This is a genomic window from Olsenella uli, from assembly GCF_016900775.1.
Taxonomy (GTDB): domain Bacteria; phylum Actinomycetota; class Coriobacteriia; order Coriobacteriales; family Atopobiaceae; genus Thermophilibacter; species Thermophilibacter uli_A.
The window spans coordinates 1-56,222 of record NZ_JACJKN010000015.1 but is presented as its reverse complement, the minus strand read 5'-3'; the positions used below and the strand labels follow the sequence as shown (position 1 = coordinate 56,222).

The 56,222-nt window shown below is 66.8% G+C and carries 50 protein-coding genes, 3 tRNA genes and 1 pseudogene (1 of these 54 running past the window's edge); 22 read left to right on the top strand and 32 right to left on the bottom strand.

The window, feature by feature from the left end:
- Positions 1-1,936, bottom strand: the 5' portion of a protein-coding gene (treP, locus tag H6A23_RS09145; protein WP_204831880.1) for a PTS system trehalose-specific EIIBC component. 71 nt of this gene lie to the left of the window's left edge; the window shows 1,936 of its 2,007 coding nt (coding positions 1-1,936); its start codon is at positions 1,934-1,936; its stop codon lies beyond the left edge, outside the window.
- A 214-nt stretch (positions 1,937-2,150) separates the two neighbouring features.
- Here treP and treR point away from each other — a divergent pair, with 214 nt between their 5' ends.
- The 3 genes from treR (at position 2,151) to H6A23_RS09130 (ending at position 4,795) form a co-directional block, all read left to right on the top strand.
- On the top strand, positions 2,151-2,873 hold the full coding sequence (gene treR, locus H6A23_RS09140; protein ID WP_204831879.1) for a trehalose operon repressor: 723 nt from the start codon (positions 2,151-2,153) through the stop codon (positions 2,871-2,873).
- Positions 2,874-3,016: 143 nt separating this feature from the next.
- The gene (locus H6A23_RS09135; RefSeq protein ID WP_204831878.1) at positions 3,017-3,871 is read left to right on the top strand and encodes an alpha/beta hydrolase; all 855 of its coding nucleotides are present in this window, start codon (positions 3,017-3,019) and stop codon (positions 3,869-3,871) included.
- 57 nt (positions 3,872-3,928) lie between these two features.
- Positions 3,929-4,795, top strand: a complete 867-nt coding sequence (locus H6A23_RS09130; RefSeq protein ID WP_204831877.1) for an alpha/beta hydrolase — start codon at positions 3,929-3,931, stop codon at positions 4,793-4,795.
- Between the two features lie 228 nt (positions 4,796-5,023).
- Here H6A23_RS09130 and H6A23_RS09125 read toward each other — a convergent pair whose 3' ends face one another.
- From H6A23_RS09125 to H6A23_RS09105, 6 genes and pseudogenes are all read right to left on the bottom strand, one after another.
- On the bottom strand, positions 5,024-6,223 hold the full coding sequence (locus H6A23_RS09125; protein WP_204831876.1) for a DUF362 domain-containing protein: 1,200 nt from the start codon (positions 6,221-6,223) through the stop codon (positions 5,024-5,026).
- Between the two features lie 232 nt (positions 6,224-6,455).
- Entirely contained in the window at positions 6,456-7,487 is a 1,032-nt protein-coding gene (locus H6A23_RS09120; protein ID WP_204831875.1) for a helix-turn-helix transcriptional regulator, read from the bottom strand.
- A 222-nt stretch (positions 7,488-7,709) separates the two neighbouring features.
- Positions 7,710-8,666, bottom strand: coding sequence for a class C sortase (locus H6A23_RS09115; RefSeq protein ID WP_204831874.1), 957 nt, complete (start codon positions 8,664-8,666; stop codon positions 7,710-7,712).
- 234 nt (positions 8,667-8,900) lie between these two features.
- Positions 8,901-9,680: pseudogene (locus H6A23_RS09110) on the bottom strand (class C sortase); the annotation flags it as partial.
- An 18-nt stretch (positions 9,681-9,698) separates the two neighbouring features.
- Positions 9,699-10,028, bottom strand: coding sequence for a hypothetical protein (locus H6A23_RS11570; RefSeq protein WP_286165926.1), 330 nt, complete (start codon positions 10,026-10,028; stop codon positions 9,699-9,701).
- Between the two features lie 152 nt (positions 10,029-10,180).
- A complete protein-coding gene (locus H6A23_RS09105; protein ID WP_353653046.1) occupies positions 10,181-10,708 on the bottom strand; it encodes a SpaA isopeptide-forming pilin-related protein in 528 nt (175 codons plus the stop codon).
- 95 nt (positions 10,709-10,803) lie between these two features.
- On the opposite strand from H6A23_RS09105, the gene H6A23_RS09100 reads away from it, so the two are divergent.
- On the top strand, positions 10,804-11,964 hold the full coding sequence (locus tag H6A23_RS09100; RefSeq protein ID WP_204831872.1) for an IS256 family transposase: 1,161 nt from the start codon (positions 10,804-10,806) through the stop codon (positions 11,962-11,964).
- A gap of 327 nt (positions 11,965-12,291) precedes the next feature.
- Here the strand turns inward: H6A23_RS09100 and H6A23_RS09095 are convergent, their stop codons facing one another.
- The 3 genes from H6A23_RS09095 to H6A23_RS09085 form a co-directional block, all read right to left on the bottom strand.
- A complete protein-coding gene (locus H6A23_RS09095; RefSeq protein WP_204831871.1) occupies positions 12,292-13,125 on the bottom strand; it encodes a hypothetical protein in 834 nt (277 codons plus the stop codon).
- An 81-nt stretch (positions 13,126-13,206) separates the two neighbouring features.
- Complete coding sequence (gene pgi / locus H6A23_RS09090) at positions 13,207-14,901, bottom strand: glucose-6-phosphate isomerase (protein ID WP_204831870.1); 1,695 nt, start codon at positions 14,899-14,901, stop codon at positions 13,207-13,209.
- A gap of 64 nt (positions 14,902-14,965) precedes the next feature.
- Positions 14,966-15,520 (bottom strand): hypothetical protein, encoded by a 555-nt coding sequence (locus tag H6A23_RS09085; protein ID WP_204831869.1) that lies wholly within the window; start codon positions 15,518-15,520, stop codon positions 14,966-14,968.
- Between the two features lie 151 nt (positions 15,521-15,671).
- Between H6A23_RS09085 and trxA the strand changes: the two genes are divergently transcribed.
- Together trxA and H6A23_RS09075 are read left to right on the top strand one after the other, a co-directional pair.
- Positions 15,672-15,989, top strand: a complete 318-nt coding sequence (gene trxA, locus H6A23_RS09080; protein WP_204831868.1) for a thioredoxin — start codon at positions 15,672-15,674, stop codon at positions 15,987-15,989.
- Position 15,990: 1 nt separating this feature from the next.
- Complete coding sequence (locus tag H6A23_RS09075) at positions 15,991-16,677, top strand: phosphatase PAP2 family protein (protein ID WP_204831867.1); 687 nt, start codon at positions 15,991-15,993, stop codon at positions 16,675-16,677.
- Positions 16,678-16,836: 159 nt separating this feature from the next.
- Here the strand turns inward: H6A23_RS09075 and H6A23_RS09070 are convergent, their stop codons facing one another.
- From H6A23_RS09070 to H6A23_RS09050, 5 genes are read right to left on the bottom strand one after another with little or no spacing between them, the layout of a single operon-like run.
- Positions 16,837-17,301: a metallophosphoesterase family protein gene (locus H6A23_RS09070; protein ID WP_204831866.1), complete on the bottom strand. Its 465-nt coding sequence runs from the start codon at positions 17,299-17,301 to the stop codon at positions 16,837-16,839.
- Positions 17,302-17,310: 9 nt separating this feature from the next.
- Positions 17,311-18,027, bottom strand: coding sequence for a LytR/AlgR family response regulator transcription factor (locus H6A23_RS09065; protein ID WP_204831865.1), 717 nt, complete (start codon positions 18,025-18,027; stop codon positions 17,311-17,313).
- 20 nt (positions 18,028-18,047) lie between these two features.
- Positions 18,048-19,445, bottom strand: a complete 1,398-nt coding sequence (locus tag H6A23_RS09060) for a sensor histidine kinase (protein ID WP_353653045.1) — start codon at positions 19,443-19,445, stop codon at positions 18,048-18,050.
- A complete protein-coding gene (locus tag H6A23_RS09055) occupies positions 19,442-20,725 on the bottom strand; it encodes a glycosyltransferase (protein WP_204831864.1) in 1,284 nt (427 codons plus the stop codon). The genes H6A23_RS09060 and H6A23_RS09055 overlap by 4 nt, the downstream gene beginning before the upstream one ends.
- A 3-nt stretch (positions 20,726-20,728) precedes the next feature.
- Positions 20,729-21,349, bottom strand: coding sequence for a QueT transporter family protein (locus tag H6A23_RS09050; protein WP_204831863.1), 621 nt, complete (start codon positions 21,347-21,349; stop codon positions 20,729-20,731).
- A 224-nt stretch (positions 21,350-21,573) separates the two neighbouring features.
- On the opposite strand from H6A23_RS09050, the gene H6A23_RS09045 reads away from it, so the two are divergent.
- Entirely contained in the window at positions 21,574-23,724 is a 2,151-nt protein-coding gene (locus H6A23_RS09045; RefSeq protein ID WP_204831862.1) for a MurT ligase domain-containing protein, read from the top strand.
- Positions 23,725-23,860: 136 nt separating this feature from the next.
- On the opposite strand, the gene nifJ is transcribed toward H6A23_RS09045, so the two are convergent.
- The gene (nifJ, locus tag H6A23_RS09040; RefSeq protein ID WP_204831861.1) at positions 23,861-27,397 is read right to left on the bottom strand and encodes a pyruvate:ferredoxin (flavodoxin) oxidoreductase; all 3,537 of its coding nucleotides are present in this window, start codon (positions 27,395-27,397) and stop codon (positions 23,861-23,863) included.
- A 432-nt stretch (positions 27,398-27,829) separates the two neighbouring features.
- Here nifJ and H6A23_RS09035 point away from each other — a divergent pair, with 432 nt between their 5' ends.
- Entirely contained in the window at positions 27,830-28,579 is a 750-nt protein-coding gene (locus tag H6A23_RS09035) for a C39 family peptidase (RefSeq protein WP_204831860.1), read from the top strand.
- A 19-nt stretch (positions 28,580-28,598) separates the two neighbouring features.
- Here the strand turns inward: H6A23_RS09035 and H6A23_RS09030 are convergent, their stop codons facing one another.
- On the bottom strand, positions 28,599-29,264 hold the full coding sequence (locus H6A23_RS09030; RefSeq protein WP_286165925.1) for a hypothetical protein: 666 nt from the start codon (positions 29,262-29,264) through the stop codon (positions 28,599-28,601).
- A 487-nt stretch (positions 29,265-29,751) separates the two neighbouring features.
- Here H6A23_RS09030 and H6A23_RS09025 point away from each other — a divergent pair, with 487 nt between their 5' ends.
- Positions 29,752-30,774, top strand: coding sequence for a hypothetical protein (locus tag H6A23_RS09025; RefSeq protein ID WP_204831859.1), 1,023 nt, complete (start codon positions 29,752-29,754; stop codon positions 30,772-30,774).
- A 119-nt stretch (positions 30,775-30,893) separates the two neighbouring features.
- Here H6A23_RS09025 and H6A23_RS09020 read toward each other — a convergent pair whose 3' ends face one another.
- From H6A23_RS09020 to H6A23_RS08990, 7 genes are all read right to left on the bottom strand, one after another.
- A complete protein-coding gene (locus H6A23_RS09020) occupies positions 30,894-31,532 on the bottom strand; it encodes an HAD family hydrolase (RefSeq protein WP_204831858.1) in 639 nt (212 codons plus the stop codon).
- An 8-nt stretch (positions 31,533-31,540) separates the two neighbouring features.
- The gene (locus H6A23_RS09015) at positions 31,541-32,824 is read right to left on the bottom strand and encodes a serine dehydratase subunit alpha family protein (RefSeq protein ID WP_204831857.1); all 1,284 of its coding nucleotides are present in this window, start codon (positions 32,822-32,824) and stop codon (positions 31,541-31,543) included.
- 1 nt (position 32,825) lies between these two features.
- Positions 32,826-34,121: a M20/M25/M40 family metallo-hydrolase gene (locus tag H6A23_RS09010; protein WP_204831856.1), complete on the bottom strand. Its 1,296-nt coding sequence runs from the start codon at positions 34,119-34,121 to the stop codon at positions 32,826-32,828.
- A 2-nt stretch (positions 34,122-34,123) separates the two neighbouring features.
- Positions 34,124-34,624, bottom strand: a complete 501-nt coding sequence (locus H6A23_RS09005) for an L-2-amino-thiazoline-4-carboxylic acid hydrolase (RefSeq protein WP_204831855.1) — start codon at positions 34,622-34,624, stop codon at positions 34,124-34,126.
- 70 nt (positions 34,625-34,694) lie between these two features.
- The gene (locus H6A23_RS09000) at positions 34,695-36,293 is read right to left on the bottom strand and encodes a PTS system mannose/fructose/sorbose family transporter subunit IID (protein WP_204831854.1); all 1,599 of its coding nucleotides are present in this window, start codon (positions 36,291-36,293) and stop codon (positions 34,695-34,697) included.
- A 12-nt stretch (positions 36,294-36,305) separates the two neighbouring features.
- Positions 36,306-36,797, bottom strand: coding sequence for a PTS sugar transporter subunit IIB (locus tag H6A23_RS08995; RefSeq protein WP_204831853.1), 492 nt, complete (start codon positions 36,795-36,797; stop codon positions 36,306-36,308).
- A 65-nt stretch (positions 36,798-36,862) separates the two neighbouring features.
- Complete coding sequence (locus H6A23_RS08990; protein WP_204831852.1) at positions 36,863-37,270, bottom strand: PTS sugar transporter subunit IIA; 408 nt, start codon at positions 37,268-37,270, stop codon at positions 36,863-36,865.
- Positions 37,271-37,623: 353 nt separating this feature from the next.
- On the opposite strand from H6A23_RS08990, the gene H6A23_RS08985 reads away from it, so the two are divergent.
- On the top strand, positions 37,624-38,856 hold the full coding sequence (locus tag H6A23_RS08985; RefSeq protein WP_204831851.1) for an ATP-binding protein: 1,233 nt from the start codon (positions 37,624-37,626) through the stop codon (positions 38,854-38,856).
- 192 nt (positions 38,857-39,048) lie between these two features.
- Here the strand turns inward: H6A23_RS08985 and purH are convergent, their stop codons facing one another.
- The gene (purH, locus tag H6A23_RS08980; protein ID WP_204831850.1) at positions 39,049-40,683 is read right to left on the bottom strand and encodes a bifunctional phosphoribosylaminoimidazolecarboxamide formyltransferase/IMP cyclohydrolase; all 1,635 of its coding nucleotides are present in this window, start codon (positions 40,681-40,683) and stop codon (positions 39,049-39,051) included.
- Positions 40,684-40,752: 69 nt separating this feature from the next.
- On the opposite strand from purH, the gene H6A23_RS08975 reads away from it, so the two are divergent.
- The 3 genes from H6A23_RS08975 to H6A23_RS08965 all read left to right on the top strand — a co-directional run bounded on the left by H6A23_RS08975 (position 40,753) and on the right by H6A23_RS08965 (position 42,528).
- A complete protein-coding gene (locus H6A23_RS08975) occupies positions 40,753-41,403 on the top strand; it encodes a GNAT family N-acetyltransferase (RefSeq protein ID WP_204831849.1) in 651 nt (216 codons plus the stop codon).
- Positions 41,375-42,391, top strand: a complete 1,017-nt coding sequence (gluQRS, locus tag H6A23_RS08970; RefSeq protein WP_204831848.1) for a tRNA glutamyl-Q(34) synthetase GluQRS — start codon at positions 41,375-41,377, stop codon at positions 42,389-42,391. The genes H6A23_RS08975 and gluQRS overlap by 29 nt, the downstream gene beginning before the upstream one ends.
- Before the next feature lie 45 nt (positions 42,392-42,436).
- Positions 42,437-42,528, top strand: a tRNA-Ser gene (locus tag H6A23_RS08965).
- A 339-nt stretch (positions 42,529-42,867) separates the two neighbouring features.
- Here H6A23_RS08965 and H6A23_RS08960 read toward each other — a convergent pair.
- Complete coding sequence (locus H6A23_RS08960) at positions 42,868-44,064, bottom strand: IS3 family transposase (RefSeq protein WP_204831847.1); 1,197 nt, start codon at positions 44,062-44,064, stop codon at positions 42,868-42,870.
- 199 nt (positions 44,065-44,263) lie between these two features.
- Between H6A23_RS08960 and H6A23_RS08955 the strand changes: the two genes are divergently transcribed.
- Positions 44,264-44,340, top strand: a tRNA-Arg gene (locus tag H6A23_RS08955).
- A gap of 145 nt (positions 44,341-44,485) precedes the next feature.
- On the opposite strand, the gene H6A23_RS08950 is transcribed toward H6A23_RS08955, so the two are convergent.
- The 3 genes from H6A23_RS08950 to deoC are packed head-to-tail and all read right to left on the bottom strand — an operon-like array spanning position 44,486 to position 47,074.
- A complete protein-coding gene (locus H6A23_RS08950) occupies positions 44,486-45,352 on the bottom strand; it encodes an SDR family oxidoreductase (RefSeq protein WP_204831846.1) in 867 nt (288 codons plus the stop codon).
- A gap of 54 nt (positions 45,353-45,406) precedes the next feature.
- On the bottom strand, positions 45,407-46,354 hold the full coding sequence (locus H6A23_RS08945; RefSeq protein ID WP_204831845.1) for a class I mannose-6-phosphate isomerase: 948 nt from the start codon (positions 46,352-46,354) through the stop codon (positions 45,407-45,409).
- A 9-nt stretch (positions 46,355-46,363) separates the two neighbouring features.
- The gene (gene deoC / locus H6A23_RS08940) at positions 46,364-47,074 is read right to left on the bottom strand and encodes a deoxyribose-phosphate aldolase (RefSeq protein WP_204831844.1); all 711 of its coding nucleotides are present in this window, start codon (positions 47,072-47,074) and stop codon (positions 46,364-46,366) included.
- A 190-nt stretch (positions 47,075-47,264) separates the two neighbouring features.
- Between deoC and H6A23_RS08935 the strand changes: the two genes are divergently transcribed.
- The 5 genes from H6A23_RS08935 (at position 47,265) to H6A23_RS08915 (ending at position 50,801) form a co-directional block, all read left to right on the top strand.
- Positions 47,265-47,693, top strand: coding sequence for a PTS sugar transporter subunit IIA (locus H6A23_RS08935; protein ID WP_204831843.1), 429 nt, complete (start codon positions 47,265-47,267; stop codon positions 47,691-47,693).
- A gap of 47 nt (positions 47,694-47,740) precedes the next feature.
- Positions 47,741-48,235 (top strand): PTS system mannose/fructose/N-acetylgalactosamine-transporter subunit IIB, encoded by a 495-nt coding sequence (locus tag H6A23_RS08930; RefSeq protein WP_204831842.1) that lies wholly within the window; start codon positions 47,741-47,743, stop codon positions 48,233-48,235.
- A 25-nt stretch (positions 48,236-48,260) separates the two neighbouring features.
- Positions 48,261-49,097 (top strand): PTS mannose/fructose/sorbose/N-acetylgalactosamine transporter subunit IIC, encoded by an 837-nt coding sequence (locus H6A23_RS08925; RefSeq protein ID WP_204831841.1) that lies wholly within the window; start codon positions 48,261-48,263, stop codon positions 49,095-49,097.
- Between the two features lie 21 nt (positions 49,098-49,118).
- The gene (locus H6A23_RS08920; protein WP_204831840.1) at positions 49,119-49,976 is read left to right on the top strand and encodes a PTS system mannose/fructose/sorbose family transporter subunit IID; all 858 of its coding nucleotides are present in this window, start codon (positions 49,119-49,121) and stop codon (positions 49,974-49,976) included.
- A 117-nt stretch (positions 49,977-50,093) separates the two neighbouring features.
- Positions 50,094-50,801, top strand: coding sequence for a GntR family transcriptional regulator (locus H6A23_RS08915; protein WP_204831839.1), 708 nt, complete (start codon positions 50,094-50,096; stop codon positions 50,799-50,801).
- Here the strand turns inward: H6A23_RS08915 and H6A23_RS08910 are convergent.
- Positions 50,788-51,177, bottom strand: a complete 390-nt coding sequence (locus H6A23_RS08910; protein ID WP_204831838.1) for a hypothetical protein — start codon at positions 51,175-51,177, stop codon at positions 50,788-50,790. The two genes, H6A23_RS08915 and H6A23_RS08910, sit on opposite strands and share 14 nt — an antisense overlap.
- A gap of 493 nt (positions 51,178-51,670) precedes the next feature.
- Positions 51,671-52,966 (bottom strand): serine--tRNA ligase, encoded by a 1,296-nt coding sequence (gene serS / locus H6A23_RS08905; protein ID WP_204831837.1) that lies wholly within the window; start codon positions 52,964-52,966, stop codon positions 51,671-51,673.
- A gap of 102 nt (positions 52,967-53,068) precedes the next feature.
- Here serS and H6A23_RS08900 point away from each other — a divergent pair, with 102 nt between their 5' ends.
- Positions 53,069-53,260, top strand: coding sequence for a DUF6724 family protein (locus H6A23_RS08900; protein WP_204831836.1), 192 nt, complete (start codon positions 53,069-53,071; stop codon positions 53,258-53,260).
- A 166-nt stretch (positions 53,261-53,426) separates the two neighbouring features.
- On the opposite strand, the gene H6A23_RS08895 is transcribed toward H6A23_RS08900, so the two are convergent.
- Positions 53,427-53,513 (bottom strand) — tRNA-Leu (locus H6A23_RS08895).
- Between the two features lie 129 nt (positions 53,514-53,642).
- Here H6A23_RS08895 and H6A23_RS08890 point away from each other — a divergent pair.
- Positions 53,643-55,397, top strand: coding sequence for a serine/threonine-protein kinase (locus H6A23_RS08890; protein ID WP_353653044.1), 1,755 nt, complete (start codon positions 53,643-53,645; stop codon positions 55,395-55,397).
- On the top strand, positions 55,381-56,222 hold an 842-nt coding region (locus H6A23_RS08885), incomplete at its 3' end, for a DUF3662 domain-containing protein (protein WP_204831834.1). The genes H6A23_RS08890 and H6A23_RS08885, both read left to right, overlap by 17 nt.

Sequence of the window (56,222 nt, the reverse complement as noted above, 5' to 3'; positions counted from 1 at the left end):
GGGCCGAGCCCTCGCCGGTCACCACGAAGGCAACGGCGGTGGGGTGTCCGGCCGCGCGAATCTTGCTCGTGGAGAAGGTCATGAGCGGCTGGCCGGCCTTCACGCGCTGGCCCTGCTCGACGAGGCAGGCAAAGCCGTCGCCGCCCATCTCCACGGTGTCCACGCCCACGTGGACGAGAAGCTCCATGCCGTCGTCGAGGACAAGGCCGATCGCGTGGTTGGAGCCGGGCATCGTGGCGGCCACCATGCCGTCCGCGGGGGCCACGACGGTATCGGCGCCGGCGGCAGGCTCGATGGCCAGGCCGTCGCCCATGGCCTTGCTGGAGAAGACCGGGTCGGGCATCTCGGTGATGGGCTGCACGGAGCCGGAGAGCGGGGCCAGGAGCACGCGGTCGACGGGCTCGGCCGCAGGGGCGGACGAGGCGGGGGCAGCGTCCGCGGGGGCCTCAGAAGCGGCGGCGGGGGCGGCGGCGAGCACAAGGCCGCGGTCCTTCTCGCCGAGCTTCTTGGTACCCACGAGGTAGGTGAGCACAAACGGGATCACGATGGCGATGAGCATGCAGACCGCGAAGATGCCCCAGAAGTTGAAGACGATCGAGAGGATGCCCGGCAGGCCGCCGACGCCGATGGAGAGCGCCTGAACGCCGAATCCGGTGCAGACCATGGCCGCGCAGGCGGAGCCGATCATGCCACAGACCAGCGGGAACTTGTACTTGAGGTTGACGCCAAAGAGCGCGGGCTCGGTGACGCCGAGGTAGCACGAGATGCACGCGGGGATGTTGACCTGCTCGGCGCGCTCGTTCTTCTTCTGGAGCACCGTCATGGCCAGGACCGCGGAGCCCTGCGCGATGTTGGAGAGCGCGATCATGGGCCAGAGGGTGGTGTAGCCGAGGTTGTTGACGAGCTGGGAGTCGATGGCGTTGGTCATGTGGTGCAGGCCCGTCATCACGAGCGGCGCGTAGACGGCGCCGAAGACGGCGGCAAACAGCACGCGCACGTCAGAGCTGAGGCCCCAGTTCACCGCCTCGGCGATGGCGTTGCCGATGGCCCAGCCGATGGGGCCCACCACCAGGTGCGCGATGAAGACGGCCGGCACGAGGGACATGAAGGGCACCACGATCATGCGCACGACCTCGGGCGTGACCTTGGTGAAGAACTTCTCGAGCCACACGAGCACGAAGGCGGCCATGAGCGACGCGATGACCTGGCCCTGGTAGCCGGTGCCGAGGAAGGAGTAGAAGCCAAAGTCGTAGGTGTGCGCGGCGATGTCCTCGGGGGTGGCGGTGGCCACGGAGAAGCCGTTGAGCAGCTGCGGGCTCACGAGGGTGAGGCCCAAGATGATGCCCAGGATGGGCGTGGTGCCCATCTTGCGCGTGACCGACCAGCAGATGCCCACGGGCAGCATGTGGAAGACGGCCTCGCCGATGACCCACAGGAAGCTGTACATGCCGTTCCAGAACGTCCACACGTCCGCGATGGACTTGGTGCCGTGCTGGAGGTCGAAGGCGCCCGAGTCGGTGAAGAAGTTGACCTCGCCGATGATGTTGCGGAAGCCCAGGATGAGGCCGCCGCAGATGAGGGCCGGGATGAGCGGGGCAAAGATCTCGCCGAGGATGCCCATCGCGCGCTGCAGCGGGTTCTGGTGGGCGCCCGCGGCCTCCTTGGCCGCCTCCTTGGAGACGCCCTCGATGCCGCTGATCTGCTTGAACTCCTGGTAGAAGTCCGCCACGTCATTGCCAATGATGACCTGGAACTGCCCCGCCTGCGTGAAGGTTCCCTTTGCGCTGGGAAGCTCCTCGATTGCCGCGACGTCGGCCTTGTCCGGATTCACCAGCACGAAGCGCATGCGCGTCATGCAGTGGGTGACGGCGGAGATGTTCCCCTTGCCGCCCACGAGGTCGAGAAGCCGCCCCGCGTCCTCTGTGTACTTTGCCATCAGCTACCTCCTCTTGGTAACCATAACCGGCTCGCCCTTCTCGCGCCCGCCTGGGTGCGTGAACTTATTTGAATAAGTTCATTGTCAGTGTGTCACTACTTATTTGAATAAGTTGACGATATGAGGCGAACGGTCGCTGATTGTCCGCGAACGGTGGCAACTGGCGGGAAAACCTTATTTGAATAAGATAGACACCAGATGTGAAGGAGGTCACATGAAGGCGCGCTACGATGTCATCTTCCGCGAGATTCGCGACAGCATAGAGCGGGGCGACTACCCCTTCCAGGCATTTCTCCCCTCGGAGGCCGAGCTCACGGCGGCCTTTGACTGCTCGCACAACACGCTGCGGCGCGCCCTGAGCCTGCTCCGCGAGCAGGGCTACGTCCAGCCGGTCCACGGCAAGGGCGTGCGCGTGGTCTACCAGCCGCAGGCGCGGACGTCGTTCACGGTGGGGGCGATCGAGTCGTTCCGGGAGGCCGGCGAGCGGGCGCACCTGCACACGAGGACGGAGGTCGCCCGCGTGGAGCAGGTCATCGCGGACGCGCGGCTGGCGCGGCTGACCGGCTTTGCCGAGGGCGACGAGCTCACCTACGTCATTCGCGTGCGGCGCATCGACGGCGAGGCCCTCATCCTCGACCACAGCTACTTCCGCACCTCCTCGGTCCCCGGCATCACCGTGGAGGTGGCGCGCCGCTCCATCTACGACCACATCGAGCGGACCCTTGGGATCACCATCGCCATGAGCAAGCGCACCATCACCGTGGAGCGCGCGGGCGAGAAGGACCGCGAGCTCCTTGACCTCAACGGCATCGACTACCTGGCCGTGGTTGCCAGCCAGACCTTTGACGCGCAGGGCGTCCTCATCGAGTGGACGCAGTCGCGCCACCGCCCGGACCACTTCTGCTTCCGCGACACCGCCGTCCGCCAGCGCGTGTGACCTGACAAAGGTGACGGGGTCGTTTGTCATGAAAGGCTCATGACAAACGACCCCGTCACCTTTGTCAGGTCACCCCTGCGCGGCCACCATGCCATCCGCGCTATACTTGCGTGGTTCCGCTAGCCCGCAACAAGGAGGCCCCCATGGCTCTCATCAGCGTTGACTACTTCTCCTCGAGCCTCATGCGCACCACCACGCTCGAGGTCATTCTCCCCTTTGACGACCAGGGCGCCGCGTACGCCGCCAGCTCCAACCTGCGCCACGCCGAGAAGACCGTCGAGGCCCAGGACGGCGCCTGGGAGCGCATGCCCTACCCGCCCAAGAAGGAGCCGTTCAAGACGCTCTTCCTGCTGCACGGCATCTCCGGCAACCACGCGGACTGGATCTCCGAGACGCGCATCCGCCACTGGGCGGAGAGCCACGGCATCGCCGTGGTGATGCCCTCGGGCTATAACGCCTTCTACCTCGACCAGCCCGAGACGCACGACTACTACGCCCGCTTCGTGGGCCAGGAGCTCGTGGAGGTGGCGCGCCGGATGTTCCCGCTCTCCGACCGCCGCGAGGACACCTTCATCGGCGGCATCTCGATGGGCGCGTACGGCGCGCTGCGCAACGGCCTCAGGTACTGCGAGACCTTCGGCTCCATCGTGGCGCTCTCCTCGGCCATGATCATCGACGGCTTTGACCAGATCATCTCGGACGACCTCTTCTTCCTCTCCCGCCCCTTCCTCGAGCACACCTTCGGCAAGCTCGACGAGGTGCGCGGAAGCGACAAGGACCCGGCGCGCCTGGCCGCAGACCTCGTCTACTGCGACCGCCCGCGCCCGCGCATCTACATGTCCTGCGGCAATCAGGACCCGCTCGCCGAAGCTAACCGGATGCTGGCAGGGCGCATGCGCGACACCGGGCTCGAGGTCACGTATCATGAGATGGCGGGCGGCCACGACTGGGACTTCTGGAACGCAGCCCTGCCGCAGGCGCTCGACTGGCTCCTCTAGCGCCATGCGCCGGGGCCGGTACACTGCCTCATCCGACCGCGCAGGGAGGACTCGAGAATGGCACTGCTCAGAGTCGACTTCTACTCTCACTATCTTCAGCGCAACGTCGTGCTCACGGCGGTGATTCCCGCCGACAAGATGGACGGCGACAAGCTCGCCAAGAAGCGCCGCGGCCCGTACCGCACGGTGTACCTGTTGCACGGGCTCTTTGGCCAGGACGTCGACTGGATCGACCGCACCCACGTGGTCGAGACGGCCGAGGCACGCGACGTCGCCCTCATCATGCCCTCCGGCGAGGACGGGCTCTACCTCAACAAGCCCGAGATCAACGAGTGGCACGGCAAGTTCATCAGCGAGGAGCTGGTGGACTTTACGCGGCGGCTCTTCCCGCTCTCGGCCAAGCGCGAGGACACGGCGCTCGCCGGCATCTCGATCGGCGCCTACACGGCGCTCATCAACGGTCTTTTGCGCCCCGACCGCTTTGGCAGCATCATCATCCTCTCCGGCGCGTTCATGCGCGACCGCGTGCTCGAGGCCGTGGAGTCCCACTCGCCACGCAAGCGCAAGTACTACGAGCGCTTCTTCGGCGACCTCGACACCGTCATTGGGTCCGACAAGGACTACGTGGCGCTCATTGACAAGTTCCGCAAGGACCCCGACCTGCCCAAGCCGCGCTTCTACTCGGCCTGCGGCCTGCATGACAACCTCTGCCAGAACAACCGCGACCTCGTGCACCTGCTGCGCGACGCCAACTTTGACGTCACCTACTGGGAGCCGGAGATCGGCGCGCACGAGTGGCCGTTCTGGAACGCCTGGATCGACTGCGCGCTCGACTGGTACGCGCCCGGCCCCATGAAACCGAGCTCCGCCGAGGTCGACTACACCGCCCTCACCAAGCTCCGCCCGCCGGAGAACCAGCGCTAGCCCAGCGGTCCCCAGATGCTCTGCCCGCCGGCCGCGACCAGCTTCACCTGGCCGCGGCCGGCGGGCGCGAAGATACTTCTCGGCATCGCAAGGTGAGGCTAACGTTCTCGCAGGCAGAAGCTCTAAACTTCGCCCCTGGCCTCATCTTGTGAGGTCAGGGGCGAAGGACCCGCTGTCGATATAAGCGCCGGCACAAGGGGCGCAGCAGAGCGACCCCGCGCGCACTAACTACTTGACCTCGATCAGCTCGTAGTGGCTCGTGCCCAGCCCGATCTTCTCGCCGTGCTCGATCATGGAGCGCCAGTTGGTGTCCGGGTGCGTGAGGTTGAAGTGGTCGTGCTGGCAGCGCTCGGGGACGCCGCCCTCGGCCTCCAGCTTGGCCCTCATGTCCGTGAGCTCCGAGTTGGGCAGCACGGGCGCGGCCAGCGCCATGTCAATGCAGGCCTGGTCGATGGCCACGGGGTCAAAGCTCGCGAACATGCCCAGGTCCGGCACGATGGGCGTGTCGTTCTCCGCGTGGCAGTCGCAGTTGGGGCTAATGTCCATGGCAATGGAGATGTGGAAGCTCGGGCGGTCCTGCACGATGGCCTGCGTGTACTCGGCGATCTTGTAGTTGAGCACGTCGACGGCGGCATCGTAGTCCGGCTCGATGGCGTCCTGGTTGCACGCGCCGATGCAGCGGCCGCAGCCCACGCAGCGGTCGTGGTCGATGTGCGCCACCGGCACGGTGACCGTCTTGCCGCTCGGCAGCTCGCGCTCGCGCGTCCCCTCAAAGCTGATGGCGCCATGCGCGCAGATGCGCTCGCACGCGCGGCAGCCGACGCACTTCTCGGTGTGCACGCTCGGCTTGCCGGCGGCGTGCTGCTCCATCTTGCCCGCGCGCGAGCCGCCGCCCATGCCGAGGTTCTTCATGCAGCCGCCAAAGCCGGCCTGCTCATGACCCTTGAAGTGCGTGAGGGAAATCACGATGTCCGCGTCCATGAGGGCGTGGCCGATCTTGGCCTCCTTCACGTACTCGCCGTTCTTCACGGGGACGAGGGTCTCGTCGGTGCCCTTGAGGCCGTCGGCGATGATCACCTGGCAGCCGGTGGCGTACGGGGTGAAGCCGTTCTGGTACGCGCAGTCGATATGCTCGAGCGCATTCTTGCGGCTGCCCACGTAGAGCGTGTTGCAGTCCGTGAGGAAGGGCTTGCCGCCCAGCTCCTTGACCACGTCAGCTACGGCGCGGGCGTAGTTGGGACGCAGGAAGCTGAGGTTGCCCAGCTCGCCAAAGTGAATCTTGATGGCGACGAACTTGTTCTCAAAGTCAATCTGCCCGATGCCGGCGCGGCGGATGAGACGCTTGAGCTTGTCGAGCTGGCTCTCGCGCGCGTAGGTGCGCAGGTTGGTGTAGTAGACCTTGGCAGTGTTATTGGCGGCAGCGTCCATGCGGCCCCTCTCCCTCGGGTAACGTTTGCTTTCGATTTTACGCCAGTACGGGATGCAAGAGACGCCGCGTCGCCAATTTGGTTGTTTTTGTCACGGGGTCCGGTTATTGGTGTTTCTTTCGGCTTTTCTCAAGTACTACCGATGCCATGGCATTTATCTACCTGCGGCTTTTCGTCCCGTTTATCCCGGATACTCGATGGGCCTCGCAGAAAACACCTAGAACCGGCATGGGCTACTCATCCTGGCCAAACGCCTTCATGAGGATGGTCACAATGCCGCAGAGCATGCCGCCCACGGGCCAGGCCACCCAAAACCACATGGCCGAGGTGCCTTCCGGCTCAAACGCGGAGAGGTCGGGTGCGGCAAAGACCGGCGTGAACAGCAGCGCCAGGCCCACAATCGTGGCCACGATCATGATGGTGCCGCAGACCGCGCCAATCTTCCTGTCCTCCCGCTTGCTCGCGAGAAGCGCCTCTCGCCGGGCCTCGTCCAGCTCCGCGCTCACGATGTCCTCAACCTCAAGGTCCTCGGCCACGCTCTTGTTGTACTCGGCCACGTTGATGCGCCCGAGCAACATCCCGTAATGCGTAATGTTCCACACGCCCAGCGCGATGAAGAACATCAGGAAGAACAGCGCGACGTTTTCCGCCGTCGGCTCGATCATGAGGAGGCAGCCGATGCCCGCGAAGATGAACGCAAGCCCGGCGATGAGCCCGCCGGAGAACTGCCTGCGCGCTGCGGCACGGTCGTCGTCGGTATAGAAGTCCTCCACGTAGGGATGCGCCCTCTGGAAGGCGGCGTGGTCCATGCCGGCGGGGACAAGAAACGCCAGCCCAGCCAGGATGCCCAGGAACACGATGATCACAAAGAGCCCGTCGCGCGCGCCCATCGGCGCCAGCTCGACCGCGCCCTCAAAGAAGAGGCCGATCGCAATGCCCAGAAGAATCGCCGCGATGCCGGTGGGGACCTTCCATGCCAGCGTGCGCCAGTGCTCGTCGTAGCCGCAGACGTCCGTGGGCGGCCCGACGGGAACGGACGCGGCGGCGGGCTCGGGCGCGCGGCCGGTGAGGTCCCCGGTCACGAGGTCGTCCAGGCTGCACTCGAAGATCTGGCAGAGCTTGAGGAGCTTGTCCATCTCTGGATAGCTCTTCTCGGCCTCCCACTTGGTCACGGACTGGCGGGAGACGCCCAGCAGCATGGCAAGCTGCTCTTGGGTCATATTGCGCGTGGCGCGCAGGTGCTGGAGGTTGTCGCGGAAGCTCATGGCTGGCCCTTCCTCGGGGGTGGTGCGCCCGTGCGGGCGCGCTGTCTGCCGGCACCACGTACGTTACGGTACCAGACGGGCGCCAGCCACCAACCCCGGGCTGCTTTTTTGGCAACACAGAGGCGCCCTACGGTTGCAAACCGCAGGTAGATGGCTATGTACGACATAATGGCAACCCTGAAAGCGGCGCTATACGACATAATGGCAACCCTGAAAGCGGCGCTATGCCCGGCGCCCCCGCCGCACCGCGTCCACCACAAGGAGCACACCCGTGCCGAGCACTATGGCCAGCCCCACGATCTTGAGCGCAAGCTCCGCCCCAAGCTCCGGCGATCCCTCGGCCGGCGCGGGCAGAAACGCCGCCACCGCCTGCTCGGCAAGGCCCGGCTCCGACTGCGCCTCCTCGTTGGGCACCCGCTCGCAGTAGACCACGTAACGCTGCGTGGTCTGCGTGTAGGGGTGGCAGGTGAGCAGCGTTACCATGTCGCGGCCGTCCTGGACGGCAAGGGCGTCGGCGTCATCGGGCTCTATGATCTCCGAGCCCACCACCGCATAGGTGAGCGTCTCCCACGGGGTCGTGATCGTAAGGGTGTCGCCCGGCTCCATGAGCTCGATGTCGCGGAACATCTGCACGCCGTACCAGCGGCTCCGGTGCGCGGCTATGACGCAGTTCGAGGACGCCCCGCCCACGGGCATCGAGGTCCCGGCCACCACGCAGGCGCCCTTCTCGAGATTGTCCTCCGTGGCGCCAAGGTAGAGCGGAAGCGACACGCTCATCTTGGGAATGGAGATGGTGCCCACAATCCCGTCCGGCAGGCCAAGCTCAGAGAGGTCGCTGCCCGTGAGCGCAAAGGGGTCGTTCACCGCATCGCCCGTACCCGCACGGACCTCCTGGTTGTACGCCTGGAGCGCCTCATAGGTGGCGTCGCCCTCCTTGGGGCGGTAGGTTATCTCGCTGTCCAACACGGACTCGCCGCCCAGGGCCTCGCGCCGGAAGTCCTCCACCACGGCGTCCGCGTGACTCCGCTCGATCACGGCGCCAACCGTGGGGGCAATCATCAGCGCGATGCCCAGGACCAGAAGGACGACGCCCATCAGGAGCGCGGGCAGCCCACGCCGACGCCGCGGGCGCCCGTCTCGGCCGTCACGTGACGGCACGTCTGCCAAATGCCTGGCCACGGCGCCCCCCTTCGTTGCTTCGTCCGGCATTCCAGGTCCCACATCCCGCGCACCCCCGGTGTGCTAGAGGCGCGGTCGAACAACCAAAGCGTACACCGCAACCAGCGCCGCCGCCAGAGGCAGGCAGCGCTTCAGGCCCCCTCAGGAACAGCTCGGTAGAGGAGGGGCGCCGCCGCTCGAGGAGCAATCTTCGTGGGAGGGCGAGAAGGACCCGCGTCAGGACGGGCCAATCGCCTAGCCATGGCGCCGCCTCCCCTCTCCCGGCCGATGGCGCCTCGGCAAGACGGGCCTCATCCCCACGGCACCCCCGCCAGACCCCGACTGGCCCTGGCGAGAAGAACCAGGTACCGCAAAGTGCCCCCCCGCCCGAGCGGGCCCAGCTCCGCCCGTGGGCTCGCCCATCTCAATGGGGGCGACACCACGAGCGCCCGCCCCGGAGCGGAGCCTCCTCACGATGGCGTACGCGACGATGATAAGAGCCGCGATGGCCAGGCCTATCAGCACCGATGGCAGCAGCGCCTTGTCCGCGGGCTCGCTGTACCCCGCCGGAAACTCCGCGTCTCCCTTGTCGAGCCACTCGACCGGGACCTCGCAGCGCTCGGCGTGCACGAGCAGACGGTGCGAGTTGACGCCATACGGCGTGCAGGTGACAAGCGTGCAGAGGTCCTTTCCCTCTTGAATACCAAGGGAGCTTGTCTCGTCCGGCAAAACCACCTCGATCGAGGTCACGCGGTAGGCATGGTCCTCACCCAGCACTTGGATGATGAAGTAGTCGCCCACCTCCAGCTGGTCAAGCGCGTCAAAGATCTTCATCGAGGGGAGGCCAGTGTGGCCTGAGAGGACGCTGTGCGTGGAGAGGCCGCCAATCGGAACGCTTGTGCCCTCAAGGTGCCCAACGCCATCCTGCAGCACCTCGTCAGACGTGCCGTGATAGATGGGCAGGTTCACGTGGATGGCCGGGATGACCAGCGTTCCCATGACGCCGTCGCCGTTGAGGTTAAGTGTCTGCCAGTACTCCTCGTCGCTCGGGCGCTAGGCGTCCGGGTCAAAGGGGTCCGTGACCACGGCACGCCCATTGAGCAGCCGCTCGTTGTATGAGATTGCCCGCTCTCGCTCTGCCGAGAGGTCCTCCTCGGGCTCCTTCTCAACGGCCTCCTGCTGCACGCTGATGACCTTGCCCTGCGCAGCCTGTAGCAACGCGTTGCTCACCAGGGGGTATGCAACGCACGCAACCCCCACGAGCAGCGCGACGATGGCGAGAAGAACGCTGCGACGGACCGGCCCTCTAGGCGCGGCGGAACGGGCGCCGTGTGTTGACACGCTGCCGGCCACCGCGGCGTTGTTGCTTTTGCGCGGGCTCACTCATCTACCCCCTTATCTGATGGGCGTTTCACAGCTGTCAGTGGTCGGCGCTCTACGCCAGAACGCCGGCCATCAACAGCTACGCAAAGGCCCGGCCCCCAAGATGGAAGCCGGGCCATGCGCTCGACCAAAGCGGTCAGGCGGACAGTGCCTTAGTTCTCCTTACGAGCACGGACGATGAAGGCGGCCGCACCAGCAATCAGCACCACGCCAGCAGCGGTGAGGGCGATCGTGCCGGCACCACCGGTGGAGGGAAGGTCGGGGATGTCCTTCTTGTTGGTGATGTCAAGGTTGACGTTGTTGTCGGTATCGTCGACAGCAGGGACAACCACGGTATGAACGGTCATGTCAAGCTGATAGCCCTCAGGAGCCTCAATCTCCTTGAGGTAGTAGGTTCCAGCCTTAAGGCCAGCGAGGAAGCCGACACCGTTCTCCCCGGTAGTAATCTGGCCGATCTCATCGGTGCAGTCTTCGTTGGAATAAACTCCGAAAACAGCGTCCTTAAGCGCAGCGCCGCTGTCGGCATCCGTCTTGACGACGGAGATAGCGTAGGTATCGACCTCAACGACATCAGACTCGGTACTGTCGTTCTGACCAAAGTCGAGCTTTGCCTTGTTGGTCTCAGTCGAGCCCTCGATGACCGCCACCTTGTCGTTGGTAACGTACAATTTCTTGCGCACTTTGACAGCGGAATAGCGTCCAGATAGGAAGGAGGGCACGGCCCGCCCCGGTATGATTCGAGTTGCCTAGACAAGAAACATGCTGGAGGTAGACCATGCCCGAGCCAATCGTAACATTCAACGAGGAGAGCCTGAAGACCGACCTTCGCGAGCTCGTCAGGAGTACCGTCGAGGAGATGCTGAACGGCCTCCTGGACGAGGAGGCCGACGACCTCGTGGGCGCCGAGCGCTACGAGCGGACGGCAGGGCGCGAGGCGTACCGCGCCGGCCACTACGAGCGAAAGCTCACGACGACGTCCGGCGAGGTCACGATCCGCATGCCCAAGCTCAAGGGCATGCGGCTCACCACGGCGATCATCGAGCGCTACCGGCGCCGCGAGACGAGCGTCGAGGAGGCCATGATAGAGATGTACCTCGCGGGCGTCTCCACCAGGCGCATCGAGGACGTCTCCGAGATTCTCCGGGGCTCGAGCGTCTCGGCGTCGACCGTCTCCAACCTCAACGAGAAGGCGTTCGCGTCGGTCGAGGGGTGGCGCAACAGGCCGCTCGACCGGGCGTACCCCTACGTCTGCGTCGACGGGACATGCCTCAAGAGGTCCCGGGGCGGGAGCTACGAGAACGTGGCCGTGATGGTGGCCATAGGCGTGAGCGACGACGGCTTCCGCGAGGTCATCGGTGCCGCCGAGGGGTTCACGGAGTCGGCGGAGTGCTGGCGGGAGTTCCTCTCGTGGCCGAGGTCGCGCGGGCTGCGCGGCGTGAGGATGCTCGCCGGCGACAAGGCGGCCGGCATGGTCGGCTCCATCGCGGAGGTCTTCCCCGGCGCGGCCTACCAGCGCTGCACGGTCCACTTCTACAGGAACGTGCTCGCGAAGGTGCCCAAGTCCAAGCGGCCGAAGGTCGCGGCCATGCTCAGGGCCGTCCACGCCATGGAGTCGCGCGAGGCGTCCGAGGCCAAGGCCCTCGAGGTCGCATCCGAGCTCGAGAAGTCCAAGCTCGGGGAGGCCGCCAAGGTCGTGAGGGACGGCTACGCCGAGACCCTGGCCCACACGCGGTTCCCACGCGAGCACTGGCGGCGCATACGCACCAACAACGCCATCGAGAGGCTCAACCGCGAGATCCGGCGCAGGACGAGGGTCGTGGGCACCTTCCCCGACGGGAGGAGCGCCCTCATGCTCGTGACCGCCAGGCTCAAGTACGTGGCCGAGAGCGAGTGGGGCTCTCGTCGCTACCTGGACGTGACTCTGCTGGAGGGGTAGCCGCACCGGACGGCGGGCCTATGGGGCTGTCGGAAAGTGCGCAAGAATCTTGACGGTACCCGTTAGCAATCCGGGGTTGTTGCAGTGCCGGCAGCTTGCGGCGCTAGAAACTGCGGCTCATTGCAGGCGCGGCGCCCAGGAACGCATAGAGAACCGGGGTCGTTGCAGCCCACGCCGGCCACGGGGTGCCCGCGGGCGCCGGAAATCCGGAGCTGCGCGTTCTTCTCGCCCGGCACCAGGTGCAACAACCCCGAAGTTCTAACGCGCGAAGCGGCGTATCCCGCAACGACCGCGATTCTTTAACGGCATCCGCGAAGGCGGGCCGCGTCAGGTCAGAAGGTCGGCCCGCCGCCGCGCCGCGCGGGGCGTCATGGGAGCCAGGCGCCGCTCGTCCAGCAGCTCCCGCGCCGCATCGGCGTGGCCGAGCCGCAGCTCGCGCTCCGTGAGCAGGATCGTCCACGATACCATCTCGCGATGCGAGACCGCGCCGTCCAGGCGCTCACGCGCCCGGCGCTCGTCCGCAGCATCCCACGCCTCGCGCGGCTTGAGGGAGAGCTCGAGGTCTGCCAGCTGCCGCTCCGCAGTCGCCCGGCGCTTTGACCCGACCCGATACCCATCCGCGAGCGCCCGGAGCGCCGCGACCGCGGCGTCGCGAGCAGCAATGCCGCCCAGCTCATGCGCACAGACGGCGCGGTTCTGGAAGAGCATCACGTTCAGGATGCTGCGGCGGCCAAAGTCGAGGCCCTCCATGCGCGCGAGCGCGTCTGCGGGACGCCGGTCCTCGAGGTCGGCCAGCGCCAGATAGCAGTCGCAAAGTGCCCGCGAGCGCCGGCGGCGGAGGTCGTGCTCGCGAATCCGGCCGATCACGCCGCGCCACTTCTCAACGTCGCAGTCCGTGTTGATGATGGCGAGGAGCCCTCGGAACTCGCGATTCACGCGCACGCGGACCCAGATGCCAATGCCCACCAGCGCAGCAAGTCCCAGCAGGTAGAGGGCCAGGCTGTCCACCACGAACAGGCTCACGATGGCCGCGATTCCCACGATGATGGCGGCGGCCACGCAGCACGCGCGCGTCCTCCCAAACCAGCCGAGGTATGCCCGTGCGACCTCCTCCGCGCTCTTGTCGGCAAACTCCGAGCGCGCGCCGCCCCTCTTTGCCATATGCCCCTATCTAAGGCGCGGCCGCCGGGCGAGAAGCCCGACGGCCCGAAACGTGCGAAAGTGCCCGCTCCCCTTTGCGCGCTACTTGCGGTGAGCGCGGTAGTAGTTGATGAGGGCCTGCGTGGAGGCGTCCTGTGCGGCGAGGGCCTCATCGTCGTGGAAGGCGGGCGTGATCTGCTTGGCGAGCTGCTTGCCCAGCTCAACGCCCCACTGGTCGTAGGAGTCAAGCCCCCAGACCGTACCCTCGACGAAGGTGATGTGCTCGTAGAGCGCGATGAGCTCGCCGAGCGCGTGCGGGGTCAGCTCCACGCCAAAGATGGACGTGGTCGGGCGGTTGCCCTCGAAGCAGCGCGCGGGCACCATCCACTCGGCCGTGCCCTCGGCGCGGACCTCGTCGGCCGTCTTGCCAAAGGCGAGCGCCTTGGTCTGCGCGAGGAAGTTGCCGAGGAAGAGCTCGTGAACGTCCTGGTCGCCGTCACGCACGGGGTTGGGCGTGTTCACGAAGGCGATGAAGTCCGCCGGAATCATGCGGGTGCCCTGGTGGATGAGCTGGTAGAAGGCATGCTGGCCGTTGGTGCCCGGCTCGCCCCAGAAGATCTCGCCGGTGGCGCAGGTCACGGGGCTGCCGTCCCAGCGGACGCTCTTGCCGTTGGACTCCATCGTGAGCTGCTGGAGGTAGGCGGCAAAGCGGTGCAGGTACTGGTTGTAGGGCAGCACGGCGTGGCTCTCGGCACCGTAGAAGTTCACGTACCAGACGTTGATGAGGCCCAGGAGCGCCACCACGTTCTGCTCGAGCGGGGTCTCCTTGAAGTAGGTGTCCAGATCGTGGAAGCCCTTGAGGAAGCACTCGAAGCGCTCAGGCCCGAAGGCGATGATGAGCGAGAGGCCCACGGCGGAGTCGACGGAGTAGCGGCCGCCGACCCAGCTCCAGAAGCCAAAGGCGTTCTCCGGGTCAATGCCAAAGTCAGCCACGAGGTCGAGCGCGGTGGAGACGGCCACGAAGTGCTTCTTGATGGCCTCGGCGTCCTGCTCGGCAGAGCCGTCGATGGCGCCGGCCGCGCGCAGCTCGGAGAGGAGCCACGTCTTGGCCTCGCGCGCGTTGGTGAGGGTCTCGAGCGTGGTGAACGTCTTGGAGACCACGATGACGAGCGTGGTCTCGGGGTCGAGGCCCTTGACCTTCTCGGCCATGTCGTTGGGGTCGATGTTAGAGACGTAGCGGCAGTCGATCCCGGCATCGGCCATGGGCTTGAGCGCCTCGTAGACCATGACGGGGCCGAGGTCGGAGCCACCGATGCCGATGGACATCACGTGCTCGATGCGCTTGCCCGTGACGCCCTTCCACTCGCCGGAGCGCACACGCTCGGCAAAGGCGTACATGCGGTCGAGCACCTCGCGGACGTCGGCCACGCAGTCCTGCTCGCCGTCGAAGACGGTGCCCTTCTCGGAGGCCGGGCGGCGCAGCGCCGTGTGCAGGACGGCGCGGTCCTCGGTGGTGTTGATGTGCGCGCCGGCATACATGGCGTCGCGGCGCTCCTCCAGGCCCACGGCGCGGGCGAGGTCGCAGAGCAGGGAGACGGTCTTCTCGGTCACGAGGTTCTTGGAGAGGTCAAAGTGCAGGTCCTCGGTATCAAACGAGAGCTTCTCCACGCGCGCGGGATCGGCGGCGAAGGCGTCCTTGAGGTTGAAGCCGGAGCTCACGAGCTCGTCGTGGTGGGCCTGGAGGGCCGCCCACGCGGGCGTGGCGGTCGCGTCAATCGGTGCGGCAATGGTGGGCATGGTGCGTGCTCCTTCCCCGGGAAGCTACAGATAGGATAAGCATATCGCGCCTGGCGACGCCCCGCTAGAACGGCTCGCCCAGCGGCGGAATCTTCTTCAGGCGCGCCCACATGACCTGCTTCTCGTGCGGGTCCGCGAGGGCGTCCGCAAAGCCCCCCAGGTTGAGGACGCGCATGCCCCGGACGCGGGCCACGGCGCCCGGGGCGAGCATGGCCTCCTCGAGCGAATCGATGAGCACGAGGTCGTCCGCGTAGGCGTCCCGCATCGCCGCCGCGGCGGCGTCGTCGCAGCAGATGAGCGTGGCGGGGTCGAGCGCGCAGACCGCCTCGGCAAGAAGGCCCGGCTCGAGGGGCACGCCGGCCGCGTCCGCGGTGAGCAGCCACTCCCACTCCTCCGGCGCGTAGCCGAGCGCCTTGAGCGACGCCTTGAGGGCCGTGCCGTCGGCGCCCGAGAACGGGGCGTCGCCGTTCTTCTCGGCCTCCGTGAGCTTGCCCTTGACGAGAAGAACCGTGGAGAACGCGTTGCCGCCCATGACGACGCCGCGCGCCGCCAGCGCGTCGATCTCCGCCGCCGCCTTGTCCAGATACGCGCGCCGCCGCGCGTCACGCTCCGATGCCATCGACGCCTCCTCAGATGAGACAAAGGAACCTGTCCCCTTTGCCTCGCCCTAACTGCTACGAGAATTGTCACATATCCTGCCGCCACCGTTTGAACTAGTGTAAATCGGGCATAAGCCAATCAAGCACATCATCGACCAAAGGGAGGGTCACATGTCCCAGGCAATCACCACCGCCGAGTTCGACTCCGTCATCGCCGGCTCCGACAAGCCCGTTCTCGTTGACTTCTGGGCTCCGTGGTGCGGCCCGTGTCGCGCGCTCGGCCCCACCGTCGAGCAGGTCTCCGATGAGATGGCCGACCGCCTGACCGTCTACAAGTGCAACGTCGACGAGGAGCCCGACCTCGCCACGCGCTTCCGCATTGTCTCCATCCCCACGCTCATCCTCTTCAAGGGCGGCCAGCCCGTCCACACCATGGTGGGCAACATGCCCAAGCCCTCGCTCGTCTCCGAGCTGGAGGCCAATCTCTAACATGTCCGCGAAGAACCACCTTTCCGAGGGCGCCCGCGACGTTGCGCGCGGCGCCCTCGCGCTTGCCCGGGAAAACGTGCGTCTCATCGTGGCGCTCGTCGCCGCGGTTGTGTTTCTCGTTCTGCTCGGCGAGGTCGCCGAGGGCGAGCTCATGCGCCTCGACGCCTTTGCCTACCGGGCCATCGTCGAGGGGCTGCGCTCCGATGTCCTGACGCCCGTCATGGAGGGCTTTACCTCGCTCGCATCCGTGGTGGTGCTCGCCGTGATGGCCGCGGTCATAGCCGCGCTCGCCCCGGGCAAGGCCCCAGGATGGTGCGTCTCCATCAACCTGGCCTGCGTGGTCGCGCTCAACGCCCTGCTCAAGGTCATCGTGCAGCGCCCGCGCCCCGAGGGGTTCCGCCTCATCGAGGAGACGGGGTACAGCTTCCCCTCGGGGCACTCGATGGTGGCTATGGCGTTCTTTGGCCTGCTCATCTGGATGATCTGGCGCTATCACCGCCGCGACGCCATGCGTGTGGTGTGGTGCGTCGTCTTTGGCCTCGTCATCGTGATGGTGGGCGTGAGCCGCATCTACCTGGGCGTTCACTACGCATCTGACGTGATTGCCGGGTTCTGCGTCTCGCTCGTGTGGCTGGCGTTCTACACGCGGGTGGTGGCGCCGGCACTTGTAGCGGTGGATGCCTCCTAGGGCGGTTCCAGGGACGCCCAAAAATTAATCCGCCCTCTGGCGGCATGCAACGACGTTTGCCCAGTTGGCATTTTCCCCGCCCCTCCAGAGGGCGGATTAATTTTGGGGCGCGGTGGCGAGAGGGCCGCGGCCGGGCGTCAAAATCCCGCCCGCACGCCCCTAGCGCAACGTGATGATCTGCGCGTCGACGATGCGCCCCTCCTCGCAGAGGATCCTGCCCATCGAGGGGCGGGAGCGGCGCGGGCCCGTGGGGCTGCCCGGGTTCATCACGAGCGTCCCCGTCCACTCGTCGCGCTCGAGGAAGGGGAAGTGCGTGTGCCCGAAGATGCCGATGTCGCACATGGAGAGGTTGAGTCGCTCGCGGCGGTGCGTCACCTGCCACTTGAGGCCGCTGCCATAGAACATCTTGCGCGTGCGGACCGCCGGGGGATAGTCGGACGCATAGTCGTTGTTGCCAAGGCACGCCTGGACGGGCGCGATGAGCTGTAGCGTCTGGAAGTCGGAGGGTGAGCAGATGTCCCCCGCGTGCACGATGACGTCTGCGCCCTGAAGCGCCTCGAGCAGCTCCGGGGGCAGATAGCCATGGGTGTCCGAGATGATGTCGTAGCGCCTGAGCTCGCCCACGCGACCTCCCTAGAGACCGAGCGCCCGCTTGAGCGCCACCACGCGGCGGCGCGAGACGGAGATCTTCTTGCCCTCGATGCCGTTGACGCCCAGCTGCAGGATGCCCGAGGAGATGACCTCCACGTCCTCCACGTACTCGAGGTTCACGATGTAGCCGCGGTGCACGCGGAAGAAGCCATGCGGTGCGAGCTTCTGCTCGAGCTTGGCGAGCGAGATCGTGGAGAGGAAGCGGTCGTCGGACGTGTAGATGCAGGAGTAGTCGTCCTTGGCCTCGATATAGCGGATCTGGTCGATGGGCACGAGCACCTTGCGGCCGCTCTTGACCACGGGGATGCGCTCCACGGAGGAGTGGCTCTGCGGCTGGGGCTTCATGCGCGACTGGACCTTGTCGAGGGCCTGGTTCAGGCGCTCGGGCTCCACGGGCTTCATGAGGTAGTCAATCGCGTCCACGCCAAACGCCTCGAGCGCGTACTCGCTGTACGCGGTCACAAAGACGATCGCAGGCGGGTTCTTGAGGCGGTGGAGCGCCTCGGCGAGCTGCATGCCCGAGGTCTTGGGCATCTGGATGTCGAGGAACATGACGTCGGCCTTGCTCTCCATCAGCTTCTCGACGGCCTCGCGGGCGCTCGAGGCCTCCATGATGGCGTCGACCCTGCCGGTCTCCTCGAGGAGGTACCTCAGCTCGGAGCGAGCCGGGGCCTCATCGTCCACGATCATCGCGCGCATACACGTTCCCCTTCGCGTTCTCAGGACGTCCGGCCGGCGCGGCCGCGCGTCCCCTCGTCTTGCCTCTGCGCCGCCCCCGACAGGAGCGTCCTTCTCGCCCCCGCGAGTCTGAGCGTCACGCACGTGCCCTCGCCCGGCTTGGAGACGATCTCCACCCCCGAGCCGACGCCGTAGAAGCGCTCGATGCGGTCGGCCACGTTGCGCAGTGCCATGCCCGCGCCCTTGCTGGCCCCCGCGCCCGAGGCGGGACGGGGCTCCCCGGCCTCGGCCATGAGTCGGCTGGCGACGGCCTCGTCCATGCCCAGCCCGTCATCAGTCACGGCAATAAGAATATCATTTCCGTCGGGGGCCACCTGAACTTCAACGTGAAGAGGGCCCTCGTCGCGCATGGCGTGGCGGACCGCGTTCTCCACGATCGGCTGCACCAGAAACGACGGCACGGGCAGGCTCTCGCAGCCGGGGGCCACGCGCTCGCTCTCCACGATGCGGTCCTCGCCAAAGCGCGCCTTCTCGATCCGCAGGTAGCTTCGCGTCTGCTGGAGCTCCTGCGAGAGCGGGATGAGCGTCTTCTCCGAGCTCTCCAGCGTGCGGCGGTAGAAGAGCGAGAACTCTCGCAGCAGGTCGCGGGCCTTGGTGGGGTTGGTCCGCGTGAACGAGGCGATGGTGTTGAGCGCGTTGAACAGGAAGTGCGGGTTGATCTGCGCCTGGAGCGCCTTGACCTCGGCGCGGGCCGTGAGCTCGGCCTGCTTGTCCAGCTCGTAGGAGGAGAGCTGGGTGGACAGGAGCAGCCCCAGCCCCTCGGCAATGGCGAGCTGCGTGCGGTCGACGTCGAGGTCGCGTCGGTAGTAGAACTTGAGCGTCCCCACGGCGCGGTCCTGCACGAGCAGCGGTACGATGATGCCGAAGGCGCTCCCCTCGGTGTGGCTCCCCACGGCAAAGAGGCGCGCCTCCTGGGTGTCGTCGTCCACGGCCACGAAGGTCTCCATGCGGCGGCTCTCCAGCACCTCGAGCGTGGGCTTGGCGTTGGGGGTCCCCGCGAGGAAGGGCGTCTGGACGGCGCCCTCGTAGGCGAGCACCTTCACGGTGTCGGTGATGGCGATGGCCGCGGCGCCGGTCTCGGGCAGAAGCATCGAGCAGATGGCGCGGGCGTTCTCCTCGGTAAGGCCGCCGCGCAGGTGGGCGAGGGTGTTGGTAGCCACGCGCAGCGTGCGCTCGGTGGCCTCGGAGCGCGTGTCCTCGGGCGTCACGCTGATGGCGCCGCTCATCACGATGACGGCCGCCATGCCGCAGCCCACGAGCATGGCCGCCACCACGATCCCGTCGCGCATGCTCGTGATGAGCAGCGCGGCGAGAAGGACGGCGCACACGGCGAGAAGGACGTCGGCGGAGCGTCTGGGCGGGCGAAGCTTTCCGATCACCGGTCATCCTCCACCGTCGGCAGCGCCCCGGTGTCGCCAAGGTCGTCCGTCACGGCGGCCGCGCGCTCCTCCGGCGGCACGACCTCGCCGGTGCGGCGGATGGCTCCCTGGAGCAGCGGGTCCTCCCAGAGGGCCGCGACCACGCCGGGCCACATCATCGAGAAGGACAGGTAGCGCGAGCTCGCCGCACGGGCGAACTTGTCCGCGTCATAGCGCCCCTTCGTGAGGATGCGCAGGTACGCGAGGCGGTTGGGCCCCTTGATGAAGCGGCGCAGGGCCGTCTGGAAGACGCGGCGGCGCACGCCCGAGGAGAGCCACGGGGCGGGATAGGGCATGAGCGACTCGGGCGTGATGGTGCGCAGGTCGCGGCGGGCGTTCATGGCGTCGAGCTTGCGGTACTCGTACAGCCAGCGATGCACGTTCTGCATGAACACCGAGGGGACGCTCGCCATCTCCTCGGGCGGCTGCGAGCGGACGAACCACGCGTTGTCAAACCACGCGTCCATGCCGTTGGCCCGCAGGTTGAGCACGTAGTCGAGGTCCTCGCCGCGCGTGATGTACGGGTCGAAGGGGACCTTCGCGTAGGCCTCCGCATGCAGGGCGCAGCACCCGCCGCAGAGGTGGTTGGAGCGCGAGAAGCGCGAGGAGGAGGACTGCATCCGCTCCATCACGCGGTTGAACTCCGCGGCCTTTGACCAGTACTTCTCGGTCCACTCCTCGGTGGGCTCGGCATAGGGGCTGTTGTTGGCGTCAATGAAAAAGCCGCTCTTGACGAGCACCTTGAGGTTCTGCCGCGTGAGCGAGCCGAGGCCGTGGACCGCGTTGATGAGGAAGTCCGCGTCTAGCACGACCTCGTCGTCGTCCAGGAAGACGACCACGTCATGGCCGAAGATGGCCGCGACGGCAAGACCCATGTTCTTGATGGCGCCGTACCCGCGCAGGGAGACCGTCTCCCCGGTGACGTGGTGCGCCATGCGGCCCACGGCGCGCTCCACGTGCGCGGCCTCGCGCGCGCCGATGACGAGCGGGTTCAGCGCGGGGTGGGCCCGGCAGATGCTCTCCACGCGGGCCCGGGCCGAGTCCTCGCACGAGGGCGGGGCCACCACGAGCACGATCACGCGGATGACGCCGCGCACCTGGTCGAGCGAGGAGAGGCAGAGCTCCAGCTCGGGCAGGGGCTTGTCTATCGGCGTGGTGTAGTCGTAGACGCCCCGCTCCCCGAGGGCGCCCGGTTGGTCGCCCTCGGCCCAGTACGACGGTATGACGATAACCGGGTTCAAGCGCTATCCTCGGTCCGCGCCGTCGCTCCCCAGCTGGCGGGGAAGCGACGTCCTGGAAAGCGCGCGCGCCAGCGGCAGGCCGAGCACGTACATGACCACGGCCTCGCCGACCCCGGTGGCGATGAGGCCAAAGACGTACATGGCCGGGTAGGCGCCGTCGATGGCGATGTTGGTGAACGGAATGGTGTAGAAGCCAATCCCCTGGAGCATGAGCGGGAGGTAGAGCGGCACGATGAGCGCGTTGGCGAGCACCGGCCCCATGAGCGCGAGCGCGGGGCGGCGGCGGTTGCGCCACGTGAACCACGCGCCGAGCGCGGTGGCCAGGCTACCGAAGACCACGTCGAGCATGCCGAGCATGCCGGTGCCCGAGAGCGCGATGTTGGCGAGGTTGGCGATGGCGCAGCCGAGCGCCAGGCCGGGGACGGCGTCCGCGGTGAAGAGCGCGAGGACGCACGCCGCCTCGGAGACGCGGAACTGCACTGGCCCCCAGGCGAGGCTGCCGAGGAAGAGCAGGGCGCAGAGCGTGAGGGCGGCGTAGATGGCCGCGACGGCCCCGATGCGCGCCGTTCTTCTCGCGTTGACGTGGTGTGCCGTGATGTCTGCTGCCGTGTTGTGCTGTCCCATGCTTCTCTCTTTTCTGTCGGAGGGCTTTTCTGGATGCCCGGGCAGGCATGTCACGCCCACGACCTGCGGGATCCCGGTGGAAAGCACTCCAAAAGAAGCATCCCCGCGGACATGACAGAACTGATACTAGCAGAGTCCGTCATGACAATGGTGACAGGGTCGTTTGTCAGGCTTTCCGACATGCTAGTATGGCAGCGTCAGCAAGCTGCCGGAGGGAGCCCCGCATGAACCCGCGCGTTAGAATCGCCTGCCTCGCCGCCGACGCGGCGCGCTGGGGCACCACTCGTCTGCTGCACCGGGGCGGCGGCAATGCCCCCGGGGCCGTGGCGCTGCGGCTTGCGCCGGGCCTCATCGGCGAGCTGGGTAGCACGCTCGAGCGCTCCGTGGTGGTCACGGGCACCAACGGAAAGACCACCACGACCGGTCTCGCGGCGGACGCGCTCGCGGCGGACGGCGGGCGCGTGGTGTGCAACCGCGCCGGGAACAACATGGCGTCCGGCATCGCGTCCGCCCTCGTGGAAGAGCGCGGCGCGGGCGGGCGCGTGGGCTGCTTCGAGTGCGACGAGCTCTACACCGTCCGCGTGCTGCCGGCGCTGCGCCCGCGCGCGCTCGTTCTTCTCAACCTGTTCCGCGACCAGCTGGACCGCTATGGGGAGATCGACCACACGCAGGACGTGATAGCCGAGGCCCTGCGCCGCGCCCCCGAGACCGCCCTCGCCTACAACGCGGACGACCCGCTCTGCGCCGCCATCGCCGACCGCGTGGGCAACCCCGGCGTGCCCTTCGGCATTGACGAGCCCACCGGCCAGGAGGCCGACCGCATCTCAGACAGCCGCTTCTGCGCGCGCTGCAACGCGCCGCTCGACTACGCCTACGTGCACTACGGCCAGCTCGGCAGGTATCGCTGCCCCGCGTGCGGCTGGGAGCGGCCCGAGCTGGCGTTTGCCGCCGTGAACGTGAGCCTCACCTGCGGCGGCTACGAGTTTGACGTCGAGGACCGGCGGGACGAGAAGACCGTGCGGCACCACGTGCGCACCCGCTACAACGGCCTCTACATGGTCTACAACGTCATGGCGGCGCTCGTGGCCTGCGCACTTTGCGGGGGCGACCTCAGCCGCTTCCAGGACGTGCTCGACGCCTACGAGCCCGCAAGCGGGCGCGGCAAGACGTATCAGCTTGCCGGCGGCCGCTCCGTGGTCTCCAACCTGGCCAAGAACCCCACCGGCTTCAACCGCATGGTGCAGCAGGTCCGCGCCGAGGACGGCCGCTATCTCGCGCTCTTCCTCAACGACAACGACGCCGACGGCCATGACGTCTCCTGGATCTGGGACATCGACCTCGAGCGCCTGCGCGACCTCACCGACCTGCGCCATGTCCTCGTGGGCGGAACGCGCCGCGAGGACATGGCCGTCCGCGTGAAGTACGCCGAGCTGGGCGCGCCCATCGAGCTCATCGATGGCGTCGAGGACGCGCTGGGCTTCGTCGACGCTGGCGAGAAGCTCCACGTCATCGCCAACTACACCGCCTTTCCGCCCGTCGTTTCCGACCTCGAGCGCCTCTGCAAATTGGGGACAGTCCCCAATTTGCAGAAGGGGCGGGTCTGTGAATTGGGGACTGTCCCCAATTCACAGAAGTCCGTCTCGCTGGACCGGCCGCTGCGGATCGTGCACCTCTACCCGGATGCGCTCAACCTCTATGGCGACGGCGGCAACATCGCCTCGCTCTCCAGGCGCTGCGCGTGGCGCGGTATCCCCTGCCGCGTGGACCAGGTGCTCATGGGGGCCGAGCTCGACCTCTCGGACGCCGACATCGTGCTGCTTGGCGGCGGCGCCGACCGCGACCAGCTGGCGGTATGCCGCGAGCTCCAGGCGCAGCGCGAGAAGGTTGCCGCATACGTGGCGGACGGCGGCGTTCTTCTCGCCATCTGCGGCGGCTACCAGCTGCTCGGCCATTACTACATGATGGGCGAGGAGCGCGTGGAGGGCCTGCACGTGCTGGACATCGAGACCACCGCGGGACCCACGCGCCTGATTGGCAACGTGGCCATAGCGTCACCCGTATGCGACGCGCCCGTCGTAGGCTTTGAGAACCACGCGGGGCGCACCGCGCTGGGCGCAGGCGAGAAGCCCCTCGGGCGTGCGCTGGTCCATGGCACCGGTAACAACGGCGAGGACGGCGGCGAGGGCGTGCTGCACGACGGCGTGGTGGGCACCTACCTGCACGGGCCCATCCTGCCCAAGAACCCCGGCGTCACGGACTGGCTGATCGCCCGGGCGCTCGCGCGGCGCGGCGAGAAGATCGAGCTCGCGCCGCTGGACGACTCGCTTGAGCACCTGGCCCACGACGTGGCCCTGAAGATCGCCACGGGCCGCTAGCGCCCACCGCGCCATATCAACCTGACAATTTCCCCCGACACCTTTGTCAGGCTGACAATCTCCCCCGGCACCCTTGTCATGAAAACGGCCCCCGGCGCGATGCCGGGGGCCGCAGCTCAGACTATGACGTCAGCGCCTACACCTCGGCGTAGAGGTCCTTGAGCTTGAGCAGGTGCGCGTAGCGAGCCATGGCGGCCTCCTCGTTCTCCGCGAAGAGCTCCTTGGCGCGCTCGGGGAAGGAGCGGGTGAGCGAGGTGTAGCGAGCCTCGTTCATCAGGAAGTCCTGGTAGCCGCCCTTCGGCTCCTTGGAGTCGAGCGTGAACTTCTTGCCGGTCGGGGCGGCCGGGTTGAAGCGGAAGAGGTTCCAGTAGCCGCACTCCACGGCCTTCTTCATCTCCATCTGGCAGTTCTGCATGCCGCCCTTCTTGATGGAGTGCATCTCGCACGGGCTGTAGCCGATGATCAGCGACGGACCATCGTAGGACACGGCCTCGTGGATGGCCTTGAGGGTCTGCTGCATGTTGGCGCCCATGGCGACCTGCGCCACGTAGACGTAGCCGTAGGACATGGCGATCTCGGCGAGGCTCTTCTTCTTGGTCACCTTGCCGGCCGCGGCGAACTGCGCCACCTGGCCGATGTTGGAGGCCTTGGAGGCCTGGCCGCCGGTGTTGGAGTAGACCTCGGTGTCAAAGACGAAGACGTTCACGTTGTTGCCGGAGGCAAGGACGTGATCGAGGCCGCCGAAGCCGATGTCATACGCCCAGCCGTCGCCGCCGAAGATCCAGAAGGCCTTCTTGGTGAGGTAGGCCTTGTCGGCGAGGATGGCCTTGGCGGTGTCGCAGTCGGCCTTCTCGAGCTCGGCGACGTAGGCGGCAGCGGTGGTCTTGCTGGCCTCGGTGTCCGTGCGGGCCTCGAGCCAGGCGGTCGCAGCCTCCTTCAGGGCGTCGGACGCGCAGTCGGACTGGAGGAGCTTCTCGGTCTCGGCGACGATCTTCTCCTGGACGGCGTCATAGCCAAGGGCGAGACCCAGGCCGTGCTCGGCGTTGTCCTCGAAGAGGGAGTTGTTCCACGCCGGACCGTGGCCGCAGGCGTTGACGTTGAACGGCGACGTGGCGGCCGGGTTGCCCCAGATCGAGGAGCAGCCGGTGGCGTTGGAGATGAACATGCGGTCACCGCAGACCTGCGTGACGAGGCGTGCGTACGCGGTCTCGGCGCAGCCGGCGCAGGAGCCGGAGAACTCGAGGTACGGCTTGGCGTACTGGCTGCCCTTGACGTTGGCGCCCACGAGCTCGGTCTTCTCGGAGACCTTGTTCACCGCGTAGTCCCACACCGGAGCCTGGTCGAGCTCGGACTCCTGCGGAACCATGGTGAGGGCGCCCTTCGGGCAGACCTTGGCGCAGTTGGTGCAGCCCATGCAGTCGAGCGGGCTGATGGCCATGGTGAAGGTGTAGCCGGTGCCCTTGGGGATGGTGAGGTCGAGGCGACGCATGTTCTCGGGAGCGGCGGCCTGCTCCTCGGCGTTCATCACGATCGGGCGGATCGTAGCGTGCGGGCACACGAACGAGCACTGGTTGCACTGGATGCACTTGGTCTCGTCCCAGTGCGGCACCATGACGGCAACGCCGCGCTTCTCGTACTGAGAGGCGCCGAGCTCCCACTGGCCGTCGGCAACGTCGACGAACTTGGAGACGGGCAGCGAGTCGCCGTCCATGCGGTTGATGGGCTCCATGAGCTCGCGAACCTGCTTGACGATGGCCTCGCGGCCCTCGAGCGTGAGCTCGACCTTCTCGTCCTCGGCGTTGGCCCAGTCGGCGGGCACCTCGAACTTGCGGTAGGCGGTGGCGCCGGCGTCGATGGCCTTCCAGTTGGCCTCGACGATGCTCTGGCCCTTCTTGGCGTAGGACTTCTCGGCAGCGGCCTTCATGTACTCGATGGCGTCGGCCGCGGGAAGGACCTGCGCCAGCGAGAAGAACGCGGACTGCAGCACCGTGTTGGTGCGCTTGCCCATGCCGACCTTCTCCGCAAGGTCGATGGCGTCGATCAGGTAGACGTTGATGTTGTTCTTGGCGATGTAGCGCTTGGCCACGGCCGGCAGGTGGGAGGCGAACTCCTCGTCGGACCACTGGCAGTTCACGAGGAACGTGCCGCCCGGCTTGACGTCGCGGACCATCGGGAAGCCCTTGATGATGTAGCTCGGGTTGTGGCAGGCCACGAAGTTGGCCTTGTTGATGTAGTACGGCGAGCGAATCGGGGAGTCACCGAAGCGCAGGTGCGAGATGGTGACGCCGCCGGTCTTCTTGGAGTCGTACTGGAAGTACGCCTGGACGTACTTGTCGGTGTGGTCGCCGATGATCTTGATGGAGTTCTTGTTGGCGCCAACCGTGCCGTCGCCGCCGAGGCCCCAGAACTTGCACTCGATGGTGGAGGGGTCCGCCGTGTTGGGGGCGTCCGGGTCCATGGGGAGGGACAGGTTGGTGACGTCGTCCACGATGCCGATGGTGAACTCGCGGGCGGGGGCGTCCTTCTCGAGCTCCTTGTAGACGGCGAAGGCAGCCGCGGGGGGCTCGTCCTTGGAGCCGAGGCCGTAACGGCCGCCGACCACGGTGACGCCGTCCTTGCCGGCCTCGAAGAGCGACGTGATGACGTCCTGGTAGAGCGGCTCGCCGATGGAGCCGGGCTCCTTGGTGCGGTCGAGCACGGCGATCTTCTTGACGGTGGCGGGCAGCGCGGCCATGAAGTCCTCGACGGACCACGGACGGTACAGGCGGACCTTCACGAGGCCGACCTTCTCGCCGTGGGCGTTCAGGTAGTCGATGACCTCCTCGAGCGTGTCGCAGAAGGAGCCCATGCAGACCACGACGCGGTCGGCGTCGTCGGCGCCGTAGTAGTCAAAGAGGTGATAGCTCGTGCCGAGCTTCTCGTTGATCTTGTCCATGTAGGCCTGGACCACGGCGGGCAGCGCGTCGTAGGCCTTGTTGCAGGCCTCGCGGTGCTGGAAGAAGATGTCGCCGTTCTCGTGGGAGCCGCGGGCGTGCGGGTGCTCGGGGTTCAGGGCGTGGTCGCGGAACGCCTGGACGGCATCCATGTCCAGCATGTCCTTGAGGTCGTCGAAGTCCCAGACCGCGACCTTCTGAATCTCATGCGAGGTGCGGAAGCCGTCGAAGAAGTTCAGGAACGGCACCTTGCCCTCGATGGCCGCGAGGTGGGCCACCGGCGCGAGGTCCATGACCTCCTGGACGTTGCCCTCGGCGAGCATGGCAAAGCCGGTCTGGCGGCAGGCCATGACGTCGGAGTGATCACCGAAGATGTTGAGGGCGTGGGTGGCCACGGTACGGGCGGACACGTGGAAGACGCCCGGAAGGCCCTCACCGGCGATCTTGTACATGTTCGGGATCATGAGGAGCAGGCCCTGGGACGCCGTGTAGGTGGTCGTGAGGGCGCCGGCGCCGAGCGAGCCGTGAACGGTGCCCGCGGCGCCCGCCTCGGACTCCATCTCGACGACCTTGACCGGCGTGCCAAAGACGTTCTTCATGCCCTGAGCGGCCCACTGGTCGACGTGGTCGGCCATGGGGCTGGACGGGGTGATCGGGTAGATGCCCGCCACCTCGGTGAACGCATACGAGACGTACGCCGCCGCCTCGTTGCCGTCCATGGACTTAAACTTACGCGCCATATCCTCTCCTTCGAACCGGTCCCCTGAGGACCCCCATGGCCTCAGGCAGCTCTCACTCACAAGACACATGACTGAGTCGGGCCCACGGCCCATGCATGGTGACAGTGTACTCCGCACGCGCGTTTTTATTCACGACTTCGCGGGCAAATCGGCCGAGCGCGCGGTTTTTGCCGTAAAACGCCCCTCATAACAAATCGCAGGTAAAATACCCCGCCATGAGGGGGATTACCCTACGGCGGCGCAGGCCGGGGCCCCGCCTTCGGCAGGCGAGAAGAACGGCGCGCGGGGACCGCGCCCGCGTGATGAAATTGTGACGCCACCCCGGCCGGGAGGGAGGCCCCTCCGGGGACGGGGCGCTCCCGCGGCGGCGGTGCGGCAGGCCCGCGGCGGCGCGTGATAGAATCCCTCAGTACATGAGATGGGAGGGCGGGCGTGAACGACATTCGCAACATGACGCTTGCCCGCGGCGGAAGCCCGCGGGGGCGCGGGAGGGACGGCGCGCGGCGCACCCTCGTGATAGCCGCCTGCATCGGGGTTCTTCTCGTCGCCTCCCTGGGGATCTTTGCCGCCTGCTCGCTGGGCTCCGGGTCCGGCGATGCCGCCGAGGCCGGCCCCATAGACACGAGCATCCCCGCCACCGCGGAGGTTCCCGCGGTCACGAGCACGCCGCGCGAGGAGTGGCGCAAGGGCGAGATGCCCTACCTCTACCAGATCGACCCCCAGTGGGCGGACGCCGAGTACTGCGGCGGCAGCTTTGCCGAGCAGGGCTGCGGGCCCACCGCGCTCACGATGGTCTACGTGTACCTGACGGGCAACACCGACTACGACCCCGTGCAGATGGCCGAGTTCAGCACCGAGCACGGCTACGCGACGGACGGCAACGGCAGCGCGTGGACGCTCATGAGCGAGGGGGCCTCGATGCTCGGGCTCTCCAGCCAGACGCTTCCCGCGGTGGCGGGCCAGCTCCAGGCGGCGCTCGAGTCGGGGCACCCGATCATCTGCGCGATGGAGCCCGGGACGTTCACGCGCGTGGGGCACTACATCGTCATCGAGGGCATGGCGTCCGACGGCACCCACGTCCTCGTGCACGACTCCAACAGCGTGGGGCGCAGCATGCGCGTCTGGGACCTCGAGACCATCTGCGCCGAGGCGCAGAACATCTGGAGCTTCTCGGCGGCGTAGCGGCGGCCCCGGACCGGCCCTACCGGCGCCTCCCGCAGGACGCGAGCAGCTTGGCATACCCCTCGGCAAAGCGCTCCGCGCGCGGGGACGCCTTGCCCGCCGCCGGCACGATCCCGTGCTCGTCAGAGACGAGAAGGGCCTCGTCGTAGGAGAGCTCCCCCGCGAGCAGGGACTCCGCGAGCCCGGCCCGCCGCTCCACCGCAAACCCCACGGTCTTGGCGAGGTCGGCCATGAGCGTCGCCGCGCCAGAGGGGCGCTCGTCGGCGCCGACGCCCCAGACGAGCCCCTCCTCCCGCACAAGCCACAGGGACTCCGGGGCAACCCCCGTGCGCGCCGCCTCGAGCGTTGCCACGCGGGCGCGGTCGGCGAGAGCCGAGGGGGTCCGGAGCCTCAGCGGCTCGTAGGGCCCCACGGTCATGGCGGCGCGGCCCTCGTCGTCAACGATGAGCATGAGCACGCCGTCGGGGTGCGCGGCGGCGCCGTCGGAAAGCGTCCACTCGATGTGCTGCTTGGCCCAGGCCACGAGCTCCGTCGGCACGAGCCCGCCGTTCACGGCGCGCTGGCCAAGCGCGCGCAGGTGGCGGTTCTCCAGCGGCAGCGCGCGGTTGGCAAGCCGCCAGCGGCAGACGAGCGCGGGCGCGCCCAGCGTGAACCCGTCCATGTCCATGGTGTCCTCGATCCGCATGGCCCCTCCCCCACAACGACGCACGCCCTTCTCCCGTAGGGTACCCCAACAAGGCTGGCGTGGTTCCCATGCCCCTCAAAAGCGCGCCCTCTGCGCGGGCGCCCTGCCGTTCTCCCTGTTGGCGAGAAGAGCCCGGCGCAGAGGGCGCGCTTCAGAACAAGGGGCCGCAGTTCCAGGTCGCCCGGGCACGCCACCCCCAAAATGTGCACCCCCTGCGCCGGCAATGTCCCATCTACCCAGTTGCCGATCATTCGCCCGCGCAGAGTGCGCACATTTGCCGACCTTCAAATACCCCATTGCATACAAATCCCATTTAACAGTATTCTTAAATGAATATATTTAGTACAGAACGGAATCTATGAATCTCACAGTCAACAAGCTGAGCGCACTGCGCATCCTGCGGGCCATCCGGTCGTCGGGACGCCGACTCCCGGGACGGAGATGTGACCTCGCTCCTCCCTCTCCGGAACCCCATCGGTACTGGACGGTGCGCTCGCTACCGCTTGAGCGCCTCGCACTCGATCGCCCGCCGGACAGGGGGCGGCTCCAGGTAGCCGCCCCGAGCAAGTCCGCGCGGCCGAGGGCCTCGTTCTTCTCGTGCACCGTCTACTCGGGGGGCCTGCCGCCAGGCTCCTTCATCAGCTTGGGCGGCGGCCTTGCGATCCCCTCGCCAGAGCTCCTCTTTGTCGAGCTCGCCTGCGTCATGTCCCCGGCTGTCCACGTCCTGCTGGGATACGAACTCTGCGGGAGCTTCTCGCGCAGCCCCGAACGTCCGCGCGAGGGCGCCGTCCGGCTGGGAGTCAGACCCGTCACCACGCCCGAGCGGATGGGGGCGTTTCTTGACGGCTGCAGCAACGTGCGCGGCAGCGACGCCGCGCGACGGTCACTCCAGCGGGTGTCTGCCGGGGCGTGGTCCGCGACGGAGGCGCTTCTGTCAACGTTGCTTGCCCTCCCGCCCGAGGAGCTTGGCTACGGACTTGGCCGGCCGAGGCTCAACGTCCGGCACGAAAGCCCTCCCGAGCTGCGTGCGCTCGGCTGCCCCGGCTCCCGTGTCCCTGACATCGAGATTCCCGGAACATGCGTCGGGCTCAATTATGACGGGCACGAGCACCTTGACCTCACGGCCATCGAGCGAGCTGTCGCAGCGGGCGCAATTGAGGAGGCACTGCGCTCCATTAGGGAGAAGTACGTCGATGACCTGCGGAGAAATCGCGAGCTTGCCGCCAGCGGCCACGTGGTGCTCCCCGTTGTGGCCGAGGACCTCTTTCAGGGCGGCGGGCTTGACGCCGTGGTTCTTGAGGCCGTCTTGGCGGCCGAGGCGATCGATGGAGCACACTTTGACGCAGTGCGAGGTGCCATCGCCTCGCGCCGGCTGAGCCGCGCGCGGCAGGAGCTCATCTGGTCGCTGCTGCCATGGGACGCGGCAGGGCGCTACGGGCGCGACCTGATGGCACGGGAGCGGGCGGCCACGAGCGGGGGCACGGTCACCGACGAGCTCTTCGAGCTCTGACCCACAGCCAAGCTAGAAAGTGCGCCCCCCGCGCCGAAAGACCCACAGGCGCCCAGTTGGCAAGGAGAGCCTGGCGCAGAGGGCGCACTTTTTCGCAGGGCCACGGCACGCCCGCACCTTCATCTTCCGGCAAGGGCGAGCGGCAGCACGTCGGCGAGACAGGTGAGGTGCACGTCTGCAAGGGATTGGTCAAGCGTCACGCCGGCGGGCAGCGGCATGGCGCAGACGCGCGCTCCGGACCTGTGTGCGGCAAGCAGCCCGACGGGCGAGTCCTCAACGATAAGCGTCTGCTCGGGCCTGACGCCGAGAAGATCCATCGCACGTAGGTAGACGTCTGGCGCGGGCTTAGACGACGCGCACTCCTCCCCGCTTACGGTAACGTCCAAGAGCTCGCCGATGCCGAGCGCATCCAAAAAGCCGTCTATCACCCAGCGCGGCGAGGCGGACGCCAGGCCGGTCCTGACGCCAGCCTGACGCAGCCCCGAAAGAGTCTCCCGTACGCCAGGGGCAGCAAGCTCGGCGTAGGGCATGGGGTCGTTGGCAAAGCGCCGCCGGAACCTCTCGTAGAGCTGCTCGCGGCGAACCTCATCATGCGGCTCAACGCAGCACCACACGACCTTGTTGTTTGACCCGTAGAAGTCCGGAAAACCTGAATCGTCAATGCCCTCCTCGGCGAAGAACGCGCGGCGTCGGCGGTCCAGCTCGGGCTCGGAGTTGACGAGCACGCCGTCCTTGTCAAAAATCACCGCCTTGTACACGCTCCCACCTACTTTGACTCGAGCTGCTTGGCAAGCATGATCGAGAGGATGGCCTCATCGGTCTGTGTAAAGCCCTCGCGCATGAGTCTGCCGGTGTTCTTGATGGTCTCCTCGGCGTCGTCGAAGATGATGCCGTCCTTGCTCGTGGGCGAGATGTCCGCGAGCGCGAGGGTCGAGCACTGGATGGCACAGTTGGTACCGGCCGCAATCTTGAGCGCACAGGTCGCCTTGGCGCCGTCGCAGATCATGCCCTGCAGCGTTGCGAGCATGTTGTTGATTGCGTACTTGATTTCACGCAGGCCACCACCCTGCAAGAAGGTAATACCACAGCACGAACCCGTACCGCCGGCGATACCAGAGCCGCACAGCGGGGAGAGACGGCCCATGTACTCCTTGATGTGAAGGACCACGAGGTCGGAGAGCACAAGCGCACGGGCAAGGTCCTCCTCAGACGATCCGAGGATGCGCGCGAGCTCGATGATTGGAAGCGAGCTCGCGATGCCCTGGTTGCCGCTGCCGCCGCAGGTCATGACCGAGAGCGGGCAGCCGCCCATACGCGCGTCGCTCGCGGCGGCGGTAACTGACATCAGGCGCAGCGTGGCGTTGTTGAGCAGCGCCCCGCGCCGGTCGGCCCCGGCACCGATGCGCTTGCCGACCTCGAGGCCATACTCGCCGGAGAGGCCCTCCTCGCTCACGCGGGTGTTGAGCGGCACGCAGTCCAGGATGAACTTGATGTCCTCAAAGGGGACGTTCGTCGCAAACTCGTAGATGGCGTCCACCGTGAGGCCCTCGTGGGTGTCGTCCGCGCCGCCTCCCACCGGGACGGGCTCGTCCAGCAAAACCTCCCCGTTCTTCTCCACGCGCACCACGTTGGTGTGGTCGCGCATGATGACAACGCGCGAGCTGTCCTGGCCGTCCGTCAGGCGCGCCTCGATGTAGAGCGCCTCCGAGGTGGTCTTCTGCTCCACACGGACCGCATGGGCGTCCACGAGGGCCCTTGCCGCGGCCAGATGTCCGGGCGTAAAGCCAGAGAGCACCTCAAGCTTCTTTTTTGACTGGCGCACCACCGCGCCTAGCGCCGCGGCAATCTCGATGCCCACCATGCCCGTTCCCGGGATGCCCACGCCAAGCGCGTTCTTGATGATGTTGGCACTCAGGCTCAGGCGAATCTCGGCGGGCACGCCAGAGAGCTGCTCGGCGGCAATAGAGACGGCGTAGGCAACCGCAATGGGCTCGGTGCAGCCCTCGGCGGGAACGACCTCCTTCTTGAGGAGCTTGATGAAGTCGACCATGCTAGTCCTCCATTGACGCGGCAAGTTCGACGATGCCTCGAACTGCCTCACTGTAGATGTCCGCGGCGCGGGAGACGTCCATAAGCCGCACGTGCTCGTCAACGCCATGAGCGCCGCTGTGTGTTCCAGGAAGCTTGGGGCCAAAGGCGACGAGCGCGGGCATGAGACTCGCGTAGGTGCCGCCAGCCATGACGGAGCAGCTGCCCCGCTCGCCGGTCACGCGCTCATAGGCGCCGAGAAGAACCTGGACGCAGGGATTGTCCTCGGGCACGAGGTGGACGGGCTTCTCCTGAACCACCTCGACCTGCCAGGCCTCACCCAGCGCCGCTCGCACGCGCTCGAGCACCTCCCCTGCACCCAGCGCCATGCCATAGCGGACGTCAAGCTCCGCCGCCAGGACGCCGTTGCGCGCGCTCAGAACACCGAGGTTCACGGACGCGTGCCCGAAAACCTCGTCGGGGATGTCAACGCCAAGTGCAGAGCCCGTGAGGTCCGCACAGAGCAGGCGGCTGACCTCGCCAAGGGCGCCGTTCTCACCCAGCTTGCCCGCAAGTCGCGCCACGAGGGCGCAGATCGCGTTCTCGCCGCGCTCGGGCGTGCTGCCGTGCGCAGAGCGCCCGCGTGCCACGAGCTCACGGCCGTCGGGCAGGGTCGCGCGCGCCTCAGCCGGGACCACGTTTGCGGCCGTGCCGCCGCAGATTGTGACGCCCGGTAGGTCCCAGGCGCGCGTAAGGCGCAGGTGCAGGCGAGCCTTCTCGCCCCGGACCACGGGAAACGCCGCGTCAGGCACAAACCCCATGGTCGGGAGTTCCTCCCCCGCCTCCGCGTACTCCCGCAGGTCCGACATCCCGCTCTCCTCGTCCGTGCCAAAGATGATGCGCAAGCGGCACGGCAAGTCCTCGCCGGCGTACTCGGCGAGAAGGACCATGAGAATCGCGGCGCCGATCTTGTTGTCCATGCAGCCGCGACCGTAGAGCACGCCGTCCTCGACCTCGGCGGCATAGGGATCGCGCGTCCATCCGTCCCCCGCGGGGACGACGTCCAGGTGCACGGGGAAGGCAGCCAGCGGACCGTGCGTGCCCGCCTCGGCCCAGACGACCTTCTCGCCAAAGCGGTGCGTCTCGAAACCCAGACGATCGCACTCGGCAAGGACATGGTCGAGCGCGCGGGCGCACCCCTCACCGTACGGCGCGCCGGGCGCGGGAGCGGCGTGCTCGGTGTTGATGCGCACGAGCGCGCGCAGCAGCGAGACGATCTTCTCGTCACGCTCGGCGACCGTGCGGCAAGGGGCACTCATGGCTACTCGCCGTCCTTCTCGGTCTTGGGGGTGAAGACCAGGTCGCACGTCTCGTCGCCGGCGCCAATCTGGGTGTCAAACTCGAGGTTCACGCCAGCGCTGTCTGCACGGGCGAAGTCACTGTAGCAGGCGAGGCGGCAGAGCTCGGCCACCTGCTCGGCGGGCAGGCCCATGCTCTTCCAGGTAGCGGCCAACGGGCAGTGGTGGAAGCGCAGCAGGCCGCGCTCATCGCTCTTCTCTACGAGCTCCATCTCAAAGACGTCCTGGCCGTTGGAGTTGTAGAGCATCTCGGCCATCTTGCCGGGGTTGCCCTCGCAGACGCCGTACTTGCGGCCGCGCTCCACGCCAAAGGCGTAGATGGTGGCCTTGCAGAACTCGTCGGGGTCGATGCCGTGCTTCTTGGCCTCCTCAAGCATGAGGTGGAACCACTGAGCGCGGGTGCCGTTGGCGCCACGGACGCCCTCGAGGTACTCCTCGCGGGTGAAGGTCTGCTTGTCGGACATGTCTCTCTCCTTTGTCTGTTGGGGCGCGGCAGCAATCCCCTCGCCGCCGCGCCCGGACTGTCTTACCGAACTACGCGCTGAGGATGCCGAGGAAGGCGCCCACGAGCGAGACCACGATGAGGATCACCAGGAGCTTGGTGATGGTCCACTTCTTGTACTTGATGCCCCAGAAGACGAACATCACTGCCGCAAGGGCAAGGATGCCGGGAGCAATGGAGTTCAGGGTGTCCTGAAGGACGATGGTCTTCTCGCCGAAGGTCCAGGCAAGCGGAGTGGCAACCTTGACCGTGCTGGCGGAGAGGGCTCCCATGACGAACATGCCCACGATGGAAGCGCAGTCAATGACCTTGTTGACGATGCCGCCGGCAAGGATCTTCTGGACGGACTCGCGACCGAGCTTGTATCCCAGGCCAAAGAGCGCACGGGCCTCGGCAAAGGTGAGGAGGCCGAAGAGGATCACAAAGACCACGCCGAAGGCATTGCCCTGGGTGGCGAAGGAGGCGCCGAGGGCGAAGAGGATGGTCTGGACGGTACCAAAGTCGACCGTATCGCCCACGCCGGCGAGCGGACCCATGAGGCCGTTCTTGACGCCGACGATAATCTCCTCGGGAACGTCCGCGCCGTTAGCGCGCTGCTCCTCCATGGCTAGGACGGTGCCGTGGATCAGGCAGCCCCAGTTGGCGTTGGTGTTGAAGAAGCCGAGGTGACGCTTGAGGGCGGCCTCAAGGTCCGCCTGCTCCGGATAGAGCTTCTTGAGGACGGGCGCAAAGGACGCGCAGACGGCCACGGACTGCATGCGTTCGAAGGAGTTGGAAATCTCGGCCGTGAACTGCCAGCGCAGGAAGACGCCGTTGACGTCCTTGGTGCTGAGCAGACGACCCTCGCTAGCCGCGGCGGCTTTCTCGGAGAGCTCGCGCAGGGACGCGAAGGAGTCGTCCTCGCCCATGAAGGTGACGAGAAGGGCCAGGCAGATGCCAAAGATGGCAGCGGCCATCGTGGGGATCTGGAGGTACTGGACCAGGAAGAAGCCAATGATGAACAGCGGCAGGTACTTCATCTTGCCGATCATGAACACGACGGTGGCGAAGCCCAGGGCCGGCAGCAGGCCGCCCATGACGTTAAAGGCCGTAAGGATCCACTGGGGGCAGACGTTGAGCAGCGAGGTCACCAGGTCGGCGCCAAAGTAGTTGATGACGAACATCAGCGGGAAGCGCAGGATGAAGCCAAAGATGAGCGGGTAGACAGTAGCGCAGCGCCAGACCGCGCTCACATCGCCCTTGTCGGCGTACTTGTCGGCCCAGTGCACGAAGACGGCGTTACCGGTGCGGCGAACGTTATTGACGAGGACGCCAAGAACGCCGAGCGGCACCGCGATGGAGACGGCGGTCTCCGGCGTGCAGCCGGTCTGGATAGCGATGGGCACGGCGATAAGGGCTGCGAAGACGCGGTCGGACGGGATGTTGCCGCCGGCGGCGACCATGCCGAGGTAGACCATCTCGATGCTGCCGCCCGTGATGACGCCCGTCTCGAGATTACCGGTAAGCGCGCCGAGAACGGTGCCCACAAGCAGCGGTGACTTCATGGTCTGGATGAACGAATAGCCAGCAAGACCGGCCGCCCACCAGAACCACAGGCCGCCAACGATGGCGAAGAACAGGTTGAGACCCATGACGTTTCTCCTTTACGACTCGTACTTCCTTATGGCTTCCTCGTAGGAGATGCCAGCCTCCTCGGGGACGACCTGAATCTGGATGTCCACACCCGCATCGTGCAGGGCGCGAACGTCCTCGGCCTCCGACGGGCCGAAGGCGACCGCGGGAAAGACCACCTTGCGGCCGGCCTCAGCGGGGATACCGCCGAGCTGAAGCGTCTCGAACGCGAGGCCCGCCTCGTGAGAGGCGCGCGCCGTGTGGACATCCTTGAACAGCAGGAAGATGTTGCCGGAGCCGAGCTTGCCGGCTTGATAGTCCGCGGCGGCGGCGTCGGCGGTCAAGATATCGACGCTCACGCCGGAGGGTGCTGCCATCTTGTAGATACTCGCCATGAACTCATCCTGTCCGAGCACGTTGTCAACGATGATGATCTCGTTGGCGGAGGCGATCTTGGACCACTTGGTGATCACCTGGCCGTGAATGAGGCGGTAGTCCACGCGGGCCCACGCAATCTTTGCCATTTCCTCTCCTTTTCTTGTTGTGACTTGCCTGATACCAGACAGACCGGACGCGCCGGTCGCAACCCCTACGCCTGGGCGAGAAGCTCGTTGATGTGACGGATCCCCTCATGGGCGGCATCAATGCAGCGCTGCGCGAGCGCGGCAGGATCGAGGCCCTCGTCGCGGCTGTTGATGGCCTCGATGAGCATGGGGAGGCTCGCACCCGAGACGAGGTGGTAGTTGCGCGCAGTGCGCAGGCCCATGCTCGCTACGTTGCAAGGCGAGCCACCAAAGAGATCGCAGAGCACCAGCACACCGTCCCCGGTGTCAACCTCCTCGAGCGCCGCGGAAAACTCGGCGGTGAGGTCATCCACATTGCCCTCGCGCCCGAGCGAGAGCGTCCTTACCTGCTGGGCGGGCCCCATGATGACCTCGCTTGCGCTCACAAGCCCCTCCGCGAGGCCGCCGTGTGTCATGACGACGATTCCGACCATGCATCCCCTCCTGTTCTTTGATGTTATGAGCGACATATTTTCTTCATATTTGCCTACGACTGTGCATTTGCTCGATTGGCACTCTAGCGAAGCCGATTTACGCCGTCTTTTTTGCGGGATGAACGGCGCTTTTTCGCTTGTTGTCGAAATCTTGGTATTTTTTAGATGAATTAACGTGATAATGAGATATTCAAAACAGAGTTTTTTCTCTATTTTGAATGTCGAATAAACTCTGTTTTGCTCAGCAATTTTGCTCTATTTTGGTCAGTTATTTTTGTTAATCAGAATAGAGGTACTTTTTGATGAAGGCATCGCATCAGGATCACGGTTATCTCCGCCCCCATGGCTATCGGATGAGGCTCGTTGACGGAAAGTTGCGCTACCTCCTTAAAAAGCACACAATTGTCCGCCTTGTTGGCCCGCACGGAGCGGGGAAGAGCTGGACGGCGCTCGCCCAGGCACGCAGCGTCATCGCGGCGGACGACGAGAGCATCCGAGCAATCATCGAGGCCAACCCTGAACGCGCCCTCCAGGGAGGCCAGTCGCCGCACGTCATTGACGAGTGGCAGCTCATCCCCTCGCTCGCCCGAGCGGCGGCGCAGGCCCGCGAGGGAACATTTCTCATGGTGAGCTCGGTTGACGACAAGCCCGAGGACGAGCGTCACATTGCCTCAACGCCCGTCGTGCGCCTCTGGCCCCTCTCACTGGCCGAGGCAGGTCTATCCAATATGAGCGTCTCACTGATGGGGCTCTTCACGCACAACTTCTACCCCATGTCGTGCCCGATGGGCCTTCCGGAGGTTGCCGAGGCCATCTGCCAGGGCGGCTGGCCGCGCCACCAGGGCCTTGGGGCCGACGCCTCCGCACGCCTCACGCAGGTGCTCCTGCAGACCGTCATGGAGCAGGAGCTGCCCAGACGCGGGAAGCGGCTCTCGATGGCGGTAAAGGTGGCCTGCGCACATGCCGCATGCGGCTGGCAGGCAACCTACGAGGACTACGCCACCTACGCACGGGACCACGGCGAGCGGCCCTTCTCGAGAAACACCGCGCGAGACTATCGCCAGCTTTTCTTGGATACCTATCTCTCCTACGCCGTTGAGGGGTGGCGCGCGCCCATTCGATCTGCCACGCGCGTGCGGTTCAAGCCGCGGGTGCAGTTCGTTGACCCCTCCCTCCCCGCCACCCTGCTCACGCACACGCCGGATACGCTGCTCCAGGACGCGCCCGCACTGCTTTCGCTGCTGCGCTGCCTGGTTCTACGCGACCTCAACGTCTATTCCTCAGCGCTCGAGATGGAGCCGGCGCCTCCCATGCGCTATTATGCCGACTCCGACGGGGCGCGCGCCGACGCCGTGATCACCCTTCCCGACGGCAGGTGGGGCGCCATCAACGTGACTATTGGCGAGACCCAGTTCGAGGAGGCGGCGCGGGGGCTCACGCGCCTGCGGAGCAAGCTGCGCAAGAATCCCGCCAGCAACTGCCCCGACCCAGCATTTCTCGCCGTCATCATGGGAAGCTGCGCGCGTCCGCGCCTCGACAAAAAGACAGGCGTGTACGCCTTTCCCGTGGGCGCTCTTGCCCCGTAGGCACGCGGCGAGAAAAGCGCGCCTCCGCACCATCTTGCTGACAACACACCGAGAAGAGCCGGGGCCTATGCCGGCTTTTCTCGACCCTCAGGCAGACGGAAAGCACCATCGGGCGAGAAGCGCAAGGCGCCCCGGGCGGCATCTCGGCCGTCCGGGGCGCTCCTGACAAATTACCCTGACACCTTTGTCAGGTTAGTGGCGGAAGTGGCGGTTGCCGGTGAAGACCATCGCGATGCCGTGCTCGTTGCAGGCCTGGATGGACTCATCGTCGCGCTTGGAGCCGCCGGGCTGGATGATGCAGGTCACGCCGTGCTCGGCGAGCACGTCCACGTTGTCGCGGAACGGGAAGAAGGCGTCGGACGCACAGGCGTAGCCGCCCTTCTCCACGCCCATTCGCTCGCAGGCCTCGTCGGCGCGCTCGCAGGCAAGACGCGCGGAGTCGACGCGGTTGGGCTGGCCCGGGCCCATGCCGATGCCGGCCTTGCCCTTGGAGACGAGAATGGCGTTGGACTTCACGCCCTTGCAGACGCGCCAGGCAAACATGAGCTCGTCCATCTCGTCGGCCGTGGGCTTGCGCTCGGTGGGGCAGGTAAAGGCCTCGGGGTCCTCGGACACGGTGTCGACGTTCTGCACGAGCACGCCGCCGTCGATGGAGCGCAGCTCAAACTCGGCGTGGCCCTCGGCGCCGCCCGTGGCGAGCACACGCAGGTTGGGACGCTTTGCCATGCGCTCGAGCGCCTCGGGCGTGTAGCTCGGGGCGATGATGACCTCGACGAACTGGCCGTTCTCATCAAAGGCGTGCTCAACCAGATCGAAGGGCACCTCGCGGTTGCAGGCGATGATGCCGCCAAAGGCGCTCTTGGGGTCGCACGCGAAGGCGCGGTCGTAGGCGGTCGTGACGTCATCCGCAACGGCTGAGCCGCAGGGGTTCTGGTGCTTGAGGATCACGCAGGCCGGGCCGTCGAACTCGCGCACGAGGTTCCAGGCGGCATCCGCGTCCAGATAGTTGTTGTAGGAGAGCGGCTTGCCCTGGACCTGCTCGGCGCCCACGAGGGGGTTGGCGGAGGAGAGGGCATCGGCCATCTCATCGGCAAAGCGGTAGACCGCGGCGGTCTGCTGGGGGTTCTCGCCGTAGCGCAGGTCGTCGACCTTCTCCAGGTAGAAGCCCAGCTCCTCGGGCATGGCGGGCGCCTCGTCCTCGGCCTCGTCGTCGGCGAAGTCCTCGTCATAGCGGTCGGCGAGCCACATGGCGATGGCCGCGTCATAGTTGGCCGTGGTCTCGTAGACCTTGAGCTGCAGGTAGCGGCGCAGCTCAAGCGAGGTGCAGCCGTTGTTGGCGCGCATCTCCTCGAGGATCTCGTCGTAGTCGGCCGGGTCGGAGACCACGGTCACGGAGTCGGCGTTTTTGGCCGCGGAGCGCAGCATGGAGGGGCCGCCGATATCGATGTGCTCGATCGCGTCGTCGAAGGTGACGTCCGGCTTGGCCACGGTCTTCTCGAACTCGTAGAGGTTCACGCACACGAGGTCGATCATGCCAATCCCGTGCTCGGCCGCCTCGGCCATGTGCGCCGGGTTGTCGCGGCGGGCGAGCAGGCCACCGTGGACCTTGGGGTGCAGCGTCTTCACGCGGCCGTCCATCATCTCGGGGAAGCCCGTGTACTGCTCGATGGGCACCACGTGGACGCCGGCCTCCTCGAGCACGCGCGCGGTGCCGCCCGTCGAGATGACCTCGACGCCAAACTCGTCCTCCAGCGCCTTGACGAAGTCCACGACGCCCGTCTTGTCCGTGACGGAGACGAGCGCCCGCTTGATGGGAGTATCTGCCATGGCCCCTCCTTGGGTTTGTCGACGACATGTTGTACCGTCTCTTCTACGATACCGCAGCTGGAGGACAACATGACGCAGACGGAAAAGTTGACGTGGCGCCCCTTCTCCCCGGAGGACTTCGAGGACGTCGCGCAGCTCATGGGACGCACGTGGCTGCCGGAGTTTGACGAGGCGGCGCAGCGGGCGGCAAGCCAGATCGAGCTCGCTCACTACCTGGCGCAGGCGACGTGGTCGCTCCTGGCCGAGCGCGAGGGCGAGGTCCTGGGCGTGGTCCTTCTCGCCGAGCGCGGGGGCGAGCCCGAGGACGGTGCCGGCTGGGCCGAGCTCGAGGCGCGCCTCACGCGAGCCGCCGCGAAGGACCCGCAGCTCGCAGAGGCCGTGCGCGTGGAGATGGATGGCGTGCGCGAGGAGGCGGAGCTTGAGCGCGAGTACGCCGCCGGGAACCCCGCGGGCGCCGACGCGGCGGTGAAGCTGCTGATTGTCTCCCCGGACGCCAAGGGGCTCGGCATCGGCGGGAGGCTCTTCTCGGCGGCCCTCGGCCACCTGCGCGAGTCCGGGGCCACGGGCTACCACCTGCTGACTGACGACAGCTGCGACGTTGGGTTCTACGAGCACAAGGGCCTCACGCAGGCAAAGCGCCGCCGCTCCCGCGCCTACTGGCCCGGCGTTGACCCCGAGAAGGACGAGTTCTATGTCTACGTCTACGACCAGTCCCTCTGACTCGCCTAAAAGGGGACAGACCCCTTTTAGGCGAGTTCGCGGGCGCTTTGCGCCCACGCCCTCGGGGCGGATGCACCTAGGCAATGCCTTTTCCGCACTCGTGGCGTGGCTCTCCGCGCGCGCGGCGGGCGGAGAGATGGTGCTGCGCATCGAAGACCTGGACCCACGCGCGGCCAATCGCGAGCGCGCCGAGCTGCTCATCGAGGACCTCCGCTGGCTGGGGCTGGACTGGGACGAGGGGCCATACTGGCAGAGCGAGCGCGGGGAGGTCTACGCACAGGCGCTCGCACGGCTTGCTGACGCCGGGCTGACCTACCCCTGCTTCTGCACGCGCGCGGAGCTGCACGCCGCGAGCGCGCCCCACGCCTCCGACGGCACGCCGGTCTACGCGGGGACGTGCCGCGGGCTCTCCGCGGAGGGGGTGGCTCGCCGCTCCACGGTGCGACCGCCCGCAACGCGCCTTTGCGTGCCCGACGCCGACGACCCCGCAGGCACGATCGAGTTCCGCGACCTGGCATACGGCCCGCGGCGCGAGGTGCTCGCGCGTGAGTGCGGCGACTTCCTCGTGCGGCGCAGCGACGGCGTGGTGGCCTACCAGCTCGCCGTGGTGGTGGATGACGCGCTCATGGGCGTGACGCAGGTCGTGCGGGGGCGAGACCTCCTGAGCTCCTGTGCGCGGCAAATCTACCTGGGCGGGCTCCTTGGGTACGAGCCCCCGGAGTACGGGCACGTCCCGCTGCTCGTTGCCCCTGACGGCCGCCGCCTCGCCAAGCGCGAGAAGGACCTCGACCTCGGCGCCCTACGCGCGCGCGGCGTGCGGCCCGAGCGCGTGGTGAGCGCGCTCGCCCGCGCGGCGGGGCTTGCGGAGCCTGGCTGGGAGGGCAGCGCGGCCGAGCTCGTGCCGCTCTTCTCGTGGGACAGAATCGCCGCGCGACGTGATGACATCGTCGTGGACGATGCGTTTCTCGCCCGCCTGCTTGCGCGATAGTTGTGAGTTCCCCGGTTGTGCGGTATGATGCTCAGGCACCAGTTTGGAGAGCTGACCGAGAGGCCGAAGGTGCTCGCCTGCTAAGCGAGTATAGGATGCAAATCCTATCTGGGGTTCGAATCCCCAGCTCTCCGCCAGAATGTTCGGGCCTGTTCCGCGCTGCGGGGCGGGCCTTTTTTCGTATCGCGCCCGGACGCGCCGCAGAGGCGTGCTGGGGCCGGGTTAGGGAATCGCGGTCGTTGCGAGCTTGCGACCTGTTTGCGTTAGAGAATCGCGGTCGTTGCAGTCCGCGGCGCCGCGGCGAGAAGAACCACGTGCCGTAAGAAGGTCCCCGGGGCTCCAGGGCGCGCAACCACGGGCAAATTCTAAGCTCCGGGGGAGCCAGGAGTGGTCGTTCTTCTCGCCCCGGGGGCCGCAGGACGCAACAACCGCGATTCTCTAAGCGGGCCGGGACCGCGGACGTTTTCTCGTACATCCTAAACGCCGTAGCCCAGCGCCTCGCGGTGCTCGTCGGGCGTGAGCCAGCCCAGGGCCTGCGAGCGGCGCCCCTCGCGGAACCAGCGCATCCGGCGGTCGACCTCGGCCATGAAGTCGCCCGGCGCCCAGCCCGACCAGTCCCTCGGGTGGAACATCTCGCTCTTGAGGGTCCCGAAGAACCCCTCCATGCGCGCGTTGTCGCAGCTCCTGCCCTTGCGCGACATGCTCCTGACCAGGCCGTGCCGCTCGCATATCCCGACCCACCCCGGCCAGCGGTAGTGCCCGCCCCGGTCGGAGTGGACGGCGGGCCGCTCGCCGTCGCCGAGCGTCGCGCAGGCGGCCCGCAGGCTCGAGTTCGCCAGCTCCGCCGTCGGGCGCGGCCCCACCGACCAGGCCACGGGGCGCCCGTCGAAGCAGTCGAGGACGGGGCTCAGGTAGCACCTCTCGCCCGAGGGCAGGCGGAACTCGGTGATGTCGGTGACCCACAGCAGGTTGGGGGCGGGCGCGGAGAAGCGGTGGGTGCCGTCGCCGCGCAGCGGCAGGTTGGGCGGGGCGGGCGAGGGCTCGCCGGCGTAGCTCGACCAGGCGCGGCGCCGGCGCCTGGCGGCCGTGAGGCCCCTCTCGCGCATGAGCCTCCTCACGACCTTCTCCGAGACGCGCCTCCCGCGCCTCCTGAGCTCTGCGTGGACGGCGCGGTAGCCGCGGAGGCCGCCCATGGAGCGGAAGAGGGCCTCGACCTCGTCGCGCAGCGCGGCGTACTTGTCGCGGCCGAGCCGGGCGCGGTGGTACTCATAGGAGCTCCTCGAGATCCTCAAGAAAGCGGTGACCTCGCGGAGGGGCAGGCCGGTCGCCGCGCGCAATCTCTCTCCGAGCTCGACCCTTCTCCTCCTCGAGATCGAACGGGGGTCGGAGCCTGCCGCTTTTAGGTCGTCCAACACCGCCCTGAGCAGCATGTTCTCGGTCATCGCGGCCTCGTAGGCCGCCCTCTCCGCGTCGTCCAACGGGGCCTCCTCGCGCTCGGCGCTCGCCCCGACTGTAGCACGCGCGCCCCGGCGGCGCCTCTCGTGCGGCACCATGCCCCGCGACCACAGCGAGACCGAGGCGCTCGACGCCCCCACGAGCGCGCCGGCGGCCCTGGTGGACCACCCCTCCCCGAGCGCCATCAGGGCCAGCTCCACGTCGTCCCTGTCGAACATGCGGACCTCCAAGTTCCGGACCTGCCGGTCCAACTTTTCGTCCGCAGTCCCGCCCCGTCGAATCCCTGCAATGCCTGCGATTTCCTAAGCACAACGAGCGGACACCGCGGGCACAGCCCTCCCTGCCCACACATCTCCAACATTTTTTGGAATCCCGCTTGACGAACCGGGGGAGGCGTGGCAATATATCCAACTGCACGCGGCGTTACCTCAGCTGGATAGAGGACCTGACTACGAATCAGGGCGTCATAGGTTCGAATCCTATACGCCGCACCACGCAAAGTAAGGGGCTCCTTCGGGAGCCCCTTTTTGCATACGCCCGCATCGCACGCCATGCGCACCCCAGCCAATCCCCTCTCGCGTCAGCGCTGATGGCGAGAAGAACCCGTGACCGGGGTGCGTACGAGGAGCGCGCCGTTACCTACCTGAGACCGAAGTCCCCGAGGCAAAGATCGAGGTCCTCCTCGAAGGTGCCGAGCTCGATGCCCGCGGCCTGAATCTTGTCCGACGCCAGGCGGAAGTCACGCGGCCGGTCCGCATACGTGGTCTCGTCGGGCAGGATGAGGCGGTCGACCTCGTCCGCCGGACAGCCGAGGCGCTCGGCCACGAGCCGGGCGGTCTCGTACGTAGTGCGGCCGTTCTGGCTGGCGAAGTGATACGCCCCGCTCGGAAGCTCGAGGATCTGCGACAGCTGCCCCGCAAAGCGCTGGGCGTACGTCATGTTGCGTCGCTCGTTGACGCGGAAGGCCGCGGGCTCCCCGGAGCGCAGGACGCGCATCACGTTGGTGAGGATGTTGGGCGAGGGGCGCACGCCGGGCATGGCCAGGCCAAACATCCACGAGAAGCGCAGGATAAGGTAGTCGTCCACGTTCTCGCGAATCCAGGCGTCGGCCTCCATCTTCTGTTGGCCGTAGCGCGTCGTCGACGCCTGCTCGTCGTCCTCCGAGAAGGGCGCCGGCCCGGACGAGGCGTTGAAGCACTGCTCGGTGGAGATGAAGATCACGCGCCGCCCGCGCTCCGCGCACGCGCGGGCGATGGCAATCGCGGACTCGGTGTTCACGCGATGCGTGCCCTCGGGGTCCTGCTCGCAATGAGCCGTCGTGGCGTCGGCGGCCATGTGCAGGCACACGTCAAACTCCGCCGCACGGAAGAACTCCTCCACCCCGGCGGGATCGCGAAAGTCCACGTCCGTGTGGGAAACGCAGGTGAACTCGTACGTTCCGGCATTGTAGAGACGCGCCAGGCTCGCAAGATACCCGCGTGCGCCCGTGATGAGAACCCGCTTCATGCGCCCTCCGTCCTTCCTGACAATCGCGGCGGGGCCGCCCGACCGGCCTCGCCCTCACAGCTCCTCGCCGGGGCGGGCGGCATAGCTCCGCAGGACCCGGCAGGTCCCCTCGATGGTATACGAGCCGGCACTCGCGGGCATGAGCAGCGAGCGGGTGAACGGCAGCTCGCACGCGCCGTCCGCGGTACGCACGCGCGCGGAGCCCGCAACGCAGGAGAGCACCTCGTAGCGGCCGTCCATCGCCTGCTCCCACGTCCCGCGCACGTCGATGACGTCGGAGGCAAAGAGCCGGTGCGTCACGCCCCGCCGGACGCCCGGGCCGGCGGCCGGGTCGAAGGGCCCCAGCCGGTTGGGCTCGGAGCGGCTCCCCGTCCGCAACACGTCAAAGCCCTGCTCCACGTGAAGCTCGCGGCCGCGGCCCCAGTCGCAGATGCGGTAGGTCTTGAAGCCGAGGCTCCCCACCTCGAGGGCAAAGACGCCCTTCCCCATGGCGTGGAGCGTCCCGGCGGGGATGAGGACGAAGTCGCCCTCGGAGACGGGCACCTTGCGGCCGTACTTCTCGCCCAGCGTGTCATCCGCCGCCGCGGCGCGCAGGGCCTCGACGTCGTCCGTCGTGGTGCCGCAGTAGATGAAGGCGCCCGGGTCCGCCGCGAGGATGTACCAGGACTCCGTCTTCTCGTGATCGCCCTCATGCGCCTGGGCGTAGGCCTCGTCCGGGTGCACCTGAACGGAGAGGTTCTCGCCCGCGTCCATCACGATGATTTGCACGATGCCGTCATCGGTAAGGTCGCCCATGATCTCCGCACGGTGCGCGCGGATGAGCTCGTCGAGCGGCACGCCGTCAAAGGGGCCGCCCTCAACGGCGTTGACCAGGCCCTCGTGCACAGAGACGTCAAAGGACTCCCCATAGAGGACCTCCCCCGCAAGGCCGCGCGCCTCGTTGACGCGCGGCCCCGACCACACGGGAGAGATGTAGTTGGGCCTGAGCAGCAGCGGACCCATTCCAGCCCCCTAGAGCTCGAAGGCGTCGGCGCCCTCGGCCTCAAGCCGGGCCTTGAGCTCCTCGATGATGGGGATGCCGGCGCTGCAGCCGATGCGCTCCGCGCCGGCGCGGACCATGGCGAGGAAGTCATCGGCGGTGCGGATGCCGCCCGCGGCCTTGACCTTCACGCGTTCGTCCGTGTGCTCGCGCATGAGACGCACGTCCTCGACGGTGGCGCCACCGGTCGAGAAGCCCGTGGAGGTCTTGACGAAGGTCGGGAGCACCTTGCTTGCGATCTCGCAGAGCTTGAGCTTCTCGTCCTGGGTGAGCAGGCAGTTCTCAAAGATCACCTTGGAGGGGACGTTGGCCTCGCGGCAGACGGCCACGATCTGGGCCATCTCGTCCTCGACGTAGTCCCAGTTGCCGGCCTTGACCTCGGTGAGGTTGACCACGTAGTCAATCTCGTTGGCGCCGTTGGCGAGGGCGTCTCTGGTCTCGAAGACCTTGACGGCTATGCTGGTCTGCCCCAGGGGGAAGCCGATGGCGGCACCGGTGTGGATGTCCGTGCCGGCGAGCAGCTCGGAGCAGAGCTTTGACTGAACGGAGTTCACCGCGACCATCTTGAAGTGGTAGCGCCTGGCCTCCTCGCAGAGCTTTTCCATGTCCGCGCGCGTGGCGTCCGCGTGCAGGTTGGTGTGGTCGACGAGGCGGGCAAGATCATCAATCGTATAGCGCTTCATGGCAGTCCTTTCGTTCGGTCTGACCTTGCGGTGATACTAACATATAGCTGACTTAATTGGCTAATAAATTCTATTTATACCGTTTATGTCAGTTTTACTACCGTTCATAGGACCACTATTCCCGCAATATGGACAATTTTTGTCTGACTTATATGATTCAGTACAACCAAAGCGATCGAAAGGAGCGCATATGAACATTGTAGTGGCTTCCCACGGGAAACTCTGCGAGGGACTCGTGGACGCCCTGCACATGATGGTGGCCGAACCCGCCCCGGTCACCGCCGTCGGACTTGACGAGCATGGCATCGACGACTTCCGCGAGCGCCTCGTCGCCGCGGTTGACGCGTCTCTCGCCCAGGGAAAGACCCTTATTATGTCCGACCTTATTGGAGGAACGCCATATAACGAGTCGTACGCCCTCTTCCTCCAGCACCCCGAGGAGCTCCGCGTGGTCGCAGGGGCCAACTTCCCCATGCTCATCGAGGTGGGGATCGCCGCCGCAGATTCGGACGACCTCGATGAGGTACTCGGCGTGGCGCTCGAGGCGGGACGAGGCGGCGTGGTCGCCGCGGAGCTTCCCGACGAGGGGTACGAGAGCGACGAGGACGACCTCTTTTAGCAACGTAGGCAAGGCGCCCGCCCGGGCGCTCAGGAAAGGAGAAGAACATGGCCATTGTTCTCGCGCGCGTTGACGACCGCGTCATTCACGGGCAGACCACTACAAGGTGGGTCGCCGTGAAGCCCGCGGACGCCATTCTCGTAATCAGCGACAAGGTTGCCGCCGACCAGCTGCGCTGCAAGGTCCTCAAGGCCGCGGCCGGCAAGCTCAAGCTGGGCATCTACACCCTCGCCCAGGGACCCGAGGCCCTTGCCAAGGCGAGCGCCTCCCCGAAGAAGTTCTTTGTCATCTCCGACTCCATCAGGAACTTCGCCGACCTCACGAAGCTCGGCGGCGACTACGGCGGCGTCCTCAACGTGGGCAACCTCAACGCCACCCGCGAGGGCACCAAGAACATGGGCAACACCGTCATGCTCAACGATGAGGACGTCGTGGCCCTCGACGAGCTGGCGGCGGCGGGCGTGGACATCCAGTTCCAGCTGCTCCCCGACGACTCCGTCCGCACCTGGCCCGAGCTCAAGGCCAAGTACCAGGCAATGTAGCGTCACTAAAGAGAAAGGGAAAGACATGAACCTCGCGCTGCTGTTTCCCGCGCTCATGTGTGGCGTCTTCTGCTACCTCGGCGCCATCGAGAGCTGCTGCCTCTTCGGCATGAGCTGGGGCTACTACGTGATGGGCCGCCCGCTCGTGGCCGGCCTGCTCTGCGGCCTCGTGTTCGGTGACATCACCCAGGGCGTCCTGTGCGGCGTCGCCGTTCAGGCCGTCTTCATCGCCAACCTCTCCACCGGCGGGGCGACAAACTCCGAGATCACCTACGCCTCCTACGGCGGCATCGGGCTTGCCATGGCCACCACCAAGGACCCGGCGATCGCCGTCACCCTCTCCGTGCTGATTGGCCAGACCCTCGGCCTCATCTTCTACAACACGCGCATGGCGCTCTACTCGTTCTTCAACAACGGCGCCTCGCGCGCCGCGGAGAACAACGATGACCGAGGCATCACCCTCTGGCACATCGTCTACCCGCAGATCTGCACCTTCTTCATCCGCGCGGTGCCCGTCTTCCTGATCGTCTTCTTCGGCCAGGGCGTCGTTGACGCACTGCTCAACAGCGTGCCCGAGATCGTCACGCACATCATCTCCGTCCTCGGCGGCGTGCTGCCGGCCCTTGGGATCGGCATGCTCATGAACATCGTCATCAAGGACAAGATGCAGCTCATCTTCTTCCTCGCTGGCTTTGTCCTGCTGTCCTTCGCCGGCCTCTCGATGGTGGCGATCGTCTTCATCGCCGCGCTTGTCGCGTACCTCGTGTTCCTCTCCAGCGGCAAGTCCGCCGCCGAGCCTGCGGCCGAGGCCGTGACCGAGGCTGACGCGCACGCGGTCTACGAGGACGATGACCTGTTCTAAGCACCGGAAAGGAGCACCCCCATGGCCACCGAAACCACCGACCTCACCCAGCAGGCGCCCAGCGCCAACGGCAAGCCGCGCCTCACCAACAAGGACCTCAACACAATCTGGCTGCGCTGGGCGTTCACCCACCTCGCCTCCATGAGCTACGAGAAGCTCCAGGGTCATGCCTATGCCTGGTCCTACATCCCCTTTGCCAACAAGTACTACGCCGGCGACCCCGAGGCCAAGCGGCGCCTGCTCGTCCGCCACTCGGTCTTCTTCAACACCGAGCCCCAGACGGGCCAGATCATCAACGGCATCGTGACCTCGCTCGAGGAGAACATCGCCCTGGGCGGCGAGGTCTCCGAGGAGATGCCCAACAACATCAAGGCCACCCTCATGGGACCGCTCGCCGGCATCGGCGACTCCATCATCCAGGGCATCATCGTCCCGACGCTGCTCTCCATTGGCATGAGCCTCGCCAACGGCGGCAGCCCCCTCGGCCCGCTCTTCTACATCGTCGCCTACGGCATCATCGGGCCCGTCATCTCCTTCATCAGCTACCGCACCGGCTACAAGCTGGGCGTGGGCGCCATCGACATCATCGTCGGCGAGAGCGCTCGGCGCATCATGGACGCCTTCAACGTGCTCGGCATCATGGTCGTCGGCGCGCTCGCGGCGGGCAACATCGCCCTCGCCACCACGCTGAACATTCCCTTCGGCGACGAGTGGCAGCCGCTCCAGACCACCCTCGACGGCGTCTTCCCGGCACTGCTCCCGCTCATCGCGGTGCTTGTGACCTGGTGGATGCTCGGCAAGAAGCAGTACAGCCCCACCAAGGTCATCGTCATCCTGACGGTTGCCATCAGCGTCCTGTGCGTCCTCGGCGTCTTCTAGGCACATCCAAAGAGATCGAGCGGTCTTTGACGTCATCCCCGCGCGGCCCGCACCCCGGTGCGGGCCGCGCTCGCGCTACAATCATCACGTTCAGCGCCTCATCGACGGACGGGACCCATGACCCTCTACGATCAAATCAAAGACGACCTCCTCTCCAAGATCAATGACGGGACCTACCCCGAGGGGCAGACCATACCCTCCGAGCTCGAGCTCGCGCAGATCTACGGGGTCAGCCGGCCGACCATCCGCCAGGCCCTCCAGATTCTCGCGAGCGACGGCTACCTTGAGAAGCGCCGGCGTCGGGGCACGGTGGTGACCAAGCCCAAGGTGAGCCAGTCCTTCACCATGACCATCTCCAGCTTCGAGGATGCGATGCGCCTTGCGGGGCGCCTCCCCAAGACCAACGTCCTCGTGTTCAAGCGCGAGCGCGCAGGCGCCGAGGTGGAGAAGCAGCTTGAGCTGACCCGCGGCCAGGAGGTTTATAAGCTCGTGCGGCTTCGCTACGCCGACGATCTGCCCAACGTCTTTGTCGAGAGCTACATCCCCTGCGCGCTCTACCCGGGCCTCGACTCGTTCGACTTCAACGAGTCGAGCCTCTACGCCGCCATGGACGCCTGCGGGAACCCCGTCATGACGGCACGCCGCCGCCTTGAGGTCATCAAGGCCGACGGGGCGGCCGCCGCCCTGCTCGACGTAGAGGCGGGAGACCCCCTCTTGCTCTTCCACACCGTTTCCCGCGACGCACAGGGAACGGCCGTGGAGTACTCCGTCGCCACCTACCGCGGGGAGAGCAACAGCTTCGAGCTCAACGTCAGCCGTGTCTGACGCCCGTGGGCCGGTCCCCGCGGGCGTCCCCTCGGGCGGGCCGGAACTGCAGGACGTCCCCCGGGCCCGTGGACGAGAACGCATAGGGGACGCCGAGCCCGTCGCAGAGGTCCATGAGGTCAACGATGTCGTGCCTCTCGTCCGTAAGGTAGCTCCAGAGCGAGTCGACCCCGCCGCAGAACCCCTGGCGCAGGAGCGCGGCGGACGCCTCCCCCGCAAGCGTCACCCTCAGCGTCCTGCACCTCTCGCCGTAGGCGAGAAGGGCGGAAGGACCCGAGAGGTCCTCGCGCACCACGATCTTCTCGCCATCCGCCGCTACGCTCATCACGCGCACATCCCCCGCTCGCTCAAACCGCGCCACCTCGTGCTCATCCATCTCGCCACCTTTCTCCCGCTCCCTTCGTCCCTAGTATAGCAGAACATTTGTTCTTTTAGAACATCAGTTCTTAATTTTGCCAACAATAGTTCCGGAGGAGTCTGTTTAACAATCGCGGGTCATGGCACCGCAAGCGGGTGCCACGCTTAGAAAATCGCGGTCGTCGCGCGAAGCGCCTCACGTAAAACGCGATTTAGGCCGGGCGAGAAGGACAACCGCCTGCGGCAATGCGCAAAACACGAGGATTCCGCCACGCAACAGGGGTCCGCACGGCACCGGAGCTGCAACGAGCGCGATTCTCTAACCCGCCCGCACCCGAGGCACGCAACGACCTCGAATTGCTAACGTTCTTCTCGCCATATCGTGCAACGGCCGCGGCTTTCTAACGCGCAGCGCAGCGGCGTGGGTGCCGGCACCGGCGCACTGCCTTCCAAGCGAAGCGGGGCCGCCCGCACGCGACGGACGGCCCCGCAGCACTCGGGCTGTACGGTCCCTAGGCCTCCGGGCGGATGACCTCGACGCCGCCCATATAGGGGCGCAGGGCCTCGGGCACCGTGATGGAACCATCGGCGTTCTGGTAGTTCTCCATGATGGCGGCCATCGTGCGGCCCACGGCCAGGCCGGAGCCGTTGAGGGTGTGCACGTAGCGCGTGCCCTTGAACTCCGCCGGGTCCTTGTAGCGGATGTTGGCGCGGCGGGCCTGGAAGTCCCAGCAGTTGGAGCAGGAGGAGATCTCCTTGTAGGCGTTGTAGCTGGGCAGCCACACCTCGAGGTCGTAGCACTTGCACGCGGAGAAGCCAATGTCACCGGTGCAGAGCGTGACCACGTGGTAGGGCAGCCTCAGCGCCTGGAGCACGGCCTCGGCCTCGCCGACCATGCTCTCGAGCTGGTTCATCGAGTCCTCGGGCTTGGCAAACTTGACCATCTCGACCTTGTCAAACTGGTGCACGCGGATGATGCCGCGCGTGTCGCGCCCGGCAGAGCCCGCCTCCTCGCGGAAGCACGGCGTGAAGGCGGTGTACCACAGCGGCAGCTGGGAGGCCTCGAGCACCTCGCCGCGATGGAGGTTGGTGAGCATGACCTCGGCCGTGGGGATGAGGTAGAGGTCGGGGTTCACATGGTAGAGGTCGTCCTCGAACTTGGGCAGCTGGCCCGTGCCAAAGAGGGTCTCGCGGTTGGTGATGACGGGCATCCACCACTCCTTGAAACCGGCCTTGACGTGCATGTCTACCATGAAGCTGATGAGCGCGCGCTCCATGCGGGCGCCCATGCCACCAAGCACGTAGAAGCGGGCGCCGGCAATCTTGACGCCGCGGTCGAAGTCAATCATGCCGGTGGCCGGGCCCAGGTCCCAGTGCGCCTTGGGCTCAAAGCCGTCCGCGGCAAAGTCGCGCGGGGTGCCCCAGCGGCGCACCTCGGGGTTGTCGGAGTCGTCCTTGCCGTAGGGAACGCTCTCGTGCGGGATGTTGGGGATGCGGCTCACCAGGTCAAAGAGGGCGTCCTCGACCTCGCCGCGGCGGTCATCGAGCGCGGCGATGCGGTCCTTGTTGGCGGCCACGCGCGCCTTGGCGGCCTCGGCCTCGTCGCGCTTGCCCTCGCGCATGAGCTGGCCGATCTCCTTGGAGACGGCGTTGCGCTCGGCCTGAAGCTTCTCGACCTCGGAGATGACGGAGCGGCGCTCCTCGTCAAGCTCGAAGAACTTCTCGCGGTCCCAGTGGGCGTTCTGGCGAGACTCGCAGGCCTTGTCCACAAGGTCGGGGTTCTCGCGGACGAACTTGATGTCGAGCATGCTGGCTCCTTGCTTTGAATGCGTGCACGTTGCCGGCGCTCGCGCGGCGGCTCCCCAAGTATATACTTGTGCGGATGAAACGACGCGTTCTCGGGAGGGTGCATGCAGGCGATTGGTGACTTCTTCACATGGCTCTTCAACGACGAGATGGGCGTCATCTGCCTCATCGGCGGTGGGATCGTCATCTGCCTCGTCATCGCCCTGCTCATGGAGCGCACCACCAAGAAGCGCTACTTCAACCACGAGAAGTCCGAGGGCGACTGGGACCTCTTTGACGACGAGGACGACGAGTAGCGGATTCGGCCCGCAGGTTCTTCTCGATTAACGCGCACTCGTGCACGGGTTCTTCTCGCGTTTGCCCAGTGGGCATGTAAGAACCCGTGCACGAGTGCGCGTTAACTGTGGAGGCGGCCCGAGGCGCACAAAAAAGCCCCGGCGCGAAGCCGGGGCCAAACAATCATGGTGCGGGCGAAAGGACTTGAACCTTCATGGAGTTGCCCCCATACGGACCTGAACCGTACGCGTCTGCCAATTCCGCCACGCCCGCGTGCAGAGGACATTCTAGCGCATGCCTCGCGGACTGCCAAGTGTTTTTTCTGACGGGACGGCTGCCCGCGCGCCTGCGGTAGAATGGGCCCCACGACACGGCACACGCAGCACAACCAAAGGAGACGCCGTGAGCGAGACGAGCCCGATCGCGCAGCAGCACACGCCGCCCGAGGAGGTCCTCCTGGGCAGGTACCGCGTTCTCGCGCGCCGGGGAACCGGCGGCTTTGGCACCGTGTGCACCTGCTGGGACCTGCGCCTCCAGCGGCGCGTGGCCATCAAGCGGCTCCCCATCCTCGACGAGGCGGCAACCACCACGGCAGACGAGGCCCTCGCGGAGGCCCGCACCGCCTGCATGCTGGGACACCCCAACATCGTGACGGTCTTTGACTTTGAGTCAGACGGCACCTACGCCTACATCGTGATGGAGTACGTCGACGGCCTCAACCTCGCGGAGCTGCTCGCGCGCGTGGAGGGCGGCAGGCTCACCTGCGAGGAGTGCGCGCAGGTGCTCGACTCCGTGGCGCGCGCCCTCGAGTTTGCCCACGAGAACCGCGTGCTGCACCTGGACATCAAGCCCACGAACATCATGATCGACCGGCAGGGCGTGGTGAAGCTCGCCGACTTTGGCATGGCCACGCTTGCCTCGGCCGCGGGCTACGGAGGGGCGCGGGGCGGCACCGTGGGCTACATGCCGCCCGAGCAGATCGAGGGCATGCTCGTGGACGAGCGCAGCGACGTCTTCTCGCTCGCCGTGGTGATCTGGCAGGCCCTCACGGGCTCGAACCCCTTCGCCGCGGACTCGGCCGCCTCCTCGCTGCGCCTCATCGAGCACGGGCCCCGGCGCGCGCTCTCGCGCGACTGCCCGGAGCTTGCGGGGGAGCCGGAGCTCATCCTCGCCGACGCGCTCGCCCCCCAGGCCGCCGCGCGCCCGGCTGACGTGCGCGCGTTCGCCGACGACCTTCTCGGCTGGCTGGGGGACCCGCGCGCGGGCGCGGCGTCGCTCCGGGAGCTCGTTGACCAGGCCGAGAAGGACGACGGCTCGAGCGCCACGCTCGTGGGCGAGCGGCTGCCCCTCGCCCTGCGGCTCCCCTGGCTTCCCCGCGCGATCGGCCGCGCCGTGACGGCGCTCGCAACCTTCGCCACCGTGCGGCTCGCCCTTCCCGCGCTGCTTGGCCCCGAGACGGGCACGGCCGCCGTGGCCTCGCTCGCCTGCGCCGTCGCCGCCGCGGCCTGGCCGCCCCTCGGCGGGGCCCTTGCGGGCCTCGCGCTCGCGGGTGCGCTCGCCGTCACCGCGCGCACCGCCGCCTCGTTCCCGCTCGCGGCCGCCGTGGGCGCCGCGGTCGTGGCCTGGTGGGTGGCCGTGGGGAGAAAGGAGCGCCTGAGCAGCCTCGCCGTCCTGCTCCCCTGCTGCCTGCCCACGCCCGTCGCGGGCGCGGGCGTGGCCGGCTACGCCCTCGACCCCGGCCCGGCGGCGCTCACGGGCGCGGCGGGCTACCTCCTGGGGAGCCTCTTCGGGTGCGCCGTGGACGCGGGCTTTTCCGCCGCGGTCACGCTCGCGGGGCTGCTCCCCCGCCTGGCCGACCCCGCGTTCTGGGCCGTCTGCGCCGGCGCGGCCGCCTGCGGCGCGGCCTCCTCGGCCGTGGCGCTGCGCGGCTCGGTGGCGGCGGGCGTGTGCGGTCAGATCCTGGGGCTTGCACTCCTCATCGGCTCCGAGGCCGTCGCGGCCAGCATGGAGAATGCCGGTATATGGGCGGCCCTCGATTGGGAGTCCGTGGTCCTTGCGGTACTCTTGTCTGTGCTTTTGTGCATTGCGACAGTCCTCAGAGGGCCGCTCTTCGAGGACCTGGATGACGAGGATGGGTACCATGAGCTTCCTCAGTGAGTTTGAGGGGCGCATCAGCTCCGTGTTTGGGGCCGCGCCGCAGGGATATACCGAGCCGTTCTCCTTCAAGAAGCTCGCCAAGCGCGCCGCGCGCGAGATGGAGAACGAGACCTATGAGATCGACGGCGTGGACACCGCGCCGGCGCTCTACACCGTGCTCGTCTCCTCGTCCGACGACTCCCTCATGCGGCCGCTCTACGAGCAGATCACCTACGAGATCTCCTCCTTCGTCACGGCGCAGGCCCAGAAGAAGGGCTACGCCTTCGTGGGCAGCCCCCTCGTGCGCTTCATGGTCGACCCATCCCAGCGCCCCGGCAAGTTCGCCGTCTTCGCTGAGAACGTCGACGCCCGCACCCTCAACCGCCTGCGCGAGGAGGAGCGCGCGTTTCTCGCCGGCAACTCGAGCGCCGGCGGCGCCGCGGCGCAGATCAACCGCCGCGGCCCGCAGCCGCGGCCCACGCGCCGCACGGCCGACCGCGTCGTGCCCCTCGCGCAGCCCGAGCCCGAGCGCCGCCCCTCGCTCTCCGACTCCGAGGCCGGCCTCGAGGTCATGCCCGCCGAGTTTGACGACGTGCCGGGCCCCGTGGCCTCCGCGTCCGAGTCGACGCCCATGCCCGTGGCGGCCGCCGGCACGCCGCTCGTCTCGCAGCCGGCGCAGCCCGGCGCCATCCCGGTGCCGCAGACGCAGCGCCGGAACGTCCCGCTCGTCGACATGAGGCGCGGCGTGGGCGCCGAGGCGGTCGCCGGCATCGCCGGCGCGGTCCCCGGGGCCGCCGCCGTGGCGTCCTCCATCCCCGCGCCCGCACCTGTCTCTTATACACATCT

What these genes read in the sequence shown, in the direction of transcription:
- treR (WP_204831879.1), top strand. Translation starts at nt 2,151, where the DNA reads ATGAAGGCGCGCTACGATGTCATCTTCCGCGAGATTCGCGACAGCATA.
- H6A23_RS09135 (WP_204831878.1), top strand. Translation starts at nt 3,017, where the DNA reads ATGGCTCTCATCAGCGTTGACTACTTCTCCTCGAGCCTCATGCGCACC.
- H6A23_RS09130 (WP_204831877.1), top strand. Translation starts at nt 3,929, where the DNA reads ATGGCACTGCTCAGAGTCGACTTCTACTCTCACTATCTTCAGCGCAAC.
- H6A23_RS09125 (WP_204831876.1), bottom strand. Translation starts at nt 6,223, where the DNA reads ATGGACGCTGCCGCCAATAACACTGCCAAGGTCTACTACACCAACCTG.
- H6A23_RS09120 (WP_204831875.1), bottom strand. Translation starts at nt 7,487, where the DNA reads ATGAGCTTCCGCGACAACCTCCAGCACCTGCGCGCCACGCGCAATATG.
- H6A23_RS09100 (WP_204831872.1), top strand. Translation starts at nt 10,804, where the DNA reads ATGCCCGAGCCAATCGTAACATTCAACGAGGAGAGCCTGAAGACCGAC.
- H6A23_RS09095 (WP_204831871.1), bottom strand. Translation starts at nt 13,125, where the DNA reads ATGGCAAAGAGGGGCGGCGCGCGCTCGGAGTTTGCCGACAAGAGCGCG.
- pgi (WP_204831870.1), bottom strand. Translation starts at nt 14,901, where the DNA reads ATGCCCACCATTGCCGCACCGATTGACGCGACCGCCACGCCCGCGTGG.
- H6A23_RS09085 (WP_204831869.1), bottom strand. Translation starts at nt 15,520, where the DNA reads ATGGCATCGGAGCGTGACGCGCGGCGGCGCGCGTATCTGGACAAGGCG.
- trxA (WP_204831868.1), top strand. Translation starts at nt 15,672, where the DNA reads ATGTCCCAGGCAATCACCACCGCCGAGTTCGACTCCGTCATCGCCGGC.
- H6A23_RS09075 (WP_204831867.1), top strand. Translation starts at nt 15,991, where the DNA reads ATGTCCGCGAAGAACCACCTTTCCGAGGGCGCCCGCGACGTTGCGCGC.
- H6A23_RS09065 (WP_204831865.1), bottom strand. Translation starts at nt 18,027, where the DNA reads ATGCGCGCGATGATCGTGGACGATGAGGCCCCGGCTCGCTCCGAGCTG.
- H6A23_RS09050 (WP_204831863.1), bottom strand. Translation starts at nt 21,349, where the DNA reads ATGGGACAGCACAACACGGCAGCAGACATCACGGCACACCACGTCAAC.
- H6A23_RS09045 (WP_204831862.1), top strand. Translation starts at nt 21,574, where the DNA reads ATGAACCCGCGCGTTAGAATCGCCTGCCTCGCCGCCGACGCGGCGCGC.
- nifJ (WP_204831861.1), bottom strand. Translation starts at nt 27,397, where the DNA reads ATGGCGCGTAAGTTTAAGTCCATGGACGGCAACGAGGCGGCGGCGTAC.
- H6A23_RS09030 (WP_286165925.1), bottom strand. Translation starts at nt 29,264, where the DNA reads ATGCGGATCGAGGACACCATGGACATGGACGGGTTCACGCTGGGCGCG.
- H6A23_RS09015 (WP_204831857.1), bottom strand. Translation starts at nt 32,824, where the DNA reads ATGGTCGACTTCATCAAGCTCCTCAAGAAGGAGGTCGTTCCCGCCGAG.
- H6A23_RS09010 (WP_204831856.1), bottom strand. Translation starts at nt 34,121, where the DNA reads ATGAGTGCCCCTTGCCGCACGGTCGCCGAGCGTGACGAGAAGATCGTC.
- H6A23_RS09005 (WP_204831855.1), bottom strand. Translation starts at nt 34,624, where the DNA reads ATGTCCGACAAGCAGACCTTCACCCGCGAGGAGTACCTCGAGGGCGTC.
- H6A23_RS09000 (WP_204831854.1), bottom strand. Translation starts at nt 36,293, where the DNA reads ATGGGTCTCAACCTGTTCTTCGCCATCGTTGGCGGCCTGTGGTTCTGG.
- H6A23_RS08995 (WP_204831853.1), bottom strand. Translation starts at nt 36,797, where the DNA reads ATGGCAAAGATTGCGTGGGCCCGCGTGGACTACCGCCTCATTCACGGC.
- H6A23_RS08990 (WP_204831852.1), bottom strand. Translation starts at nt 37,270, where the DNA reads ATGGTCGGAATCGTCGTCATGACACACGGCGGCCTCGCGGAGGGGCTT.
- H6A23_RS08985 (WP_204831851.1), top strand. Translation starts at nt 37,624, where the DNA reads ATGAGGCTCGTTGACGGAAAGTTGCGCTACCTCCTTAAAAAGCACACA.
- purH (WP_204831850.1), bottom strand. Translation starts at nt 40,683, where the DNA reads ATGGCAGATACTCCCATCAAGCGGGCGCTCGTCTCCGTCACGGACAAG.
- H6A23_RS08975 (WP_204831849.1), top strand. Translation starts at nt 40,753, where the DNA reads ATGACGCAGACGGAAAAGTTGACGTGGCGCCCCTTCTCCCCGGAGGAC.
- gluQRS (WP_204831848.1), top strand. Translation starts at nt 41,375, where the DNA reads ATGTCTACGTCTACGACCAGTCCCTCTGACTCGCCTAAAAGGGGACAG.
- H6A23_RS08960 (WP_204831847.1), bottom strand. Translation starts at nt 44,064, where the DNA reads ATGTTCGACAGGGACGACGTGGAGCTGGCCCTGATGGCGCTCGGGGAG.
- H6A23_RS08950 (WP_204831846.1), bottom strand. Translation starts at nt 45,352, where the DNA reads ATGAAGCGGGTTCTCATCACGGGCGCACGCGGGTATCTTGCGAGCCTG.
- H6A23_RS08945 (WP_204831845.1), bottom strand. Translation starts at nt 46,354, where the DNA reads ATGGGTCCGCTGCTGCTCAGGCCCAACTACATCTCTCCCGTGTGGTCG.
- deoC (WP_204831844.1), bottom strand. Translation starts at nt 47,074, where the DNA reads ATGAAGCGCTATACGATTGATGATCTTGCCCGCCTCGTCGACCACACC.
- H6A23_RS08935 (WP_204831843.1), top strand. Translation starts at nt 47,265, where the DNA reads ATGAACATTGTAGTGGCTTCCCACGGGAAACTCTGCGAGGGACTCGTG.
- H6A23_RS08930 (WP_204831842.1), top strand. Translation starts at nt 47,741, where the DNA reads ATGGCCATTGTTCTCGCGCGCGTTGACGACCGCGTCATTCACGGGCAG.
- H6A23_RS08925 (WP_204831841.1), top strand. Translation starts at nt 48,261, where the DNA reads ATGAACCTCGCGCTGCTGTTTCCCGCGCTCATGTGTGGCGTCTTCTGC.
- H6A23_RS08920 (WP_204831840.1), top strand. Translation starts at nt 49,119, where the DNA reads ATGGCCACCGAAACCACCGACCTCACCCAGCAGGCGCCCAGCGCCAAC.
- H6A23_RS08915 (WP_204831839.1), top strand. Translation starts at nt 50,094, where the DNA reads ATGACCCTCTACGATCAAATCAAAGACGACCTCCTCTCCAAGATCAAT.
- H6A23_RS08910 (WP_204831838.1), bottom strand. Translation starts at nt 51,177, where the DNA reads ATGGATGAGCACGAGGTGGCGCGGTTTGAGCGAGCGGGGGATGTGCGC.
- serS (WP_204831837.1), bottom strand. Translation starts at nt 52,966, where the DNA reads ATGCTCGACATCAAGTTCGTCCGCGAGAACCCCGACCTTGTGGACAAG.
- H6A23_RS08900 (WP_204831836.1), top strand. Translation starts at nt 53,069, where the DNA reads ATGCAGGCGATTGGTGACTTCTTCACATGGCTCTTCAACGACGAGATG.